Source organism: Streptomyces sp. NPDC014733, assembly GCF_043083385.1.
Lineage (GTDB): Bacteria > Actinomycetota > Actinomycetes > Streptomycetales > Streptomycetaceae > Streptomyces.
This window is the reverse complement of record NZ_JBIBYO010000019.1, coordinates 1-56,691: the sequence shown is the minus strand read 5'-3', so window position 1 is coordinate 56,691 and position 56,691 is coordinate 1. Positions and strand designations below refer to the sequence as shown.

Below are 56,691 nucleotides of genomic sequence, written 5' to 3'. Positions count from 1 at the left end.
CCCGGCGCCGCCGACCTGATCACCGTGCGCGGTGCCCGTACCCTCGCCGCCTGCGGTGTGTGCCTCTACGCGGGCAGCCTGGTACCGCGCGAACTGCTCGCCGAATGCCCGCCCGGCGCCCGGCTGATCGACACCGCCCGGCTCGACCTGGACACCATCACCGCGGAGCTGGTCCGCGCCCACGAGGAGGGCCACGACGTGGCCCGGCTGCACTCCGGCGACCCGTCCCTCTTCAGCGCCGTCGCCGAGCAGATGCGCCGCCTCGACGCGGCGGGCGTGCCGTACGACGTGGTGCCCGGCGTCCCGGCGTTCGCCGCCGCGGCCGCCGCCCTCAAGCGCGAGCTGACGGTTCCGACGGTCGGCCAGACGGTGATCCTCACCCGGGTCGCCGAGCGCGCCACCGCCATGCCCGAGGGCGAGGACCTCGCCACCCTGGGGCGCAGCGGTGCCCTCCTCGTCCTGCACCTCGCCGCCCGGTACGCCGACCGGGTCGTCGCCGAGCTGCTGCCCCACTACGGCGCCGACTGCCCGGCCGCCGTGGTGGCCCTCGCCTCCCGCCCCGACGAACTCGTCCTGCGCGGCACCCTCGCCGACATCGCCGACCAGGTGAAGGCCGCGGGCGTGGTCCGCACGGCCGTCATCGTCGTCGGCCGCACACTGGCCGCGGAGCAGTTCGGCGACAGCTTCCTGTACTCGACGGACCGCGAGCGTCCGGCCGACGGCTGCGGGGGCGCCTGGGGGGCGAACTAGGGGCGGAACGGGGCACGTCGCACTCCCCCGCCCGGTCCGCTCCGTGCCGTTCCGCGCTTCCCTCGTCCGGGGCGGCGCGGCGTACGGGGCGCCGCTCCCGGGCGGGTCCCTGGGGCTCCGGGGCACGCCGCTCCCGGACGGCCCTTGGGGCGGCGCCTGGAACGGCACCGGACCTCGGCGCACGGCGCACCCCCCCACGCTCCCGGCGCACGGCGCAGCCCCACACGCTCCCGGCGCAGCCCCACGCGCCCGGCGCACGCCGCAGCCTCTACGCCCCCGGTCCGCGAGGCTCCGACCGCCCGACCACCAGCCCGGCGCGGTCGATGCACACCACGTCAACGGTGACGGGCGCGCCCCGCAGCACCGCCAGCGCCTCGTCCCGTGCGGCGGCGGCCACCAGATCGCCCAGGGGCACGCCGGCGGCGGCGCACAACTGGAGCGCCCCGAGCCCCGTGTTGGCACCCGCGACCTCGGCGGCCAACGCCTCGTCCGCGCCCCCGAGCCGGGCCAGCTCCGCGAGGAACCCCTTGTCCACCTGGGACCGCGCCGAATGCAGATCGAGGTGCCCGGCCGCCAGCTTCGACAGCTTCGCGAACCCTCCGCAGACCGTCAGCCGCTCCACCGGATGGCGCCGTACGTACTTGAGCACCGCACCCGCGAAGTCCCCCATGTCCAGCAGCGCGTCCTCGGGCAGCCCGTGCAGCGCCACCGCGACCTTCTCGGACGTGGACCCCGTACAGCCCGCCACATGGCGCCGCCCCGCCGCGCGTGCCACGTCCACGCCGCGCCGGATCGAGTCGATCCACGCCGAGCAGGAGTACGGCACCACGACGCCGGTCGTCCCCAGGATCGACAGCCCGCCGAGGATGCCCAGCCGCGGATTCCAGGTGCTGCGCGCGATCTCCTCGCCGTGGTCGACGGAGACCTCGACCTCGACGTCGCCGCGCCCGCCGTACCGCGCCGCCACCTCGGCCAGGTGCCCGGAGATCAGCTGCCGCGGCACCGGGTTGATCGCCGGTTCGCCGACGTCCAGCGGCAGCCCCGGCCGGGTCACCGTGCCGACGCCGGGCCCCGCCCGGAAGACCACCCCCGAACCGGTCGGCAGCTCCCGCACCGTCACCCGGATCAACGCCCCGTGCGTCACATCCGGATCGTCCCCCGCGTCCTTCACCACCGCCGCCATCGCCCACGACCGGTCCGCGGCCAGCTCCTCCTTGGCCAGCGCGAACGACGGCGTGTGCCCCTTGGGCAGGGCGATCTGCACCGGGTCCGGGAACTCCCCGGTCAGCAACGCCGTGTACGCCGCGGCGCTCGCCGCCGTCGCGCACGCCCCGGTGGTCCACCCGGACCGCAGCCCGGTATGCGCGAGCTGAGCGCTGCGACCACCTGCCGCGGACTTCTGCGACGCCCCCCGGCCCTGCGGCTCCGCCGGACCCCCGCCGGACGCACCCACCCTCGCCACCTGCCCTTTCGCCACCCGGCCCGCGGCCCTCGCGCCACCGATTCGCGACACCTGAGCCGCCTGCCCATGTTCCCCTGCCGTGCGGTACACCGCCGCGCCCGGGTCGGACACGGGCCTGCGGAACACCCTCCCGCCGCACGCCCGGAATGCCGGCACCGTACGGCCCGCCACTCTCTTTCGGTCTGCCACCGGCCGAATCGCGCCTTACAGGGGTGCCACCCGCATACGTCACTTAGGGTGAACGGCTGTCTCATACATGTAGGAAAAAACGGGGAATCGGGGGCTGTTGTGCCGGATACCGATGTGCAGCCGAAGACGCTGCGCACCGCAGCGGGCCAGAGCGAGGAAATGCAGTCGGGGGTGGGTTCCGCCGTGAGTGCGCTGAACGCGCATCACCACGGTGTGCCCGGCCAGACGGCGGGGTTCTCCTTCGCCCAGCAGCTGATGCGGACGCAGCAGTCCTGGCAGGCCCGGCTCGGTGACGTCCGCAAGGAATGCGGGGATGTCGCGCAATCCCTGCGGAAGTCCGCGGACAACTACGAGCAGAACGACGGCAACACCGCGCGGTCGTTCACTCAGCGCTCCGAAAGTCCGGCCATGGTCCTGCCCGCGGCGCAGTCGCGCCACAACAGCCCCTTCGGGTGATGTCTGATGCCTACTCTGCAGGAAATCCAGGACCTCCGCTTTTCCGCTCTGGAAGAGGCCAAGGAGGAATGGGCGCGATCGGCGCATCGCTTCGGTGGCTACCAGGATCGCGTCGACACGTATATGTGTCGCCCGTTGAAGAGCGACTGGTCGGGCAAGGCGGCTGACGCGGCACAGGTCCGGCTGCAACGCCTGGGCCAGAACTTCCAGTTCGGATCCCAGGAATGCACGCTCATCGAGGCCACCCTCGACGGCTTCGTCACGGAGATGAAGGAGCAGCAGAAGCGGCTGGGCAAACTGCTCGACGAGGCAGCCTCGAAGGGCCTCAAGGTGTTGCCCAGCGGGGAGGTGACCTACAAGGACGAGGGCTCCATTCCGACGGGCGACCCGGATGCAGGCCCCCCGGACGCGGAGATCGAGCGGCGTGACCTTGAGGGGGAAATCCTCGGCGTCCGGCGCACCGTCGAGGAGATCGACGGGCGTTACACCATCGCCATCGCGCGCCTTCAGGCCGACCGCGGGCTGAAGGTCGACAGGCAGGAATACCAGCGGGACGCGTCCGACATCTCCCAGATCGCGGGTTCGGCGGTCGGTCTCAATTCTGCTCCGCACCGGGGGACGGACCCGAAGAAGGTCCATGACTGGTGGAACGGCCTGAGCCAGGAAGAACGGGACGAGCAGCTGGCGCTGAACCCCGATGCCATCGGGAATCTCGACGGCATACCCGCCGATACCCGCGACGAGGCGAACCGCGTCAATCTCGACCGACTGATCGACGCGCACCCGCCCGGTACGCCCATGTCGGAAGAGCAGGAAGAGAAGCAGAAGGGTTACCGCGCCATCAGGGACCGCCTTGACCGGGATGACGGGAAGGTTCCCGAGCCATTCCTCCTGGGAATTGGGGAAGAGGGGCAGGGGCGGGCCATTCTGTCGTACGGGAACCCTGATAAGGCGGACAATGTCGCGGCCTATGTTCCGGGGTTCAGTACCACGCTTGAGGATGTGGGGGGAGACGATGGTGATCGTGCGCGGAGCGTCTGGGGATCCTCCGCCCATGCAGACAGCAATCACAGCACCGCGTCGATCGTCTGGCTCGGTTATGACGCGCCCCAGAGCGCCGAGGTCGCCTTCGATGGGCCGGGCGAGCAAGGCGGGGCGGATTTCGGCACCTTCCTCGACGGAGTTCAGGCAACTCACCAAGGGGACAAACCGCACGTCACGGCGATCGGTCACAGTTACGGCTCCTTCGCCGTGGGTCAGGGGGCGCAGCGCCCGGGCGGTATGCCCGCCGACGACATCATTCTCGTGGGAAGCCCTGGCACAGGGGCGCAGAAGGCGGAGGACCTCGGAGTGGGGAAGGGGCATGTCTGGGTGGGTGCAGCGGAGAACGACCCGGTCACTCACCTGCCTACCAAGAAAGAGTCCCTTGGAGGGACCATCGGGGTGGGGATTGGCAGCATATTGGACCCGCACCAATTGTGGTTCGGTCGAGATCCGGCCAGTCAAGAGTTCGGCGGGATCCGCTTCGGTGTCGCGGATGGCGAGCCAATTCACTCGCATTCGAACTACTTCAAGGATCCTGATGGCGGTGCGTCCTTGGGGAATATAGGGGCTATCGTTGCTGGCCGGCCGGAGAAGGTCTCTCTTCAGGCGGGGAGGTGACTCGTGTTCTCTCGTAAGGCATGGCAGGGCGCTCTGGCCTCTATTTTTTCTGTCGCGGTCTTTTCCGGCTGCTCACTTTTTCCGGGCAGTGGAAACGCTTCTTATCCCACGGTGGGCAAGGCGCTTCAGCGTGTTGATTCCGTACTGAACGATACGTTGTCGGGGGTGCGTCCTCGCCTTCGGTGGCGTGATGGCCCCGCTCACATGTCGGAGCGTAGAAATTCTTTCACCAATGAGGTGAATGACGCGATGGATGTGAGTCGGCAGCGTCATCTGCGCACACAGATCTCGCAAGGGAAGAAAAAAGAACTCCTCAAGGTCGTGTCGCGTCGCTGGGAGGAGAAGGGTTTTGAGGTCAAGGAGCAGGACGACGGCAGGCCATCGCTTCTGAGTGAAGCTTCGGATGGCTGTATCGTAAAAATTGACGTCGGCGGTTCCGGCGACGTCTATATCAGCGCCGGGGTGAGCGCGGTGTCGTCCGGTCCCAGCGGTGATATCGCCGGTGAAGAGGGGGATTCGTTCCCCGAGTCTCCCAGTGGAGCTGCGGACTACACCCCCGACCTCCGCGACCCCTACTGGTCCGAATAGGAGTCTGCCGGGGGCGGTTGGAACCCCCTCCCGTACCCTTCCAAAGCGTTTTCCGCCGCCTAAGGACCCCAAGGCCCCAAGGCCCCACGGCCCCGAGAATCTGAAGGACCCCGACCGATGACCGACCCCGCCGCTCCGTTGCGTCCCCACGTCCTCATCCTCGGTGGCACCGCCGAGGCCCGTGAGCTGGCCGCCGAGTTGGTCGCGGGTGGGGGCGTGCGGGTCACGTCGTCGTTGGCCGGGCGGGTGGCGGCGCCGCGGTTGCCTGTGGGGGAGGTGCGGGTCGGGGGGTTCGGCGGGGTCGAGGGGCTGGCGGGCTGGGTGCGGGAGCAGGCGGTGGAGGTGCTGGTCGATGCCACACATCCGTTCGCCGAGGCGATGAGCGCGAACGCGGCGGGGGCCGCCGCTGCCGCCGGAGTGCCGCTGCTGGCTCTGCGGCGTCCGGGCTGGGTGCCGCAGGACGGTGACGTCTGGCATCGGGTCGGGTCGCTGGACGAGGCGGCGGACGCGCTGCCCGGGCTCGGCCGCCGGGTTTTCCTCACCACCGGGCGCATGGGCCTCGCGCGTTTCGCGCACCTCGACGCGCTCTGGTTCCTCGTACGGTCCGTGGACGCGCCGGAGGGGCCCCGTCCGCGGCAGATGGAGATGCTGCTCGACCGCGGCCCGTTCACGCTCGACGGGGAGCGGGCCCTGTTGGCGGCGCACCGTATCGACGTCCTCGTCACCAAGGACAGCGGGGCCGCCGCCACCGCCCCCAAGCTCACCGCCGCGCGGGAGGCCGGAGTGCCCGTCGTGCTGGTGACCCGGCCCCCGGCGCCCGTCGGCGTGGCGACGGTGCCGGGGGCGGCGGAGGCGGTGGCGTGGCTGCGGGAGCGGCTGGGCTGACGGCGTGCCGCCCCCGTCAGCGTTTGCGGGCGGGGCGGCGCCGTCGCGTACCGCGGCAGGCGCAGGCGAACGCCTCGTCGCGGACCTGACGGTAGGTCGGGGTGACCTCCCGGCCGCACTGCGCACAGCGGCACGGCCAGGGCTCGTACGCGCCGGGGCAGGGCATCAGGGGGAGGAACCCGGCGGCGTGCATGGTGCGTTCGGCGACGGTCGCCGGTTGGCGCGTCACCGGGGGCGCGGCGGGCGGCTGACCAGCCGACGGCTGCGGCCCGGCGGCCGCCTCGGCGGCCTGCGGTGGCCCGGCCGGCGCATCGAGGTGCGGCGGCGTGGACCCGGCGGGGGCGGGCAACGGCGCGGCGACGGACGGCGGCGGGGCGATACCGGCCGGCGGGAGGCCGAACGCCGGGTCGCCGAGCGCCGGGTCGCCGACCGGCAGGGGTGCCCCGCCGCCGTCCGCCGCGATGGGCGCGAGCGGGGGCAGCGGCACCGAGGTGCTGCCGTTCGCCGACGGGGCGGGCAGCCCGTACGGGGTGAGGGCGGGGAGGGCGGTGCGCTCCGCGCCGGTCGCCGTGTCCGGTTCCGCGCCTGCCGTGTTCTGCGTTGTGCCCGCCGTGTCCTGTGCCGTGAGGGGCGCCTGCTCCGGACCCGGGGCGGTCCGACCCGTATCCGCGGCGGTCCGCTCCGCGCCCACGGCGTGGTCGGTGTTCGCGGGACGGTCGGCCTCTACGGGATGGTCGGCTCCGGTGGGACGGCCCGCCTCCTCGGTGCCGAACTGCCCGGTGGCCTCGGCCCGTTCCGGACGGCCGGCCGATTCAGTGGGGCGCGGCTCATCGCGCACCGTGGGGGCCGGAGCCGGAGCCGGAGCCGGGGCGTCGGCCGTGGTCAGTCGCGCGGACGGGTCCGGCGGGGCGAGATACGGGCCCGCCGAGGGACGCGGGTCCGCCGACGAGCCCGGCGATCCCGGCGACTCCGGCGGCTCCGATGCCTCCGGGGACGCCGTCGGCCCGGGGAGCACCGGGGCTCCGGCCGAAGCCGCGGCCTCCGGCGCCGGGGGTGTCACGGGCTCCGGGGGCACCGCAGGCTCCGGTGCGGCCGGAGGGAGCGCCGGGCGTGCCGCGCGCGCGGCCACCTCGGGAGCAGGCACCACCCCCGGGACGGCGGGTTCCGCAACGGGCAACTCCCGCACGGGGCTCGGCCGTGGGACGCGCGGGGCGGCCGGCGCCGGAACGGCCTCCGGCGCCGCGCCCCCTGCGGGCCCCGGGCCCGGCCCCTGATCCGCAGCCGCACCCGCCCCGGACGTCGAAGCCGCACCAGGACCGGACACCGTGGCCGTACCAGGACCGGACACCGGAGCGGCACCCGCCCCGGACACCGTGGCCGCATCCAGAGCCGCGCTCGGCCCCGGCACCGGGACCGCACCCGGCACGGGCGCCGAGCCCGCGCCCGGCCCTTCCGCGTACGGGCCCGCGCCCGGCCCGTTCCCGTACGGGTCGCCCCCCGGCCCGCCCGGAGCCGGCACCCGGCCCGGACCGGCTGCGGGCATCTGCGCATACGGGTTCGGTGCCGCCGCGATCTCCGGGTACGGGGTGGTGCCGGGCGCGCCCGGCATCTGCCCCTGGCCGGGGACGGTGGGCCGGTCGGCCGGGTGCGGGGCGCCGCCCGCCGCGCCCGGGGCAGGCACCGCCACCATGGGCGCCTCCCCGTACGCACCGGCTACCGGTGCCCCGGCGCCCGGCAATTGCCCGGGTGCCGGAGCGCCGTAGCCGGCTCCCTGGCCGGAGGGTGCCGGGGCGGCGGGCCCCGGTGCGGGCGTCCCTGTCCGCGGGTAGTCGCTCGCGTGCCACTGGTGGAGGCAGTCGGCGCACCACCACAGGAGTTCGCCGCCGCCGTAGACGCCCTCGTCCTCCCACAGGAGGTCGGTGCCGCCGCAGGACGGGCAGGGGGTGGCCGGGGTACGGCGGCGCCGTGTGCGACGGCTCATGAGTGAGACCTGGTCATGGTTCTCCGACTTCATCTGTTCTGCGCCGTGAGGGCAAGGGCACACCCCGCCGTTGCCCATGGTGGGCGTGGTTTCCCCGGGGCGGAAGCGGTGGCCTCCGCGCCGGGGCGGGGCGCGCACAGCAACAATGTGCCACCCGTCCGTGGACAACAGCCGACAGTTCGGTCAATTTGGCGGACCGGCCTCGCGGGAGCGCCCCGAAGGGAGCGGTTCCGTACGGATGTCCGGGGCCGCTGCGCACTCCCCCGCGATGCCGTTCGTCCGTAACGTCCCCCGTCTCCCGTCGCGTTCACCCTCACCCGACCCCGAATCCTCCCGGATCCGGAACCGGGCTCACCCCTCCGGGTACCGGCGTGGCGTCCACACGGACGCGGTGCCGTCCGCGCGCGGTGCCGTCCGGGTCTGCGACGACCCGATCAGCAGGATCGTGCGCATGTCGACCTCGGCGGGGTCGAGGTCGGCGAGGCGGACGGTGCGGACGGACTCCTCCGGGCCGCCGACATCGCGGCCCAGCACGACCGGGGTGTCCGGCGAACGGTGCTCCAGCAGCAGGTCACGCGCCTTGCCGACCTGCCAGGTGCGACTGCGGGAACCCGGGTTGTAGAGCGCCAGGACGAGGTCGGCGGCGGCCGCGGCGCGCAGCCGCTCGGCGATCACCTCCCAGGGCTTGAGGCGGTCGGAGAGGGAGAGGACCGCGTAGTCGTGGCCGAGCGGGGCGCCCGCCTTGGCCGCCGCGGCGTTGGCGGCGGTGACCCCGGGCAGCACCCGTACGGGCACGGCCCGGTAGCGCTCCTCGGCGGCGACCTCCAGGACGGCGGTGGCCATCGCGAAGACGCCCGGGTCGCCACCGGAGACGACCGCGACCCGGCGGCCGCGGCGGGCCAGGTCGAGGGCGAGTTCGGCACGCTCGGACTCGACCTTGTTGTCGGAGCCGTGCCGCAGCTGACCGGGGCGGTGCGGCACCCGGTCCAGGTAGGTGGTGTAGCCGACGAGGTCGTCGGCGGCGGCCAGCGCGCCCCGCGACTCGGGTGTCAGCCACAGCGGTCCGGCCGGTCCGGTGCCGACGACGACCACCTCGCCGGAGCCGGTCCCGGGCATGTCCCCCGACGCGTCGCCGGGGGCGTGCGCCGCTTCGCCGGGCGCCCCTGACACGTTCTCGGGGGCGCCCCCGGGCCCGCTCTCCGGGGCGTGCGCCGCCTCGCCGGGCGCCCCGGACACACCCTCGGGGGCGCTCCCCGACGCGCTCTCGGGGACGTCCCGCTCCGCGACCCGGCTCGGCACCACCGCGACCGCGAAGTACGGCACGGAATCGGGGGCGACGTCCGCCAGCTCCCCGGTCCGTTCGCCTGCCATCGTGGCGCGTTCGACGTAGCGCGCCTCCGGCAGCCGGCCCGAGCGTTCCATGGCCCGGCGGACGGTGGGGAAGGTGCGGCCCAGCTTCATGACGACGGCGGAGTCGGTGGCGGCCAGCCGGGCCGTCAGCTCCTCCTCGGGGAGCGTGCCGGGCAGCACCGTCAGCACCTCGTCGGCCTCCACCAGCGGCCTGCCCAGCCGGGCGGCGGCCGCGTTGATCGAGGTCACGCCGGGGACGACCTCGGTGGGGTAACGGTGCGCCAGACGCTTGTGCATGTGCTGGTACGAGCCGTAGAAGAGCGGGTCGCCCTCGGAGATCACGGCGACCGTGCGGCCCGCGTCCAGGTGCGCGGCGAGCCGCGCCGCGGCCTCCTCGTAGAAGTCGTCGAGGGCGCCGCGGTAGCCGCCGGGGTGGTCGGTCGACTCGGTGGTGACCGGGTAGACCAGCGCCTCCTCGATGTGGTCGGCGCGCAGATGCTCGGCGGCGATGGCGCGGGCGATGGACCGGCCGTGGCGCGCACTGTGGTACGCCACCACATCGGCCTCGGCGATGACCCGGACGGCCTTCACGGTCATCAGGGACGGGTCTCCGGGGCCGAGCCCCACACCGTAGAGACGGCCCGGGGTGCGGGCGCCGGACTGCTGCTCGGGCACGCTCATTCCTCCTCGCTCGCCAGGGCGTTGACGGCGGCCGCGGCCATGGCGCTGCCGCCACGCCGTCCGCGCACCACCAGGTGCTCCAGGCCCGACGGATGGGCGGCCAGCGCCTCCTTGGACTCGGCGGCGCCGATGAAGCCGACGGGTATGCCGAGCACCGCGGCGGGCCGCGGCGCGCCCTCCTCGATCATCTCCAGGAGGCGGAAGAGCGCGGTCGGGGCGTTGCCGACGGCGACGACCGCACCGTCCAGCTTGTCCCGCCACAGCTCCAGCGCGGCGGCGCTGCGGGTGGTCCCCAACTCGGCGGCGAGCGCGGGCACCGACGGGTCGGCGAGGGTGCACACCACCTCGTTGCCGGCGGGCAGCCGCTTACGGGTGACGCCGCTGGCGACCATGTTGGCGTCGCACAGGACCGGCGCGCCGGCGCGCAGCGCGGCGCGTGCGCTCGCCACCACGCCGGGGGAGAAGGCGAGGTCGCGGACGAGGTCGACCATGCCGCAGGCGTGGATCATCCGGACCGCGACCCGGCTGACGTCGGCGGGCAGCCCCGCGAGGTCGGCCTCGGCGCGGATGGTGGCAAAGGACTGGCGGTAGATCGCCGCCCCGTCCTTCTCGTAGTCGAACACGGTGCCCTCGGTGTGGTGGATCGGTGGTGGGGTGGGGAAACGGGATACGGATGCGGGGTGCGGCACCAGGGGTGCGCGCCCTTGGGGCGGTGGTCCGGCGCGCGGCCCGGTGGCGGTCACGGCGCGGTGCCGGGGGCCGGCGGGCGCACCCGGTGGGCGACGGCGTCCGCGACCTGCCGCACGGTGGCGCCGGTCGCGAGCGGCTCGGGCGGCGCCCCCGGGCGGACCACGGTCACGTCGTAGCCGCCGTCGGTCGCCAGGACGTCGATCCAGGTGCCGTGCGGGTGGCCGCAGCGGCGCGCGCAGCCGGACCACTGCACCGGCAGCGCGGTGGCCCGCCCCAGGGCCGCGGCGACGGCGGACGCGTCGGCCCGTACGTCGGTCAGGGACTTGGCGCACCCGGGGCGCCCGGTGCAGGCGCCGAGCCGGTACCAGGGCGAGTCCGGGTCGGTGACCAGGCCCGCGTCCGCGCACTCCCGCAGCCGGTCCGCGGCCACCGGTGCGGTCAGCCCGGGGACGAGGACGCCGCGCCACGGGGTCAGCCGGAGCGTGCCGTCCCCTTCGGCGGCGGTACGGGCCAGGAGGCGCCACTGTGCGCCGGTCAGCCGCCCCAGCGGCGCCGGGACGCTCAGCGCACGGCGTCCGCCGGGTCCTTCGACGAGGCCGGGCGGCGGGGTGCCGGCACCCCGCCGCGGCCGGGCCGGGACCTCGCCGGACGGAACGTACGCGGCGGGGATCCCGGCGGCGCGCAGCCGCTCGCCGACGGCGCGCACGGTCGGCGCCGCGCCCCCCGGCAGATCCCGGAACCGCCAGGCGCCGCTGCCGCTCGCCTCGACCGCGTCCAGGAAGGCACGGGCGGCACCGAGCGCGGCACGGGCGGCATCGGCACCCGCGATCCGGAGGGCCGGGCCGGGACCGTCGCCGGAGCCGGACCCGTCGCCGGGGTCGCCGGTCCCGCCGAGGAGGAGGAGCGCGGACGCCTCCGGCGCCGCGGCTGCCGGGCCGCCCGGCGCCGCCGGTTCTGCGACCAAGGTCACATCGCCGCCCAGGCCCGCCACATCGCCGCGGCCGTCGTCCAGGACGAAGAGGAAGCGGCCCGAAAGCCGCGTCGTCCACTCCTGTCCGCAGAGCAGTCCGTCCAGCTCACGGGCCCAGCGCCGCACGTCGGCCGGGGTGTGGCGGTCGATTCCGGCGAGCGGTGAGGCGACGAGGTTGCGGACGCGTTCATGGCGGACGGAGGGCAGCAGACCGGCATCGGTCAGCAGCGCGGCCAGCGCGCCGCCGCAGCCGTCGCCGAGGCCGCGCAGCTCCGCGTTGCCGCGCGAGGTGAGGGAGATCCCGCCGTCCCCGAACCGCTCCGCCGCATCCCCCAACGCCCGTGCCTGACGCCCGGTCAACTCCCCTGCGGGCAGCCGGACACGGGCCAGCGCGCCGTCCGCCGCCGCGTGCAGCCGCAGCGCGCCCGGGCAGGCGTCACCGCGCTCGCGCAGCGGTGGCTGGGCCCCGGGGGGCCGGTTCGAGGGGGAGGGCGGCATGGCCGCGAGCATACCGACGCGCCACCGGGGACGACGGTGCCCCGGGCCCCGCCCCGGGCGCCCCGGCGAACCCCCGCGCCCCTGGACGGACACCCCGGAACCGCCCCTCGTACCGCCCCTGATCCGCCCTCGCCGGATCCCTGAGCCGGCCCCCGTACGGGCACCCCGTAGGGGGCCGCGCGCCCCGGACGATCCCCGCGTCGCCCCCGTACGGGCACCCCGTACGGGGTCCGGCTCAGGGGCCCGCCCCGGTCACCTCCCGGGGGCGGGCCCCGCCTGCCACGGCGCCGGTATCCGCCACGGCGCCGGTACCCACCGCGCACCTCGCCACCAAGCCCCCCTCCCCACCGCCCCGACCAGCCCTTACCATTCACTTCGGTGGGTCAGCCGGCCCGCCGACGCCGGAGACGGCGACGAGGGCTTTCCCGACCACGGGGCAGCTCTCAGGGAGGAAGCCCGGTGCGAATCCGGCGCGGTCCCGCCACTGTGAGCCCGGCAGCTGCCGGGTGAGTCAGGAACTCCCGCCGTCCAACGAACCACCCGGGGCGCGGATACCCCGAGGAAGGCTCTGCGCTCGCATGCTTCTGCTGCTGTCGACCTCCGACACCGATCTCCTCAGCGCCCGCGCCGCCGGCGGCCCCGTGCCGTTCCGGCTCGCCAACCCGGCCCGCCTCGACCTCGCCGAACTCCCCGCGCTGCTCGACGGTGTCGACCTCGTCGTGGTCCGCCTCCTCGGCGGCATCCGCGCCTGGGAGGAGGGCCTGAACCTCCTCCTCGCCGAGGACCAGCACCGCCCCGTCGTCGTCCTCTCCGGCGAACAGGCCCCCGACGCCCAGCTGATGGAGGCGTCCACCGTTCCGGTCGGCACCGCCGCCGAGGCGCACGCCTACCTCGCGCACGGCGGGCCCGAGAACCTCGGCCGCCTCGCCCGCTTCCTCTCCGACACCGTCCTGCTGACCGGCCACGGCTTCGAACCGCCGCAGCCCGCGCCGACCTGGGGCGAGCTGGAGCGGCCCGCGGCCCGTACGGACATCGACGGCCCGCTCGTCCCGGTGCTCTACTACCGCGCCCACCACATGAGCGGCAACACCGGCTTCGTCGACGCGCTCTGCACCAAGATCGAGGAGGCCGGGGGCCGCCCGCTGCCGCTCTTCGTCGCCTCGCTGCGCGCACCCGAGCCCGAGCTGATCGACGCGCTGCGCCCGGCCGACGCCATCGTCACCACCGTCCTCGCCGCGGGCGGCACCAAGCCGGCCGAGGCGTCCGCCGGCGGCGACGACGAGTCCTGGGACGCGGGCGCGCTCGCCGCCCTGGACGTGCCGATCCTCCAGGCACTCTGCCTGACGGGTAACCGCGCCGCCTGGGAGGAGAACGACGAGGGCCTCTCGCCGCTGGACGCCGCCACCCAGATCGCCGTACCCGAGTTCGACGGCCGCCTGATCACCGTCCCGTTCTCCTTCAAGGAGATCGACGAGGACGGTCTGCCGACGTACGCCGCCGACCCCGAGCGCGCCGCCCGCGTCGCCGGGATCGCCGTCCGCCACGCCCGCCTGCGCCACATCCCGGCGAAGGACAAGAAGCTGGCACTGGTCCTCTCCGCGTACCCCACCAAGCACTCCCGCATCGGCAACGCCGTCGGCCTCGACACCCCCGCCTCCGCCGTCGCCCTCCTGCGCCGCCTGCGTGAGGAGGGCTACGACTTCGGTGACGAGGACGTACCGGGTCTCGCCTCCGGTGACGGCGACGAGCTGATCTACGCCCTCATCGAGGCGGGCGGCCACGACCAGGAGTGGCTGACCGAGGAACAGCTCGCCAAGAACCCGGTCCGGATCCCCGCCGCCGACTACAAGCGCTGGTACGCCACGCTCCCCCAGGAGCTGCGCGACTCCGTCGAGCAGCACTGGGGCCCGCCGCCCGGCGAGATGTTCCTCGACCGCTCCCGCAACCCGGAGGGCGACATCGTCCTCGCCGCCCTGCGCCGCGGCAACCTGCTGATCCTCATCCAGCCGCCGCGCGGCTTCGGCGAGAACCCGATCGCGATCTACCACGACCCCGATCTGCCGCCGTCCCACCACTACCTGGCCGCCTACCGCTGGATCGCCGCCTCCGCCGACGACGGCGGCTTCGGCGCCGACGCGATGATCCACCTCGGCAAGCACGGCAACCTGGAGTGGCTGCCCGGCAAGAACGCGGGCCTCTCCGCCGCCTGCGGCCCGGACGCCGCCCTCGGCGACCTGCCGCTGATCTACCCGTTCCTCGTCAACGACCCCGGCGAGGGCACCCAGGCCAAGCGCCGCGTCCACGCCACCCTCGTCGACCACCTCGTCCCGCCGATGGCACGCGCCGACTCGTACGGCGACATCGCCCGCCTGGAACAACTCCTCGACGAATACGCGCAGATCAGCGCCATGGACCCGGCGAAGCTCCCGGCGATCCGCGCGCAGATCTGGACCCTCATCCAGGCCGCCAGGCTCGACCACGACCTCGGCCTTGAGGCCCGCCCCGACGACGACGGCTTCGACGATTTCCTGCTGCACGTCGACGGCTGGCTCTGCGAGGTCAAGGACGCCCAGATCCGTGACGGTCTGCACGTCCTGGGCGCCGCCCCGACCGGTGAGGCGCGCGTCAACCTCGTCCTCGCGATCCTCCGCGCCCGCCAGATCTGGGGCGGTACGTCCGCGCTGCCCGGGCTGCGGGAGGCGCTGGGCCTGGACGAGTCCGCCGCGACCCGCACCGCCGCCGACGACGCGGAGGAGCGCGCCCGCGCCCTCGTCCAGGCGATGGAGGCCGCCGGCTGGGCGCCGTCCGCCGTCGCCGAGGTGGCCGCCGGGCAGCCCGAACAGGTCGCCGCGATCCTCGGCTTCGCCGCCCGCGAGGTCGTCCCGCGCCTCGCCGGGACCACCACCGAGATCGACCACGCCGTCCACGCCCTGAACGGCGGCTTCGTCCCCGCGGGCCCGTCCGGCTCCCCGCTGCGCGGCCTGGTCAACGTCCTGCCGACCGGCCGCAACTTCTACTCCGTCGACCCCAAGGCCGTCCCGTCCCGCCTCGCCTGGGAGACCGGCCAGGCGCTCGCCGACTCCCTCCTGGAGCGCTACCGCGCCGACAACGGCGAGTGGCCCACCTCCGTCGGCCTCTCCCTCTGGGGCACCAGCGCCATGCGCACCTCCGGGGACGACGTCGCCGAGGCCCTCGCGCTGCTCGGCGTCCGCCCCGTCTGGGACGACGCCTCCCGCCGCGTCACCGGCCTGGAGCCCATCCCCCCGGCGGAGCTGGGCCGCCCCCGCATCGACGTCACCCTCCGCATCTCCGGCTTCTTCCGCGACGCGTTCCCGCACGTCATCGGTCTGCTCGACGATGCGGTACGGCTCGCCGCCGGGCTGGACGAGCCCGCCGCCGACAACTACATCCGCGCGCACGCCCAGGCCGACCTCGCCGCCCACGGCGACGAACGCCGCGCCACCACCCGTATCTTCGGCTCCCGACCCGGCACCTACGGCGCGGGCCTGCTCCAGCTCATCGACTCCCGCGACTGGCGCACCGACGCCGACCTCGCCGAGGTCTACACCGTCTGGGGCGGCTACGCGTACGGCCGTGGCCTGGAGGGCCGCCCGGCGCGCGACGAGATGGAAACCGCGTACAAGCGCATCGCCGTCGCCGCGAAGAACACCGACACCCGCGAACACGACATCGCCGACTCCGACGACTACTTCCAGTACCACGGCGGCATGGTCGCCACCGTGAAGGCGCTCAAGGGCACCGCCCCCGAGGCGTACATCGGCGACTCCACCCGCCCGGAGACGATCCGCACCCGCTCCCTCGTCGAGGAGACGTCCCGCGTCTTCCGCGCCCGCGTCGTCAACCCGCGCTGGATCGAGGCGATGCGCCGCCACGGCTACAAGGGCGCCTTCGAACTCGCCGCCACCGTCGACTACCTCTTCGGCTACGACGCGACCACCGGCGTCGTCGCCGACTGGATGTACGACAAGCTCGCCCAGACCTACGTCCTCGACCCCGAGAACCGCGCCTTCCTCCAAGAGGCCAACCCCTGGGCCCTCCACGGCATCGCCGAACGCCTCCTGGAGGCGGAGTCGCGAGGCATGTGGGAGAAGCCGGACGCGGAGACCCTGGCCGCGCTGCGGGAGGCGTTCCTGGAGACGGAGGGGGAGCTGGAGGGGGAGGAGTGAGCGGCGCGCCGCTGCCCTGGGTGCGCCGCTCGGCTGCCGCCCCTGCCTTCGGCTGACCGGCACCGTCATCCACTTCTTCCCCCTGAGGACTCACCATGCGGGTTTCCCGAGCGGCCACGCACCCGCCGGCCGCGCCCCGAGCTCCCCGCCGAAGGTTCGCCGCGCTGAACCGGGCGTTCGCGTCCCTGGTGATCTTCGCGGGCTTCGGCGTCACCGCCTTCGGGCTGGTAAGCGTCGCCGCGTCGCTCGGGTACGTGGGGACGCCGGGCACGTTGACGGTCCAGGGGTGCCGGGAGGTGAAGGGACGGTCCCACGGACAGAATTGCTTCGGCCCGCTGCACGCCGTGGACGGAAGGCTTCTGTAGCGGCCGCCGGCTCAGGGAGCTGCTCCGGCCGGGCCGGCGCCCGACGGGGCGCGCGGGCAGGTGCTCCCTCAGCTCTCTGCCCGCAGCCTCGCCCAAGCCGCCGCGCCGTCCCGCAGGCTCTCCGTGATCGGGTTCGGGTACTCCGTCGCGAGGGCCTGCCAGTAGCCGGAGAGGGCGGTGGCGAAGAGGTCGAGGGAGCGCCGCGGGGCGGTGGACCAGGACGGGACCTCGGCGGCCCACTGTTCGGCCTGGGCGGCGGGATGGCCGTGGTGGATGAGCCAGACGATCCAGCAGGCCGGGTCGATCCAGGCGGCGCCGCGGGTGCCGTAGGCCCAGTCGACGAGGCGGGCCGGGGCGGCGCCGTCGATCAGGACGTTGGCGGGGTTGAGGTCGGTGTGGAGCAGCGTCGGCCCGGCGAAGGCGGCGCCGTCGGCGGGGTCGTCGAGGTGGCGGGCCCAGCGGTCCACCGCGTCCTCGGTCCGTACGTCCGGGCAGCGGATGCCGCCCAGGGTGGCGAGGGCGTCGACGACGAGCGGCAGGTCGGCGGAGTCCGGGGCGTAGTCGGCGCCGCGGCCGGTGAGGTGCTCGAAGCCGATGAGGTCCCAGCCGCCCGCGTCGATCCGCCAGCGCACGGCGGGCGCGAGCGGCGCGGCGTGGGGCGCGATGTCCGCCTCCCGCTGCTGATTCCAGGCGAAGGCGTAGTCGTGGCGCAGGCCCTTCACGAAGACGCGGCCGCTGTCGGTGTCCAGCGTGGTGGTGAGCTGGCTGACGTATCCGGCGGCGATGTCGTCGGCGCGGTGGACGGCGCCGGTCCGCGCGCGGACCGCCGTGTGGACGTCGGCGGGGAGGGAGTTCCAGGTCTGTTGGACGGGCATGGTGGCGGAGCCTAGCGGCGGTACGCCCCTCGTAGGAGGATTCCGGCCCGAGCCCCGCACGTGTCCGAGTCCCTTACGGGCCAAGGAAGTTGGCGGGCGGTGTCCAAGCCGGTGGGCGGTGCCCCTGGCGGGCAGGGGCACCGCCCACCACGGGTCACGGGCTGGTCCTGATCGTCTTCATCGTCAGATGGGACTCCAGGCGGCGGACGGCGGGCAGGCCGCTGAGACGGTCGGTCAGGAAGGCTTCGTAGGCGGCGTGGTCGGCGACGGCGACGCGGATGAAGTAGTCCGGGCGGCCGTACATCCGGCGGAATTCCACGACCTCTTCGAAGGACGCCACGATGGACTCGAATTCCTCGAAACTCTTGCGGTCCTGCGCGTAGATCTCGACGTCGATCAGAACCTCCAGGCCGCGTCCCACGGCCTCCGGATCGATGACCGCGCGGTATCCCGCGATGACGCCGGACTCCTCCAGGCGTTTGACCCGCCGCAGGCAGGGCGGGGCGGTCAGTCCGATGCGTCTGGCCAGCTCGACGTTTGTGAGCCGCCCGTCGTGGCGCAGTTGAAAGATAATTTCGCGGTCGATCGCATCGAGCGGTACTTCCTTGCTCATATCCCGAGAATACAGGGGTGATCGGCAATCATATGAGGCGGAAGTTTTTCTAAAATTTCGCCATGGAAATACCCTCTGCCGTCGCCGAGGTGCCACCTCGGCCCGCGCCCGTACCACTGCCCCCGAAAACCTCCCAGGCGCGCGCGGCGTTCAAGGACTCGGCGGGCGCCGGCCTGGCGTTCATCCCGCTCGGCCTCGCCTACGGGGCGCTCGTGACGCAGTCGGGTCTGGACTGGTGGTGGGCGGGGCTGTCCGCGCTGGTCGCGTTCGGCGGCTCGTTCGAGTTCCTGTTGATCGGCCTGGTCACGGCCTGCACCCCGCTCGCCTCCATCGCGGTCTCCGCGTTCATGGTGAACGTCCGGCACGTCTTCTACGCGCTCTCCTTCCCCCTGCACCGCGTGACCGGCCGCCTCGGGAAGACGTACAGCACCTTCGCCCTGTGCGACGAGGCGTTCGCGCTGACCTCCGGGGAGCAGGCCCGCTCCTGGCCCGGCGGGCGCATCCTGTGGCTGCAGTTCTCGCTGCACCTGTACTGGGCGGCCAGTTCGGTGGCCGGGGCGCTGCTGGGCTCCCTCATCCCGGAGGGCGTCACCGGTCTGGACTTCGCCCTCACCGCGATGTTCACCGTCCTCGCGCTGGACGCGGTCCGGGATCTGCGCGGCGACCTGCCCACCCCCGTGCTCGCCCTGCTCAGCGCGGTCGCCGCCCGGCTCCTCTTCCCGGACGAGATGCTGCCGGTCGCCTTCGCGCTGTTCACCGCCGCCCTCCTGGCCCGCCATTTCGTCACCGGGAGGAAGACCGGCCATGCCTGACACGCGCTACGCCGTCGCCGCCGTCCTCGTCACCGCGGCCGTCACCTGGGGCCTGCGGGCCCTGCCGTTCGCGGCGCTCACCCCGCTGCGCGCCAGTGGCACGGTCCGGTTCCTCCGCACCCGTATGCCGGCCGGCGTGATGCTGATCCTCCTGGTCTACTGCCTGCGCGACGTCCCCGTCACCCAGACCCGCGCCCTGGCCCCGCTGGCCGCGCTGGCCGTCACCGTCGGCCTGCACCTGTGGCGCCGCAACGCCCTGCTGAGCATCCTCGCCGGCACCGCCGTCCACACGCTCCTGGCCAGCTTGGTCTTCACGGGCTGAGAGACCAGGACCACCGGCACCTTCCTGGTCACCGTGGACAGCACGGGCGCCCGGCACACCGCGAGCGTCACCGGGACCCGGAGACGTCCCCTACGGGTCCCGGCCCCGGGTCACCCCTCCCCGTCGACCGGGAAGTCCGCGCCGACCGTCAGCGTGACCTCCCCCGGCGCCGCATCGGCCGCCTCCCGGGGCGTGAGACGGCCGGGGAGGCGGGCGGCCAGGACCTCGGCCCGGTCGCGCAGGCCCGCCGGGTAGCCGAGGGTCGTGGGGCCCGTCGCGGGGGCGTTGCCCGTGGCGGTGACGGTGAAGCCGAGGGCGCGCAGACCGGCGGCGGCGGTGGCGGCGCGGCCGGGGGCGCCGGTGCCGTTGAGGACGCGGACGCGGACGGCGGCGGCGGTGACGGGGTGGGCGGCGGCCGCGGTCAGCCGCCGCTTGGCGGCGGCGTCGATCTCCCGGTCGTGGGCGAGGGCGCGGAAGACGTCGCCGGCCTGCGGGTACTGCCACACGACGTTGGCGTGGTCGGTGGGGACGTCCGCCTCGCGCGGATAGTTCGGCACGGTGAGGAAGGTGAGCCGGTCGGCGGGGATGTCCTTGAGCGTGGCGGCGAGGTCGTAGAGCGGTTTGATCCCGGCCAGATCGCGGTCGGTGGTGAGGGACCTGGTGGCGGAGTCGAGGAAGCCGTAGAGCGAGCCGGGGCTGGTCAGCTGGGCGCGGGCCTTGGTGCCGAGCGCCTTCAGGAACTCCTGCTGGCGGCCGATGCGGCCGAGGTCGGAGCCGTCGCCGACGCTGTAACGGGTGCGGACGTAGCCGAGTGCCTGCTCGTCGCGGATGGTCTGGCAGCCCGCCTGAAGGTCGAGGTGGGCCTTGGTGTCGTGGATGGCGTGCTCGGGGCAGACCTCTATGCCGCCCAGGGCGTTGACCATGCCCTTGAAGCCCTGGAAGTCGAGCGACGCGAAGTGGTCGATGCGCAGCCCGGTGGCGGTCTCGATCGTCTTGATCGTGCAGCTGGCGGCCTTGCCGATGTCGCCGCTGTCCCCGCCGATCGAGAACGCCTCGTTGATCTTGAAGTGGTGCGGTGCGGACCGGCTGCCGTTGCCGCGTACGCAGGAGGGGATGCGCACCCAGGAGTCGCGCGGGAAGGACAGGGCGGTCGCCCAGTGCCGGTCGGCGGAGAGGTGCAGCACCATCAGCGTGTCCGACTGCATGGTGGTCAGGCCCTTGCCGTACGCGGCGTTGGCGCCCGCGCGGCTGTCGGAGCCGACCACGAGGATGTTCTTGGAGCCGGGGCTGAGGTTGGCGGGCCGGTCGCCGAGCCCGTCGCCGATGTCGGCGCCGCGGATGTTGGCGTCCAGGTGCTGGTAGATCCAGGCGCCCGCGCCGGTGGTGCCCAGCAGCACCGCGGCGAGGACGGCACCGGCCCAGGCGACGACGCGGCCGCGGCGGGTCATCCGGAGCTTCCCGGGCGGCGCGGCCGGGCGGCGCGGGGCGCCCGCGGCGGGCGCCGGACGGGGGCGGGCCCCGGGGGCGGTACGGCGCGCGGCCGCGGGTTCGCGCCGGGGGCCGGGGACGCCGCGGGCGCCGCGGCCGGGCGGGGCGTCACGGCGCGCGGCACCTGGCCTGAGGGGCGCGCCGCCCCGGGAACTCTGCCTGTCGTGCACGCCGTTGGCCCCTCTCGCTCTGCGGATGCTACGTCGGGGAACGCGGTAGCGGGAGCCGTCGCGGGCGACGGGGGCGGCGGCGGAAGGGCCGGACGGGGCGGTCGGGCCGGGCCGGGGGCGGGCGCGGCGGCGCGCACCGGGGCGGGTGCGCGGCCCGGCGGCACCCCGGTGGGCGTCGGGAGCAGCGGCGCGCGGGGGGCGCGCGGCGCCGGGCGCGCACGCCCCGGGTGCGGGGGCGCTTCCCGGTGCCGGCGGGTCAGATTCCGGAGCTGGGGAGCAGGTGGATGGTGTCCGGGTCGTACCGGAACCACCGGGGCGGCCGGCCGCCGGGAGTGGTGCGCATCCGGCACCACTGGCCGCCGTCCTCGTCCGTCCACCATGCGGTGATCCGGCCCACCGCCCAGTGGCCGTCCGGGAAGTGGACCTCGACGGGCTGATAGACCCACCGCACCTCCGCGTCCGGTGGCGGGCAGTCCCAGCTCGGGAGTGAGCACCTCGTCGCCATCTCCCCCTCCGAAAACACCCGTTACCGCCATGTGGAGTGCCAGCGTACCGACAATATCTACAGTGTTGTAGAACTTCGCGGGAGGTATGACCGGAGCGCTTCCGCCGGCCCCGTCGCGCCGGAGCGGCCCGGCCCGGCCCCGTAGCGGTCCGCAGGGCGAGGGATGCGTCTCTGACCTGCTGCTTTCGCGGAGAGGGGGCAGTCCGCCCGGCGCAGGAAGGCGCGGGCGCCGCGGAGCGCGGTGCGCACCGTGCGCTGCGTCGGTGCGCTGTCCAGGCGGACGTCCAGCGGCCCCGGGGGACCGGTCTCGGTGCGGCGCCGCCCGACGGCCGGAGCGTGGACGAAACTCTCGCGTACGGGGTCACCGTCGCCGAGGAGCAGCGAGGTGCGGGCGATCACGGCGGCCGGGGCGAAGAGCCGGATCGCTGTTTCGGCCGCGGCCTTCGCCGCCCCGTAGGGGGTGACCGGATCGGGCAGGGCCGCTTCGTCGTAGTGGACGCCGGCGCCGGAGAGGGCGGCGTCACCGGAGACGCGCACCAGCCGGGCGCCGTACCGCATGGCCGCTCTCGCCAGGTGGGTCGCACCGTCGGCCGTGGTCGCCCGGTCCGGAGCGCCCCTGGGGGCGGGACCCCACGCCCACCCGCTCACAGCGGTGTCGCGGCCTTGAGGATGAGGACGAGGGCGATCGTGGAGTTCAGGGAGGCGAGGGCCGAGGTGGCGGTGCCGGCGGCGGCGACGAGGGCGGCGAGGCCGGTCGGGGTCAGGGCGTGCGGCCAGCTGCCGGCCGGCGGTACGGGCGCGAGCAGCGCCGCCACCCGGCGCGGCACCGGACCGGTCTCCGCGGCGAAGTGCGCCAGCTCCGGATGGGGGGCGCCCGGCCGCCCCACGAGCGCCGCCTTGCCGACCGCGTGCGCCGTCACCCGGCGGTCGCCGACGACGCGGGCGGCCTCCTCGTCGGCCCACCGCTCCGTGGCGTACGCCGCCGCCGAACGCAGCGGCAGCAGCAGCGGGTTGAGGCACCCGGCCAGCCGTACGGCCAGCAGATAGCGGTGGTGGTGGCAGTCCAGATGGGCCCGTTCGTGCGCGAACAGGGCGCGCCGCTCGGCGCCGTCCAGGCTGTCCAGCATCCCCTGCGACACCACGACCCGCCCGGAGCGCGCGGCCCGCCCCGGGCGCCCCGGGGTGCCCGGCACGGCGTACGCGTACGGCGTCGCGTCCGGGAGGACGGCCGGGTCGTGGCCCGGTGGCAGCGCGGCCAGCGCGTCCTGGGCGCGCGCCCGGATGCGGCGGTGGCGGCGCAGCGCCCCGACGCAGGCCACGCCCGCGGCAGCCAGCGCGGCGATGGCGGCGGTCCCGGCGATCTCCGCGCCCGGCACCGCGGCGCGCACCTCCGGGTCGGACCAGCCGTCCGGCAGCGGGTTGCCGGGCAGTTGCGCGGTCCCGACGACCATCAGCAGGCCCAGGCAGAGCGTGCTGCACACCGCGAGGACGGTGGACAGCAGGGTCAGCAGGCGGGTCGAGGCGCGGGGGTGGAGGTGCTGGCCGGCGAGTTTGGCGATCGGCAGCGTGGTGAGCGGCAGAACCAGCGGGAGGAAGACGAAGAACCCCACAGGTCAGTCCCCGCCGGGGCCCGGGCCACCGGGTGCGGCGCCGTCCAGCAGGGCGCGCAGCACCTGTTCGTCGTGGGCGGACAGCGCCGAGACGAAGCTGGTCAGGACGGCGTCCCGGTCCGGTTCGCCGTCCAGGACCCGGCGCATCCGCAGCGCCGCGAGACCGGCTTCGTCGGCGGCGGGCGTCCAGAGGTAGGCGCGGCCGGACCGCTCCCGGGTGACGGCCTTCTTGGCGTGCAACCGGGACAGGATCGTCATCACGGTCGTGTAGGCGAGGTCGCCGCCGAGTCGTTCCTGCACCCAGGCGGCGGAGACCGGTTCCGGCGCGTGGTGCAGCGCGGTCAGGACCTGCGCCTCCAACTCGCCCTGGCCGCGGCGGCGGGCGCGCTCCGGGCCGCCCGCGCGGTAACCGCCGGGGGCGCCCGCGGAACCGCCGGATCCGCCGTCTCCGGAGGGCGCGCCGAGCGCTCTTCCGAAGGTTTTCCCGCCCATGTCGTCGCCTCCCGCCGTGCCGGGCGTCCCGGGGCCGGGACGTCGGGGCATCTTACGGCCGCGGCCGCGGCCCGTACCGCCCGGCCGGATTCCGCCGCCGCCCCGGAAGGCAGGCCCTGCGGGCAGGCCGTACGAGGTGGGTCCCCCCCCAAGGCCCGTGCCCCGCGGGGTTCCCCGTAGGGCACGGGCCGTAAAGGGGTGGCCCGTACGGGACGTGCCGCAGGGGAGGCCCCGTACGGGACCTTGCCGTCGGGAAGAGCCCGTACGGGACGGCGTCGGTGGGCCGCGCCAACTTCTACAGTCCTGTAGATTTTAACTCCGCGCGCCGCACCTGTCCTGTCCGTCGGCCCGGGCGCCGGCGGTGCGGCGCCGTGCCCACCTCATAGCCCTCATAGCTCTGAACCCGATACGCCGGTCCGTGCGCGGCGCCCCGCGCAACCGGGCGCCGTGTGCGTCCGGCCCGTACGCGGACCGGCACATCACCTGGAGGTAAACCATGGGAGTCTCGCTGGCCAAGGGCGGCAACGTCTCGCTGTCGAAGGAGGCGCCGGGCCTGAGCGCGGTCACCGTCGGCCTCGGCTGGGACGTGCGCACGACGACGGGCGCCGACTACGACCTGGACGCGAGCGCCCTGCTCTGCACCGAGGCGGGCAAGGTCGTCTCGGACCGCCACTTCGTCTTCTACAACAACCTGACCAGCCCGGACGGTTCGGTCCAGCACACCGGCGACAACCTCACCGGTGAGGGCGAGGGCGACGACGAGTCGATCAACATCAACCTCACCGACGTCCCTGCCGAGGTCGCGAAGATCGTCTTCCCGGTCTCCATCCACGAGGCGGAGAGCCGCGGCCAGAGCTTCGGCCAGGTCCGCAACGCCTTCATCCGCGTCATCAACCGCCTCGACGGCGCCGAGCTGGCCCGTTACGACCTGAGCGAGGACGCCTCCACCGAGACCGCCATGGTCTTCGGCGAGCTGTACCGGCACGGCGGCGAGTGGAAGTTCCGCGCCGTGGGCCAGGGCTACGCCTCCGGTCTCGCCGGCATCGCCGCCGACTTCGGCGTGAACGTGTGACGCACCGCCGAGCCGTCTGACCGGAGAGCCGGTCACCACGCCGCCCGGTCCCGTACGGGGAGTTCCGTACGGGACCGGGCGGTCGGGCAGGGGCGGCCGCCGGATGCGCGGTGCCCGTGGCACGCGCAGGGGCGGGCCCGTACGGGAGGTGCCGTACGGGCCCGCCCCTCGGGGTTCCCCGGCCGGGCGGTCCCTTACGGGCCCGGCCCCGGGCGTCAGAGGTCGAACTCGCCCGGGTTGATGTCCAGCGCGAAGCACGCCTCGCGGACCACGGCCTGCTCGGTCTTGTCGAAGTCGCCGTCCGCGCCGCCGATGACGATGCCGATCTGGATCACCGCACGCGCCTCGACCGGCTTCTTCTTCACCTTGCCGATCTCCTGCATCACGGCGACCTTGCCGAAGTCGAAGTCGGCGGTCAGCTTGTCCAGGTAACCGTCGAAGCGGCGCTGGAGGTCGTCCGCCGCGAAGTTCTGCAGCACCTCGTTGGTGCCGATCAGCTGCGCCACCCGGCGCCGCTCGGACGGGTCGATCGTGCCGTCGGCGGCCGCCACCAGCGCGCACATCGCCATGCTGGCGTCCCGGAAGGCGCCGCTCTTGAGGTCGTTCTTCTTGGCGACGAGCTGGTTCTGCATCGTCTGGGCGGAATCCTTGATCCGGTCCCACAGTGCCATCGGGATCTCCTGGTCGTCGTCGTCCGTTGTTCCGTGTGCCGGTGCCGCGCGGCCGTACCGGACGGACGGGGCGGCCCGCGCCGCGGGCACGTCACGTCCGGCCGACCGGCGGCCGGTTTGGTCATGCGTAGGTAAAATCTACAGGTATGTAGAAGTTTGCGGAGGGGGAGGGTCCGGCGAGATCGTTTCCGGGCGGTTCGGGGGAGCCAGGGAAGCCGGGGAAGCCGGGGGCGGGTGCCGTGTGTCGCCGCCCGTCCGTCGCCGTCTCGCGTGCCGCAGCCCTCACTCTGGACATTTCGCCCATCGTCGGGCACGTCGGGGTTACGGTGGAGTGACCGGGGACCGCTCGCCGGCGAGGCCCGTGTGCGGCTCCGCCGAGGCCCCCGGGGCCCTGCGCCGGAAGGCCCGGACCATCAGGCCCGAGTGAGGTGAGCACGATGCAGATCGCGTTGACCGTGGTCGTTCTGCTGGCACTGATCGCCCTGGGCGTACTGTTCCTCGCCCGGGTCAACGCCCAGCAGGCGGGCCGGATGGCGACGCACAAGTACGCGACGCTGCAGCCTTCCTTCCGCCTCCGGATGCGGCGCTGGCCGCACGGCGGCGGCAGCCGCCCCGGCCCGCACGCCGCCGGGCCCCCGCCGCCCACCCCCGGCGAACGGGGCGACGGCCGACCCGGCGGATCCTGACCGCGGCACCCTCCGCACCGCCCCGGCCTATGCCGTCGATCCCGGCGGTTCCTCTACGGCGGTTCCTCCGCGGCGCCGTCCCTGCAGCAGCTCCCACGGCGGTTCCCCTACGGCACCGTCCCCAAGGCCGCTCCCCTTCGGATCCGCCCCGTACGGGATCCGGCCGGGCGCACCTGACTCACCCGCACCGGGCCCCCCGGCCCTGGAGCACACCATGAACCCCACCGCCACCGGATCCACCACCGGACCCACCACCGGGACCGCCGGGTACACCGGCATCACCGGATCCCCCGCCGCCCGTCGGCAGCCGCACCACGCCCCGCCGCCCGTCGCCCGGCTCGCCATCGCGCCCGCCACCGGCGTCGCCCGCCGTACCGACGGCGTCTGGTGGCCGCGCTCGGCCGACCTGGAGGCCGAACTCACCGAACTGCTACCGGCGTTGCCCTTCGACTGGCCCCGGATCACCCACGCCACCGCGAACGGCGCGCTCTGGACGCCGCTGCCCACCCTCACCCTCGTCGCCGGGCACGTCATCCGCCTGCGCCGTCTTCCCGACCGGCCGGGCCCGCCCACCCTCTGCCTGGTCGCCGCCGGTCTCGGCCGCTGGGACCTGCGCGTACTGCCGCCCCGTACCGCCGAGTCCGACGCCGTACGCATCCTGGCGGGCGTCGCCACCGGCGCGATCCCGGCCGATGCGCCCCTGCCGGGCGAGGGCCCGGCGCCCCGCCGCCGGGAGCGCTCCCGGGCGGCCCCGCCAGGCCATCCCCACGCGGTCCGCAACCGCTGACGGCCGCCCGCGGCCCGGCGCGCCGGGCGCCCGGGTACTGCGGTCGAGTGGTGTTCATCCGAAGAACGGCACCGCGCGTGCGTCGGTCCTCCGATCCTCCCATTGCGTATTCATCATGAGAAAGCACCACAGAACCGGCAGGAAAGAAGCGGTGGCCCGCCACCGTGTTCCGGCCCGGGACTGCGGTGCACCACATACCCACCGAGGTTCCGGCGGCCGACCGCCGGTACGCGAAGGAAAGCGAGGGACCATGGCTGCGACCAAGGTCGTGAAGTTCTGGGCGGTGTGCCTTGCCGTGCTCGGCAAGCTGCTGGCGATGTTCCGCTACGCCGCCCCGGGTGCGGCCGCCTGCCGCCGGGCCGCCCGGTACGGCGACTCCCTGTACGGCGCCACTCCGTACACCCGGGCGCTGCGCACCACCGCGTACGTCCCGGTCGCCCCGTACACACCGGCCCCCCGCGCAGTCCTCGGCGCACCGCGCACCGCGCCCACACCACCGGTACCGGTGGCGGCGGGCGATCCCGGCCCCGCACCCGGCGCCCCCACGCCCCCCGCGGCACGGACGGCCACCACCTCGCGTACGCCCCGGTCATCGGCGCCCGCACCGGCCACCGCACCCACCGCCGTCACCCCCGCCGCCCGCCGCGCACCCGAGGACCACTTCCCCGAGCGGCCACCGGCCCCGCGCGACCGGGCGCTGCCCGCGGGCCCGTTCCTCCCCTCGCCCCGCGTCGCCGGCCCCTACGTACCGGAGATGCGTGCCTACGGCGGCCCCCAGTTGCCGCCCACCATCAAGCAGCGGATCCGCGCCGAGGCCCACGGTTCCTCACCCACCACCCGCAGCCGGCTCGCCACCGGGACCGAACCCTCGCGCACCGTCCCGGCGGACGATCCGCACGCCGACCCGGTGGACGAACGGTCCGCGGCCACCGTCCCGGCGGCCCGCAGCCGCGAACACACCGCCTGTACGACGTGACCGGGGGCCCGACGCCGCCGGGGTGAGCACCCCGGACCCACGCCACATGCGCGGCGCTCCCGAGCGCCGCGCGGCAGCGTGCCCGGACGATCCGGTTCAGGGCACGGCCAAGGAGTGATGAGGTGGCAGGCCACCGGTGTGACGCGGTGACGGGCGCGGACGACGCGCCGGACGCTGCGCCCGGGCCGCCGACGACGTGACCGGCACGCCAACCCGTACGGGCCGGTCCGGGGGAGAAGTAGGGGAGAAGACGGGGCTGTTCGGCGCGTGAGGTGACCGCGCCGGGGGGGATGAGGGACCGGGGGATGAGGGGTCGGGGTACGTGAGGTCTCCGCGTATCCGCCAGGGGGCTGAAGGGGCATCAGGCGAGAGCCTGGCCGCGCCGGAGCGCGAGCGCACCACCTGACCATCCGCTGTGACGCCGGGGGCCTGAACGGCTCCTGCTCCAGCGACGGGGCCCGCCCGGCTCCTGTTCCCGTGACGGGTCCCGCACGGCTCCTGTTCCCGCGACGAGGCCCGCACGGCGCCGGCGACAGGGCCCGCCCGGCGCCCGCGCAGCGCCCGTCCACGCGCGCACCCCCAGGGCATCCGCTTCCGCGCTCGCGCTCGCGCTCGTACGACATCTCCTCCCGCGCCCGTACGCGGCCGAAGGCAGCCGTGCCCCTTGCTCACACCCGTACGTGCCCCCTCCGGGCCGCCGCACTCGATGCTCAACTCCGGTGCGCAGAAGTCCGTATCCGTCCGTGTCGCGCCCGCCCCTACACCCGGTGCCGGGACACCGCCACCCGGCCTTCGCCATCACCCCCCGTACGGCCTCGCGTCACGGCGGGAAGGAGGAGGGGGAATTGCTCAACAGACAAGCACAGCAAAGGAGTTGAGAATTTCCATCGGTCATTGCTCCGATGCGGGGCATCCGCTCCCCACGGCGCCCGGCGGAGCGTCTCCGGAGCCTCCGCAACAGCGGCCAGCCGGGTGAAACACGCGCATTTCAGGCTCAGCAGACGTGCCGAAAAGCATATTGCCCGGTTTCTTGGGTCGTGCCCACGGCCGTGGCGGACATCGCGTCACGGCGTCGCCGGAGCATGGAGGAAACCGTCATGTCGTCAGCTTTTGCCAAACGGTCCGTCGGAACCATCCTGTACATGCTGGTCGTTGTCCTGAGCGCACTCGGCCTCGGCGGCCAGAGCGCCACCGCAGCCGCGGTCCCCACCGCCCCCGCCGGACCGGTCGTCCCGGCGGGCACCGACTGGGACCGCATCGCGCACTGTGAGAGCAGCGGCAACTGGCACATCAACACCGGCAACGGCTACCACGGCGGCCTCCAGATCGCCCCCTCCACCTGGCGGGCCTACGGCGGCAAGAAGTACGCCCCGCGCCCCGACCTCGCCACGAAGTCCCAGCAGATCGCCGTCGGGGAACGCATCCGCGCCGACCGCGGTCTCCAGCCCTGGCCCGTCTGCGGCCGGTTCGGCGCGACCGGCGCGACCGGCTCGACCGGTTCGTCGGACGGCGTCAGCAAGGCCACCCCGGAACGCCCGGTCACCAGGCCCGCCCCGGCACCGCAGGCCCAGCGACACCCGCACCACCAGGCGCAGCGCCAGCACGGCACCACCGTCCACCGTCAGCAGAGCGCCCTGACCGGCAGCAGCTACGTCGTCCAGTCCGGCGACTGCCTCTCCGCCATCGCCCAGCGCGCCCACACCCCCGGTGGCACCCAGAAGCTGTACGAACTCAACCGCCAGCTGCTCGACGAAGGCCCCGACCACATCTACCCGGGTCAGCGCCTGAAGCTGCGCGCATGAGCCGGGGAGAGGTGACCGGGGCCGTGGAGCCGATCGCCCTGGACCTGGGGACCGAGGAGAGCCGTAACGGTAACCGGGGCGGGGATTCCGCCGAAGTCATCGGCATCCTGGTGTCACTCGGCGCCGACGGGGTTGACGAAGGTGCCGGGGTGCGTGGCGCCGGACTGGTCGAGGATCGAGCCGCCGAAGGGCCACTGCAGCTGGAAGTGCTTGGTCTCGTTCGGCGGGGTGATCGTCACCATGCCGGGGGTGACCTTGTTGTCGCCCGCGTCGGTGCTGGGCAGCAGCGAGATGTTGAAGCTGGTGTGCGCACCGGGCTTGAGGGTGATCGTCGGGGCCGCCTTGTTGGAGCGGGACAGGTCCCAGGACTGGCCCTCCTCGCCGGCGATGCTGACGCCCGGGAAGCCCTTGATCGTGCAGGTCGAGCTGCCGATGTTCTTCAGCCAGACCGCGGCGATCTGCTGGTCGCCGCTCGTCATTTCGGGCCGGCCGCCACCGTCGGAGCCCCAGCCGGCCTTCATGCCGTCGGTGTGGCAACGCTCCGTACCGCCCGAGTTGCCCCCGGTGGACTTCGCCGCGCCGTCCGCGGCGGCAGGTGCGCCCTGGTCGGAGGAGTTGTCGGCGCCCGCACCGTTCGCCTGGGCCGAGTCGTCCGAACCGGCAGCCGGCTTGCCGGGGGTCGAGTCCGTGGCGGAGGAGGCGGACGAGGCCTTGTCCGAACCGCCTTCCTGGCAGGCGGTCAGGCTGAGCGCGGCGGCGGCGACCAGGGAAGCGGCGGCGGTCCTGCGGATCAGACGGAGCTTGGTGTGGCGCGACATGAGTCCCCCTCGTGGGTTCGGTGAATGCGGTTCGTTGCTTCGTTCCGCACGCACCATATTGCTGTCGCCCGTTGGTGATCCACTAACGGCGTACTAACGTCCCGGAACCTCCCGGAACGCCCGGCGAGCGCGCGCTCCACCGGGTCCGCCCACCGCCGCCACCCCTCTCCACCAGGGGAGATGCAGTAAAGTCGGCGGGCGTTCCCTTCTGCGGCGAGCGATCTGGCGAAATGCCCGGTGCATCTTCACGAGGCCGCCGTGAGCGCCCGGCCGACGCCGGGGCGAGCCCCTGCCGCCGCCCGGACGGACCGTGCCCGCCCATGACGGCCCCGCCCCGTCCCGTCCGCCGCGCTACCGTCCCGCGACCGCCTCGGCCAGGGCCAGGATGCGACGGGCGTCCTCCACATGGAGGTTCTCGATCATGCGGCCGTCGACCGCGACGACGCCGCGGCCCTCCCGCGCCGCCTCGTCGAACGCCTCGATGATCCGCCGCGATCGCTCGATCTGTGCCTCCGACGGCGCGAACACCTCGTTGCACGGGCCGACCTGCGCGGGATGGATCAACGTCTTGCCGTCGAAGCCGAGTTGCCGACCCTGGACGCACTCCGCCTCGAAGCCGGCGAGATCCTTCACGTCGTTGTAGACGCCGTCCAGGATCACCTTTCCGCTCTCACGGGCCGCCAGCAGCGCCAGCGAAAGCCCGGTCAACAGCGGTGCGCGGCCCGGCACATGCTCGGCGTGCAGCTCCTTCGCCAGATCGTTGGTGCCCATGACCAGCACCGACAACCGCTCACCGGCCGCCGCGACCTCGCGTGCGTCCAGCATCGCCCGCGGCGTTTCGAGCATCGCCCAGACCGCCGTGTGCTCGGGCGCCCCGGCCGCCTCCAGCGCCCGCTCCACCTCCCTTACGGTCGCCGCCGATTCGACCTTCGGCACCACGACGGCGTCCGGACCGGCCGCCGCAGCGGCCCGCAGATCGTCGGCGTGCCAGGCCGTACCGGGGGCGTTGACCCGGATCGTCACCTCACGGTGGCCGTACGCGCCGGAGGCGGCGGCCTCCGCCACCCGCTCCCGGGCATCGGCCTTCGCCTCCGGAGCGACCGCGTCCTCCAGATCGAGGATGAGCGCATCGGCCGGGATCGACCTGGCCTTCTCCAGGGCCCGGGCGTTGGCGCCCGGCATGTACAGCACGGAGCGGCGGGGCCGCGGCGTGGGGCCGGTCACCGTACTCACTCCTCTCCGGCCGCGTCGTACGCGGCGCGCAGCTCGGGATCGCGGGCGGCGAGGGCGTCCGCCAGCTCGACCACCACCTGGCACTGCTTGAAGGTCGCGTCGTCCTGCATCTTGCCGTCGAGCATCACCGCGCCGGTGCCGTCGCCCATCGCCGCGATGACCCGACGGGCCCAGCGGACCTCGTCCGGTGACGGCGAGAAGACCTTCTTCGCGATGCCGATCTGCACCGGGTGCAGGCTCCACGCCCCGACGCAGCCCAGCAGGAACGCGTTACGGAACTGGTCCTCGCAGGCAGTGGTGTCCTTGATGTCGCCGAACGGCCCGTAGTACGGCAGGATCCCGTGCGCCGCGCAGGCGTCGACCATCCGCGCGAGGGTGTAGTGCCACAGATCTTGCTGGTATGTGGCCCGCTCCGCGTCCGCGTCCCGGGTGTCGGGGTCCTGGCGGACGAGGTAGCCGGGGTGGCCGCCGCCGACGCGGGTGGTCTTCATCCGGCGGCTGGCGGCGAGGTCGGCCGGGCCGAGGGAGATGCCCTGCATCCGGGGGCTGGCCCCGGCGATCTCCTCGACGTTGGCGACGCCGGTGGCGGTCTCCAGGATGGCGTGGACCAGGATCGGGCGCCGGACGCGGGCCTTCGCCTCCAACTGCGCGAGCAGCCGGTCGATGTAGTGGATGTCGGCGGCGCCCTCGACCTTCGGCACCATGATGACGTCGAGCTTGTCGCCGATCTCGGTGACCAGCGTCAGCAGATCGTCGAGGACCCACGGCGAGTCGAGGCTGTTGATCCGGGTCCACAGCTGGGTGTCGCCGAAGTCGGTGGCGCGGGCGATCTTGACCAGCCCGTCGCGCGCCGCCTCCTTGCGGTCGGCGGCGACCGCGTCCTCCAGGTTGCCGAGCAGGACGTCGACGGTGGGGGCGATGGCGGGGATCTTCGCGGCCATCTTCTCGTTGCCCGGATCGAAGAAGTGGATCATCCGGGACGGACGGAACGGCACCTCCCGCACCGGTGTCGGCGCCCCGACGGCCAGCGGGCGGAAGAAGTCCTTCGGAGAGCGCATGCAGTCTCCCTGCTCGGATCGAGGGTTCCGGGGGCCGCCTGCGCGCACGAACGCCGACGGCGTGCGGCTCACTCTAGAGGCGGTCCCCGCGGATGCTACTGATCAGTATGTGTGCCGTTGGTCACCGCCCGCGCACGCCTCCGGGGCCGGTGGGCGCGGCGTGGAGCGGCCCTTCCGGCAGTGGCTCCGGCGTCACTTCCGGGGGTCGGGTGCGGTGGGCGGTGCCGGGCGGCCCGGGACCGGTATCAGGCGGTAGGCGCCGCCCCGGGCCCGGACCAGCCCGCCGGTGGGCGGCGGGAAGTGGGTGCCGAGGAGCAGGGTGTCCGTCCCGGCGAGCGCGGTGAGGAGCGCGCGGCGGGTGGCCACGGCCTGTGCCGGATCCGTGTCCACGCAGCTGCCCACCGCCGGGTGGCCCAGCTGGACGGGGTGGTGGACGCAGTCGCCGGTGATCACCGCCGTGCCCGTACGGCCGCGCAGCTCCACGGCGATGTGGCCCGGAGTGTGTCCCGGGGTGGGGAGGAGGCGGATGCCCGGCGCGATCTCGGCCCCCGCGGTGGGGACGTCGACGAGGTCGAGCTGTCCGGCGTCGCGGACCGGATGGACGGAGTCGCGGAACATCTGCCGCCGGGCGTCGTCCATCTCCGCGGCGGCCCAGTGCTCCCACTCCCGGCGGGCGGTCACATAGCGGGCGCGCGGGAAGGCGGGCCGCCAATCGCCGCCGTCGGCGCGGGTGTTCCACCCGACGTGGTCGGTGTGGAGGTGGGTGAGGATCACCAGGTCGACGGCGTCCGGCGGGAACCCGGCGGCCGCCAGGCGGGCCGGATAGTCGGTCCGCAGGTCGTGCCACGCGGGGTTGGCGCGGGTCTTGCCGTTGCCGATGCCGGTGTCGATCAGGACGCGCAGGCCGCCCACGGTGCAGGCGAAGGTGTGGCTGCTCAGGCGCAGCACGCCGGAGCCGTCGGCGAAGTCGGGCCGCAGCCAGGGCGTGCGGTCGATCACCTCAGGGGTGGCGGACGGCAGCAGCCAGGGGCCCGTCTGCGGCGGCAGCGCCACCTCGTCGATGCGGTGGACGGTGATGCCGCCCAACTCCCATGCGGGCGCGGGAGGAAGGGGGCGCGGAAGGGGGTGCCGGTCCGGCGGCTGCGGCTCGGCGGCGGGGCGCCGCTCCCCTCTCTTCTCCTGCTCTCCCGCCGGGACGGGGCCGGGCGCCGACGGGGTCCGGTGGCGCGGCGACTCCTGCGGTCCGGGCGGGATCTGCTGCGGTGCCGGGCGGGTGGGAACCATCTCTCGTACCTCTTCCGTTCTCTGCAAAAGCTATCCGTTTGCGTTAGTCGACGCTAGCGCCTACTCTCGACTAACGCAATCAATTAGCTTTAGCTCGATCGGGTGGCGGGTGCGGCACGGTCGGGCGACTCCAACCACGCCTGTACGGAGGGATGTTCATGGAGCTCGTGGAGGGCGCCGCGCGCACCGCGCCGGTGGAGGAGGACGGAGGCGGCGGTCCCGGCTTCACCCCCGCGGAGGCCGCGCGGGCGGCGCTCCGGGCCGGGGTGCGGCTGCCGGCGGAGCGGCACGCCGAGGTCGCGGCCGTCGCGCACCACCTCCACACCGTGCTCGGTCCGCTGCGGGAGCTGGACCTCGGGGAGACGCCCCCGGCCGACCACACCACCGAGCGGGAGGCCGCCGATGCACCCCGCTGATCTGACCCTCACGGAGGCGTCCGCCGCCGTGCGGGCGCGTGAGCTGTCCCCGGTCGAGCTGACCGCCTCCGTGCTCGACCGGATCGACGCCGTACAGCCGCGGCTCGGCCCCTACGCCGCCGTCGCCCGGGACACGGCCCGCACGGCGGCCGTCCGCGCCGCATCGGAGATCGCGGCCGGGCGCCACCGGGGCCCGCTGCACGGCATCCCGTTCGGCCTGAAGGACCTGATCGACGTCGCGGGGCTGGCGACCGCCGCCGGATCCCGCGTCCGGGCAGGTCACCGGGCATCCGCCGACAGCGCGGTGGCCGCCCGCCTGGCCCGTGCCGGCGCGGTCCTCCTGGGCAAGACGCACACCCATGAGTTCGCCTACGGGCTGATCACCCCGCAGACCCGCAACGCCCGGGACGCCGGCCGGATCGCCGGCGGGTCGAGCGGCGGCTCCGCGGTCGCGGTGGCCGCGGGCGCCGCCACCTTCGCCCTGGGCACCGACACCGGGGGATCCATCCGCGTCCCCGCCGCGCTCAACGGCGTCGTCGGACTCAAGCCGACCTACGGACTGCTCCCGCGGCGCGGGGTGACCCCGCTGTCCTGGTCGCTGGACCACGTCGGCCCCCTCACCCGCACGGTCGCCGACGCCGCCCTCGTCCTCCAGGGGCTGACCGGCCCCGAGGACACGCCCGCCGGACCGCTCCCGGACGGTGGCCTGACCGGGCTGCGGATCGGCGTGCCGGACACCTACTACTTCGACCGCGTCAGCCCCGAGGTGGAAGCCGCCGTCCGCACCGCCCTCGACCGGATGGCGGGGCTGGGCGCCACCCTCGTCCCCGTCGCGACGCCGATGGCCCGGTACGTCCAGGCCGTCCACTGGGGGCTGATGGTCCCGGAGGCGACCGCGTACCACGAGCCCACCCTGCGCACCTCGCCCGAGTTGTACGGCCCCGACGTCCGGGTGCTGCTGGAGGCCGGGACCACCGTCACGGCGGGGGATCATCTGCGCGCCCGGCGGGCCCAACGGCTCATGCGGGAGGCGTGGATACGCCTTTTCGCGCAGGTCGACGTGGTCGCCGCGCCCACCGTGCCGATGACCGCCACCGAGGTCGGGCGGTCCGACGTCCGCTGGCCCGACGGCACGACGGAGAGCGTCTCCGACGCGTACGTACGCCTCTGCGCGCCCGCCAACATCACCGGGATACCCGCCCTGACCCTGCCGGTCGGTCAGGACTCCGCCGGGCTGCCCATAGGGATGCAGCTGATGGGGCCTCCCCTGGGCGAGCAGGTGGTGCTGCGCGCCGGGCACGCCTACGCCGTCCGGTACGGGGAGGAGGCTCCGGCCGTCGCCGCGGCGTGACGCCGGGGCGCAAGGCAGAGGAACGCAATGATGTTGCTTTAAGGTGGCGTCATGAGTCCCAAGCCCATGGCGCGCCCGGGCGGGCGCAGCGCGCGCGTACAGGAGGCGGTACACACCGCCGTGCGGGAACTCGAAGCCGAGCAGGGCCGCGCCAAGCTGACCGTCCCGGCGATCGCCGCCCGCGCGGGCGTCACCCCGTCGACGGTCTACCGCCGCTGGGGCGACCTCCACGAGCTGCTGTCGGACGTCGCGGTCGAGCGGCTGCGCCCCGAGGAGCCGCCGTCCGACCACGGTGCGCTCCGCGCCGATCTGACCGCCTGGGCACGGCAGTTCCTCGACGAGATGGCCTCGCCGCCCGGCCGCGCCTATGTCCGCGACGCGCTGCTGGGCGACCCCGACGGCTCCAACGCCGGGCAGTGTTCGGCGTACGCCGCCGGGCAGGTCGAGACGATCCTCGCCCGTGCGCTGGACCGCGGCGAGGCGGCCCCGCCCGTGGAGACGGTCATGGATCTCGTGGTGGCCCCGATGATGTACCGCATCCTGTTCCGCCCGGACCCGCTGACCGCCGAATACGCCGACCATCTCGTCGAAACGGCTCTCGCCACCCCGGAGGAATCCGCCTGACGGAGCGGATACGCGGCCCGATGTCGGGGGCGCCGCATCGGAAATTACTCCGGAAGTATTCACGCGCCACAGAGGATCAAGGGCCGGACGGGCAGGGTATTCCGCGCCGTTCGCCCCGGTGAATGGGGGCGCGCCACATGAGCGACATGAACGGCGCATTACCCACCGTAACGCCGAATCCACTTTGCGTGGCAGGGGCCGCACTTTCTTACCGGTGAGTATCCGTGGGGGCGGTGATCCTCTGCCGGGACGCCGTGCACCTTCCCGTCGGACGCCCGTCCGTTGCGGGAGATGTGAGCGAGATGAACGCCGCACCGCAATGGGGGGATCTGTCAATGTCGCCGTCTGGTCGCCCTCGGGGTGCGTCACCCCTCGTGTAGCACCTGACCTGCACACCTCTCGGGTGGAGGCCGGTGGGTGCCACCGGAAGCGGGGACGGATCCATGTCCTGGAAAGGGGGTATGCGGACGCCGTCATGTCCCAGGAGGGTGGTCGGGTGGGTGTACCAGGAAAACGGTGGATTGAATTCCCGGGAGCGGTGGAAAGTCCCGCCGATTCCGGCCCGCAGGTAATGTAAGAATCAAATTCCGCCGGACTTCGAGGTCCGGTTTTGGCTGCTTTGGGATCCGGTCCCATTAGCGGCACATGGTCAGATGCGCGGCGGTGCGTGAAGTAAGCGCGGCGTTAACTCCCGGGGAACTGTTGACAGTTCGGATTCCCCGGTCCTACGGTTACGGCGCCCGGTCACCTGGCTGGCAGCGCAGCTTCCGATAAAAGGAACGGGGATTTCTCCCCCGCCCCGCGCAATTCCTTTATCTGCCGCGCGCACCACTCAATTCCCACGACAGGAGAACTGATATGCCCGCCGCTCTGCTGGAAGACTTCGACCTCGACATCCGCGAGCTTCTCGACGAGGAGGCCGACGAGACCGCCGCCAAGGGTGAGACCTCCACGGTGATCCTCACCGTCCAGCCCTCCACCTGCAACTGCTGAGGCTGAGCGAACCGGTGGTCCCGGGGCCCGCGGCGAACCGCCGTCGGGCCCCGGTGCGATGAGACGTCGCCGCCACGGCACGGGCGCCGGGCCGGGCGGCAGGTGAGGAGCGTGCCCAGGTGTCCGAGCAGTACCTCTTCCGGCCCGCCGGCCTCGGCATGCTGCGGGCCCCGGTCCACCCGGTGGACGCATCCCCTCGCCCCGCCCCCGAGGGGGAAGGGGCCGCGTCCACCGGGGAGACGGACGGTCCGGCCGCCGCGCTGAGGGCGCTCGCCGACGGCCCGATGGTCCGCGAGGCCGTGGAGATCGCCAGCCCGCCCCTCGCCGGACTGCTGACCAAGGTGCTCGACGAAGGTCAGGACGTCGCCCCCGACCGGCTGCACCGCGCCGTCCGCGCACTCACCTCCTACCGTCTGCGGATGCGTGGCCGCGCCACCCCGTTCGGGCTGATGGCGGGCGTCGCCCCGGTCCGCTTCGCCGCCCCCGGCGAGCAGCCCCGCGTCCGGTTCGGCGCCGCACACCGCCGCGCCGTACGTCCCGACCGGGCCTGGCTGACCGGGCTCGTCGCCGCCTGGGAGCGCCGCCCCGAGGTGCTGCGCCACCTCCCTGTGGTGGTCAACTCCCTCTGCCGGGTCCGCGGCGGCCGCCTGGTGCTCTCCCAGGTACCGCAGTCCGGCCGGGACGGCGCGGAGCGGACCACCCGGGCGGTCCGGGAAGTCAGCCTGCGCCACTCGAAGGCGGTGGCCGCCGTGCTGGAACTGGCCCACCGCCCGGTGCCCGGGGCCGATCTGGCGGCTGCGCTGCAACAGCGGTTCCCCGGCCTGACCGAGGAGGCGGCGGACCGTCTGATCGGCCAACTGGTCCGTGCCGACGTGCTGTTGACGAGGGCCAGGCCGCCGCTGGAGGAGGTCGACCCGCTCGGGCACGTACTCGACGTCTGCGGCGCGGTCGGCAACGAGAACCTGCCGGAGCTCGCCGAACTCGACGGCGTGCGGAAGGAACTGCTGCGCTACGCCGAGAGCCCGCTGGGCGAAGGGGTGCCGGAGCTGCGGGACGTCGCCGCCGGGATGCGCCGCCTGCGGCCGGGGACCGATCTGCTCCAGGTGGATCTGGCGCTCGACGCCGAGGTGCGGCTGCCCGCCGCCGTGGCGGAGGAGGCCGCCCGTGCCGCGGCGCTGTTGTGGCGGCTGTCCCCGGACACCGCGGGCCCGGCGCATCTGCGCGAGTACCACCAGGCGTTCCTGGAGCGGTACGGCACCGGCCGGGCCGTTCCCCTGGCCGAAGCGCTCGACCCGGACGCCGGGTTGGGCGCACCCGCCGGATACCGGCGGCCGCCGAGCCCCCGCACCGCCCCCGGCGACGCGCCCGATCAGGAGCGCGCCCGGGCGCTGGCCGCACTCGCCCAGGAAGCGCTGCTCACCGGCGCGTCCGAAGTGGTCCTGGACGACGATCACCCCTTCGTACGCCGTTTCGCCGAGGACGGGGACGGGGCGCCGGAGACGCTGGAGATCTGCGGGCGGCTGCTGGCTCCGGACGCCGACGCGATGGCCGCCGGTGACTTCCGGTTCGTCCTGGTCAACGGGTCGCGGCAGGCGGGCAGCCTGCTCGGACGGTTCGGGTACCTCTTCGACACGCGGTCCGCCGGCGAACTCGCGGCGCTGGTGGGCAAGGGGGACGCCCCGGAGCCGGCGCCCCGCGGTGCCGGTGCGGAGGACACCGTGCGCGCCCAGGTCGCCGTCCGGCCCGGTGACGTCCGGATCGGCAACATCGCGCAGGTGCCGCAGCTGCTGGACCACCTGCTGCCGGTCGGCTGCTACGCCGACCCCGGCGATCCGTCCGTCCTCGACCCGCGCGATCTGGCGGTGTGCGCGGACCTCGACGGGCTGTGGCTGGTGGACACGGCCACCGGCAGGCGGGTGGAGCCCGCCGTCCTCCACATGCTCAACGTGGCGGAGTGCCTGCCCAATGTGTCCCGTTTCCTCTGCGAGATCGCCGAGAGCGGGCGCCGTACCTGGTCCATGTGGTCATGGGGCGGTGCCTCCGTGCTGCCCCGGCTGCCACGCGTCCGGTACGGGCGCACCGTCCTCAGCGCGGCGCACTGGACCCCCGGCCCGGAACTGCGGGCGCCCGAACCGCCGTTCGCGCAGTGGTGGGAGGCGTTCCGCGACTGGCAGCGGCGCTGGGCCGTCCCCGACCGGGTCCAGGTCGGTTGGGGGGACCGCTTCGTCCGCCTCGATCTCACCCGGCCCGGCCACGCCCGGCTCCTGCGGCGCGAACTGCTCCGCGGTGACCGCGTCCACCTGCGCGAGGTGCCCGAGGAGAACGGCCTCCCCGACGGCTGGCTGCACGGCCCCGACGGCCCGCACCACGCGGAAGTCGTCATCCCGGTGCGCGCCGTCCCCGCAGCGCACACCCCGGGCGTGAAGCCCCGCGCCACGCGCCGCTCCGCCCCCCGCCGCGCCCCCGGCACCGTCCACCTCCCCGGCGGCGACTGGCTCCACCTCTCCCTCTACGCCCCGGCCGACCGCCACGAGGAGCTGCTGGCCGGCCATCTCGCCCCGTTCCTCGGGGAGTTGCCCGACGAGGTCGACCGCTGGTTCTTCCTCCGCTACACCGACGGCGACGGCCCCCACCTGCGGCTGCGCTTCCACGGACCGGCCGCGGCGCTCGCCCGCGACCTGCAACCACGGCTCCACGAAGTCACCACCGCGCTGCACGCCGCCGCGCTGACCCGGCGCGCGGTCTGGGACACCTACGACCCGGAGCTGGAGCGGTACGGCGGCCCGGAGGCGATGGAGGCGGCCGAGCGGGTCTTCCACGCCGACAGCGTCGCCGTCCTGGAGCATCTGCGCCGACGGCACGCCCGGCGCGAGCGGACCGAACCGCTGCTGGTCGCCGCCGCGGGCTTCGCCGATCTGGCCCGGGCCTTCCACGCCACGGGCGATCCGGGCCCGGCCGCCTCCGCCGGTGCCGACTGGCTGGTGCGGCGGATCCCGAAGGACGAGCAGCGGCAGCGCGGCTTCCGCGAGCGCCGCCGCGAGGCCCTGCCGCTGGTCGACCCGTACCGCGCGGGCCCGGCGGGCGACGCCGACGAGACGCTGCGTACCCTGTGGCGGCGGCGCGCCGAGGCCACCGCCCGCTACGGTGCCCTCCTGCGCGATCTCGGGGAACGGAGCTGGTCGGACCCCGACCAGGTCCTCAGCTCCCTGCTGCACATGCACCACAACCGCCTCATCGGCACCGACCGCCCCGCCGAACTCCTCGCGCACGCCGTGGCCCGCGGCGCCGCGCAGGCCCACACCGACCGCCGGCGGCACGCCCGATGACCCCACCGCGGCCCCCGGCCCCGCGCTCCCGCGCCGCCGAGGTGGCGTACGAGGTGGCCGGGAGGCTCGCCGACCCGCAGCGCACCGCCGAAGCCTTCCCGGACCTGGCGCCGCTGAGCCTGGACCACGGCTACCCGGGGCTTGCCCTGCTCCACGCCGAACTGTCCCACGGGCGACCGGAGTTCCGCCGGGCCGCCCACGCCCACCTCGGCGCGGCCGCCGCCCGCCTCGCCGGCCGGACGGACCAGGGGCTCTACCAGGGCATACCGGCCCTCGCCCTCGCGGCGCACGCCGCCCGCCGCACCCCGGACGACTACGCCGCCCTGCTCACCCGCCTCGACGCCGCACTCGACCGCCTCGTCGCCCGTGCTCTCGAACCGGAACGCGCCCGCCTGGACGCGGGCCGCCCCGGGGTGCCGTTCCCGCGGTTCGACCTGGTCAGCGGCGTCAGCGGGCTCGCCCGCCTGCTGCTGCTCCGGCGCGCGGCCCACGAGGGCACGCTCACCGAAGCCCTCGGCCACCTCGTGCGCCTCGCCCGGCCGCTGCTCCTGGACGGTACGCCCGTCCCCGGATGGTGGGCGCCCGGCGGCCCGAGCACCCCCGGGAGCGCCGACCCGCGGTACCCCCACGGTCACGTCAACTTCGGCCTGGCGCACGGCATCAGCGGTCCGCTCGCCGTCCTGTCCGCCGCGCTGCGCGCCGGCGTCCCCGTCCCCGGGCTGCGCGAGGCCGTCACCGATCTCGTCGCCGAACTCCTCGCCCACCGCACCGAGGAGGGCGGCTGGCCTGCGCTGATCCCCCTGGAGCGGTACGGCGCCGAGCCGCCCGCCCCCGGCCGTACCGCCTGGTGCTACGGCACCCCCGCCACCGCCGCCGCCCTCCACCAGGCCGGACGGGCCCTCGGCGACACCGGACTGTGCACCCTCGCCGCCGACGCCCTCGCCGACGACCTCGACCACCCCCGCCGGGTGACCGACCACGCCTTCTGCCACGGCCACGCGGGCCTGCTCCACCTGTGCCACACGCTCACCGAGGACACCCCGCACCCCCGGCTCACGGCCCACCGGGACGCGCTGGCCGCCCGGCTCGTCGCGGCGTACGACCCCGAACTCCCTTACGGGTTCCCGGCGGTGGCGGCGGTGGACGGCCCTGACGTCCCTCACGGGTCCCGGGCCGAGACCGCCCTTGAGGGGGCGGACGGCCCCGGCCTCCCCTACGGGACCCGGTCCCCGGCCACCCCGGAGCGCTCCGGGGCCCCGGAACCCGTAGGGGGCGGCATTCCGGCCGGTCCCGGCCTGCTCGGCGGTGCCGCCGGGATCGCCCTCGCCCTCCACGCCTACGCCACCGACGCCCCGCCGCGCACCTCCTGGGACGCGGCGGTCCTGCTCCGCTGAGAGGACGGGCCGAGGGAGCCGGTGCGGGGCGCCGCCTCACCCCTCCCCGCTCGCCCTCCCGAACCGCTCCGCCAACTCCCGCACCATGTCCTGCAGTTCCGGCGGCTCCACGACCCGGAAGTCCGCCCCGAGCGTCCCCAGCACCATCGCCGGCCACTCCAGCGCCTCCGCCGTCAGCGCCACCCGGCAGCGGCCGCCGTCCAGCTCCTCGACCGTGACCCACCGCCCGACCCGCCCCCGCACCGTCTCCGCCGGGGCCTCGACCACCGCCTCGGCGCGGTACGGGCCCGACCGTCCGTCCAGCCCGGCGCGGACGAACGCGGCGGCGTCCTCGGCGGGCAGTTCGCGGGGCCGGAACCGCTCCCCGGTACTGCGCGGCCCGGTCATCCGGTCGACCCGGAAGCTGCGCCAGTCGTGCCGCATCAGGTCGTACGCGACGAGATACCAGCGGCGCCCGGGGCAGACCAACCGGTGGGGTTCGACGTGCCGTTCGGTGCGTCGGCCGCCGGCCGCGGTGTAGGAGAAGCGCAGCGCCTCGCTGTCCCGGCAGGCAAGCGCCACTGTGGTCAGCGCCTCCGGATCGACGCCCGCCGCGGCCGGGCCCCACTGCGCCGGCACCGTCATCGCGCGCAACGCCTCCACCCGCCGCCGCAACCGCCCCGGCATCACCTGCACCACCTTGGCCAGCACTCGTACCGACGACTCGGCGATGCCCTCGACCGCGCCCTGCGCCGCGGCCTGCAGCCCGACGGCGAGCGCCACCGCCTCCTCGTCGTCGATCAGCAGCGGCGGCAGCGCCGCCCCGGGCGCCAGCTGGTAGCCGCCGTCGACGCCGCGCCGCGCCTCGACCGGATAGCCCAGCTCCCGCAGCCGGTCGACGTCCCGCCGCAGCGTCCGGGCGGAGACCTCCAGCCGCTCGGCCAGCTCGGTGCCGGGCCAGTACCGGTGGGTCTGGAGGAGGGAGAGCAGCCGCAGGGTCCGGGAGCTGGTGTTCGCCATGCCCGCGATTCTTCCCGGCATTGCGGCCGGAAAGTGGCCGCAATGGCTCCTAGCGTGGTCGACGACCGAGGGATCGAACCCCGGACGGACCGCCCGAGCGTGCCGTCCGGACGGTTCGACCGGACGACCACAACGGAGGGCGCATCGATGACCGCCGACCAGCACGCCACCACCCCGCAGGCCGCCACCGGGGAGCACGCCGATCTCCTGGCCGCCCTCGCCAAGCAGCGCCACTTCCTCCGCTTCACCGCCCGTGACCTCACCGACGAACAGGCCGGGCAGGCCCCGACCGCGAGCGCGCTGTGCGTGGGCGGTCTGATCAAGCACGTCACCTCGGTGGAACGCGCCTGGTCGCGCTTTCTCGTCGAGGGCGCGTCCGCGATGCCCGACTTCACGAAGCTGACCGAGGCCGACCTGGCGAAGCGGGCCGACAGTTTCCGGATGCTGCCCGGCGAGACGCTGGCCGGGGTCCTCGACGCGTACGCCGAGGCGTCCGACGACACCGACGCGCTGATCGCCTCCCTGCCGGACCTCGGTGCCGACCAGCCGCTCCCGACCGCGCCGTGGTTCGAGGCCGGCACCCGCTGGTCGGCCCGCCGGGTGGTGCTCCACGTCATCGCCGAGATCGCCCAGCACGCCGGGCACGCCGACATCATCCGCGAGACGCTCGACGGCGCGAAGTCCATGGGCTGAGCGCGGACCGGCCGCGCGGTCGTACACCGACGCACCGGGCGCACGCCGTTCCCGGCGTGCGCCCGGTGCGCTCTCAGGGGCGTGCGCCGTGCGGCCGGGGGCCCCTGCCCTGCTCCTCCGGGGCGCCCCCGATCCCCTCGTCGGGGTGCCCCGGGGTCACTTTCCTCCGGCGTGCTCCAGACGGCTCCGCCACCAGTCGACCGTCGCCCCGATCTGCTCGTCGATCGGCGTGGGCCGGACCGTGAACGCCGCTTCGTACGCGCTCGCATCCATGACGAAACCGCGGTCGAACTGGTACCGGACCTCCTTCAGTTCGCGCAGCATCGGGGAGAACAGGCCCCCGAGGGCCAGCATGAGCGGCGGCACCTTCTTCACCTCGACCGGCTCGATCCCGGCGTGCCCGGCCAGCCGCTCCACCATCTCCCGGGCCGAGCGCGCGGTCGACGTCGGCACGTGCCAGGCGCGGCCCAGGGACCGTTCCTCACCCGCCATCTCGACCATCGCCCGCGCCACATCGGGCACATAGCTCCAGCTGTGCTCCGCGTCGGGATCGCCCAGCGCCGAGACCGCCTTGGCGGCCAGCAGCCGTGGCAGCACGCGCCCGGCCAGATGCCCGCCGTCGGTCACGCCCGGCCCGAAGAAATCCGACGCCCGCACCTCGACCGCCCGGATCCGCCCGGCGTCGTGCAGCGCCTTCGCCTGCTCCCAACCGGCGGCCCGCACCCGCCCCTTGACGCCCGTCGCCGCCGCCGGAAGCTCCTCGGTCAGCGGCCCCTCGACCGGCCCGTAGCCGTACAGATTCCCCAGCATGACGAGGATCGCGCCGCTGTCCTCGGCCGCCGCGCAGACCGACGCGACGAGTCCCGGCCACTCCCGCCCCCAGCGCTGATAGGGCGGCGCGGCGCACTGGTGGATCACCTCGGCGCCCCGCACGGCCTCCTTCAGCCGCGGGGTGTCGGCCGCGTCGCACGCGAGGTGCTCGATCCCGTCCGCACCGCCCCGCGCACCGCGTCCTGTCCTCGTGACGACCTTGACCGTGTGGCCCTTCTCGACGAGCAGCTGCGCAGTGGCCGCCCCGGCGGGCCCGTACCCAATGACGACATGAATGCTCACGCGGGCACAGTAACGCGGGGGTGTGACGGGCGGGTGCCGATCGGGAAGGCGGGAATCCGCAACACCGCGTCCGGGCACGGCGATTCGGCCACCCCGCCCGCCCCGTCGGCCTCGCCTTTCGCTGCCGTGACCGCCCGGCCCGGCCCGCCCGCCGGGCGCGCGGGCGGGCCGGAGGGACCGGCCCGCCCACACCCCTAAGGGTCAACTCGCCGAATATCAGGGCTACTTCAGGTATCCGACCACTGTCATCATCCCCGACTCCGAGTGGTAGACGTTGTGGCAGTGAAGCATCCACAGACCGGGGTTGTCGGCGTCGAAGTCGGCGTGGACGGTGCGGCCGGGGAGCACGATCGCGGTGTCCTTGCGGGGGCCCGAGGTACCGAGGGAGAAGGTGTGGCCGTGCAGGTGCATCGGATGCCACATCGTGGTGGTGTTGACGAAGGAGAGCCGGACGCGTTCGCCCGCCCGGACGGGGTGGCGCTGCGCCGGGTCGTAGGGCTTGCCGTTGATGGCCCAGTCGTACTTCTCCATGGAGCCGGTCAGCCGCAGCTCGATCGTCCGGTCCGGCCTGCCGGGCTTGAGCCGGACCGACGCCTCCGCCGTCAGCTGGTCCGCGCGGAGCAGCTTGCCGTCCAGCTCCTTCGGGCGCACGGTCGGCTTCGGTGCCGCGCCCGGGCCGGTCCGCAGCAGCGCCCGCGCGCTCTGCTTCTTGCCCTCGGCGAGCGCGGTGAGCGGGAAGACGCCGTCCTTGACGGTGACGAGCACGTCGTACCGCTCGCCCATCCCCAGCAGCAGCGCGTCCGTCCCGGCGTGGGTGACGGGGAAGCCGTCGGTGTGGGTGACGGTCATCCGGTGGCCGCCGAGGGCGACGCGGAAGGCGGTGTCGCCGCCGGCGTTGATGAAGCGGATCCGGACCCGGTCGCCGGGCTTGGCGCGGAAGGTCTGCGGATCGTCCGCGGTACGCCCGTTGACCAGGTAGTACGGATAGGCGACGTCCCCGGCGTCGCCGCCGAGCAGGTCGCTGGTCGCGCCCATCATCATCCGGGACGGCCCGCCGGACCCCTTCCGGGCGGCGGCGCCGGTGGCGAGCGACGCGGTGGTCACCCGGCCCGCGCCGGCCGAGCGGCCCAGGCTCATGTCCATGCCCTGGTGCTCCATCTTCATACCGCCGTGGTCCATGTTCCCGTGGTCCATGCCGCCGTGGTCCATGTCCATGCCGTCCATGCCCTTGCGCAGCTCCGCGAGGACCGCGTCAGGCGTGCTGCCGTCCACGCCGTCGACCCAGTCGTCGAGGACGACGACCCACTCCTTGTCGTACCGCAGCGGCTCCTTGGGGTCCTCGACGATCAGCGGCGCGTACAGCCCGCGGTCCTGCTGGACACCCGAGTGCGGGTGGAACCAGTACGTACCGGGGTGCGCGGCGGCGAAGCGGTAGGTGAACGACGCGCCCGCCTTGACCGGCGCCTGGGAGAGCCCCGGCGTGCCGTCCATGTCGTTGCGGAGGGCGAGACCGTGCCAGTGGACGGAGGTGGCCTGCGGGAGGTGGTTGGCGAGCGTCGCCTCCAGGGTTTCCCCGGCCGTCACCCGGATCTCTTTGCCGGGCAGTTCGTCGCCGTACGACCAGCTGCGGACGGTGCGCCCGCCCAGGTCCAGGGTGGACGGGGTGGCGGTGAGCCGCACCGCGCGGACGGCGCCGGGCCTGCGCGCGGCCTCGGCGGCGGCGACCTCCTTGCCGTCCGGGGCGAGGTAGTCGCGGGCGGCGGGGCCTCCGTGGCCCGTCCGGCCGGATCCGGAGCCGGAACAGGCGGCGAGCAGGCCACCGCCGGCGAGGGCGACGCCGGTGCCGAGGGCGGCACGGCGGGTGGGGGTACGCATACGGAAATGCACCTCGTATCGGTGTGCGGGGAAAGGGGGAACGCGCACGTGCGCCGGCACCCGGGGCGTGTCCTGACGACAGCCCGGGGCGGCGGGGCGCGCTCCTACAGGCGCAGCACCGAGATACGGGCGAGGAGTATGCCGTGCGGGGGCGGCGGGATCGGCCGCAGCGCGTACGGGAGCCGGGCGAGCGCGGTGGCCGCCCCGCCCGGTGCCCGGCGTGCGAGGGCCGCGCCGAGCGTGACGAGGGCGACCGCGCCGAGCACCGCCAGACAGACGGCCGCCGGGTCGGCCCCGCCGACGGGCAGCGGTGCCTGCGCGCGGGGCACGAGGCCGTCGTCCCCCCGCGCGGTCGCGGAGGCGGGGCCCCTGGTCGCGCCCCCGGCCGTATCCGCCGCGGCGGGCCCGTCGTCCCGCACCGCCGTCCCGGAGGCCGTTCCCCCGGTCATGTCCATGGCCCCGTGGGCGAGTGGCATCGGCGCGGGTACCGCCGGCTCCGGCCCCGGGCCGTGGTGCGCCGAGGCGGTCGTCACGGCGGCACCGGCGGCGGGGTGTTCGGCGCAGTGGCCGAGGCTGTGCATGGCGACGATGCCGAACAGCAGCGCGGCGAAGAGCAGCAGCCGGCCGCACAGGGCGGTGCCGCTCCGCTGCCCGGCCACGTCACGACCTCCCGTACATCCACCGACCCGTCGTCCCCGGATCGTACCGGGAGGGGGTATACGGGCGGCACAACGGGGCGCGGGGCGGGGCGAGCACCGCCGGTGACCTGGGGCGACCCGGGCCGGCCGCCCGCACCCGCGACCCGGCCGGCCGCGCCCGCACCGCGGACCGGGCGCGCGCCCCGGTGCGCCGCGGCGGAGCAGGCGCGCGGCCCGCCCCGCCGCGGCACACCGCCGGGGTCAGACCGGCACCGGACGCGGCTCCGGTGCGCCGAGCCGTCCCGTACGGGACAGGGCTGCGACGGCGGCGGCGCAGCCCAGGCCGGTAGCGGTCAGCACGGCCCAGGTCAGCCACAGGGCGTGGTGGCGGGCCGCCCAGTCCCAGAGGGCGCCGGTGGCGAGGTTGCCCAGGGTGATGCCGAGCCCGGAAACGGTGTTGTAGAGGCCGTAGTGGGTGGCGACCAGGCGGTTGCCCGACAGCGAGACGACGGTCTCCATCTCGAACGGGTAGACCACCGCACCGGCCGCCGCCAGCAGCACCACCGCCACCACCAGCGCGGCGAGCACCGCCGTGGCCGTGCCGCCCGCGCACGCCAACGGCACGAACGCCGCGCCCATCAGGGCCGGCCCGCGCACCAGCGCGCCCTGCGGACTCCACCGTTTCCTGGCCCAGCCGGTCAGCCGCAGCTGCCCGCAGACCGCCACCGCCGCGGAGACGACGAAGAGCCCGCTGGTGACCTTCGTCCCCGCCGTCCCCAGAGCGGCGTCGGCGGCCAGCGGCAGCGCCAGGTAGACCTGGAAGGTCAGGACGTACGAACCGATCATGGCCAGCGAGAACAGCAGGAACGGGCGGTTGGCCGCGACCTGCCGCCACTGCCGCAGCACCCCGTCCGGGGCGGTGTCCGCGGCCCCGTCGTCACCGCGGCGCTGCGGCAGCGCCCGCCACTGGAGCGCCGTCAACGCCGCGAAGACCGTGGCCGCCACCGTGCACACCAGCCGGAAGTCCACCGTCAGCAGCGCCAGCCCGACCAGCGGCCCCAGCAGCATGCCGCCCTGGTAGCAGACGTTGAAGGCGGCGAAGCCCTCCACCCGCCGCTCCCCGGTCTCGGCCGCGAGGTACGCGCGCACGGCCGGGTTGAACAGCGCCCCGGCGAACCCGGTCGCCGCCGAGGCGATGACCAGCGCGGGCAGCGCGTCCACCCAGCCCAGCAGGGCGAACCCGCCGGTCCGCAGCAGGCACCCGGCCATGATCGGCACCTTGTAGCCGAAGCGGTCGGCGAGGGTGCCGCCGATGAGGAACATCCCCTGCTGGGAGAGGTTGCGCACCCCCAGCACCAGCCCCACCGCCCAGGCGGCCAGCCCCAGTTCACCGGAGAGATGCGCCGCCAGGTACGGCATCAGCATGTAGAACGCGAGGTTGATGGCGAACTGATTGACCATCAGCATCTGGGCGCTCGGGGGGAACGACCGGATCGTCCGGAACAGCGTCGTCACGGCGCCACCACCGCGACGTGCGGGGCGGCGGCCGGTACGGCGCCCCGGCCCAGCGGATCGGTCACCGTGGTGCAGCGCGTCCAGGAGGTGACGGTGCGCTCGCCGGTCTCGGCGATCTCCTGCGGCGCCAGGGGCGGCGCGGCTCCCAACAACCCGTGCTCACGGCAGTACGCGTCGGAGAAGACGGTGCCGGTGTAGCGCTGCGGCCCGTCCGGGAAGACCGCCGCGATCCGTGCCTCCGCGGGCATGGCGGCCGCCAGCCACCGCGCCGTCAGGGCGACCGCCCCGACGCTCCAGCCGCCGGTCGCGTAGTGGCAGCGGGCCAGCCGGCGCGCCGCCCACACGGCCTCCGGGGCGGCCACCCAGTGGACCTCGTCGAAGAGGTCGTAGGCGACGTTGCGCGGATGGATGCTGCTGCCCAGTCCGCGCATCAGCCGGGGCGCCGCGGGCTGCCCGAAGATCGTGGAGCCGGTCGTGTCCACGCCGACGATCCGCAGCCGGGGGAAGAACTCCCGCAGCACGGAGCCGACCCCCGCGGAGTGCCCGCCGGTGCCGACGCTCACCACCAGCGCGTCGATCCGGCCCAGTTGGGCGACCAGCTCATGGGCGAGCGGGCGGTACGCGGCCACGTTGTCGGGGTTGTGGTACTGGTCCGGGCACCAGGCGCCGGGGCTGTCGGCCAGCAGCTCGGCGACCCGCTCGCGGCGGGCCTGCTGCCAGCCGCCGACCGGGTGCGGTGCGTCCACCAGGTGGACCTCGGCCCCGTAGGCGGTCAGCAGCTCCCGCATCATGGGCTCCATGCCCGGATCGGTCACCACCCGTACGGGGTGCCCGTAGGTGATCCCGGCCAGGGCGAGCCCCAGGCCGAGCGTCCCGGACGTGGACTCCACGATCGGGGCACCGCTGCGCAGTTCGCCGCGGCGGCGGGCCTCACCCACCATGTGCAGGGCGGTGCGGTCCTTGATCCCGCCGGGGTTCGCGCCCTCCAGCTTCGCCCAGAATCCGCGCCCCGGCCCGGTGAACGGCTCACCCACCCAGATCAGCGGGGTGTTGCCGACGAGTCCCGCGGGTGTCCGCGCCGACGGCGCGGACACGGTCGGCAGCGCGGCGGGCGGGCAGGGGGGCGTCATGGCACTGACGGTGTTCATCGGTGTTCTCTTTCGACGGCCGACCGGCGCGGCGCACGGCCGCACACGGCCGGAGAGAAGGATGGCCTGCGCGTCGTCGTCGCCCGGCGTGCGCGGAACTCCGCACGCCCGGCCGACGGGCCCCTTCTAGATCCGCCACACTCCCAGCACGGCCCGCTCCCGGGGCGGCGGCGCCCGCGTGCCCGCGACGGCCGGGACCGGCCGGCCCGCCGGCGCCACCGTGGACGCCAGTACGACCGGCTCGGCCGGGGCGCCGTCGGGGAAGGTCAGGGTCGGCTCGGGGTGGAGCCGCGGGGGTACGTCCGCCCCCGGGCAGTGGTCCGCCTCCGGCCCGGGGGAGCGGTGCGCGGCGTCGGCCGCGGGCACCGCGGTGTCCGTGGCCCACCGGGCGGACACGGCGAGGGAATCCACCCGCGCCCCCGCCTCGGGCGCCGGCCCGTGCGCACAGCCGAGCAGATGGACGAGGGCGGCGAGCACCACGAACAGACCGGCCACGGGCAACCGCCCGGGCCGCCGCACGGCGCGTACCACCCCAAAGATCACGTCGCTCAACGTACCGGAACCCTTACATAAAGTATTCGTCAACATGGAGGCCGGAACGGTCGCCGGATCTCGCGGTTCGGAGCTGCGACGCGGTGCCCCAGGGGGCGCCCGGCCGGTGACGCGGTGCGGTAGCGGGCGGGAAGGGTGCGCGAACGCGGGGCGAACGGCGCAGGGTCCGGAGCGGCTCCGCACGGCTTCCCCCGTCGCTGAACTGCGGGTTCGTCACCGCGCGGCGGACCGGCGCGGGTACCGCGCCGCCGGCGGCCGCTCCCCGGCCCGCGGCGCGCGCACCGGGCGCGACACCATGGATTCGGGCCGCCCCGGGGCACCCGGTATACGGCTGGTAATCGCCCCTCCTGCCCCACTCGCCTCACCCGCCCGGCCGGGCCCGGATGCCGCGCCGGCCGGCCGCGGGCAGGTTGGGGGCGGGCGGAGAGGTGAGGCATGTGACGGATGAGGGCGGCGGCGGTGCGACGCGCGTGGCGGGCCCCGGCGGCGGCGCGGCCGCGCGGCTGCTGGCCCGGCTGGCCGTACTGGCGGTGCTCGCCGTCGTCGCCCTGCTGATCCTCGCGCTGGGGGAGGGCGGCCTGGCGGTCATCGTCTCCGGCCTCGCCGGGCTGGGCATCTGCGCCGTCGGCGTGTGGTGGTTCCTGGCGTACCGGGGCGTGGTGCGCCTGCTCGGGGCGTGCGTCGCGGTCGCCGCGCCCGCCGCCGTCCTGGCGTTCTTCACCCTCGCCGGACTGTGGCTCACGGCGCTGGTCCTGCTGGTGTGCTGGGCCACGGCGCTGACCTGCGCACAGGCGGCGCTACGGGTGGCGGACCGCAGCCGGCCCCGGCGCAGGGCCGCCGCGCGCCCGCCGCGGCGCCCGGTCCTGATCATGAATCCGCGGTCCGGTGGCGGCAAGGTCGGCCGCTTCCGGCTCGCCGAACGCGCCGAGGAGCTGGGTGCCCGTGTCATCCTGCTCGACCCCGCCGCCCCGGCCGATGTCGCCGCGCTCGCCCGCGAGGCGGTCGCGGACGGTGCGGATCTGCTCGGCGTGGCGGGCGGCGACGGCACCCAGGCGCTGGTCGCGGCGGTCGCCGCCGCCCACGGCCTGCCGTTCGTGGTGATCTCCGCGGGCACCCGCAACCACTTCGCCCTGGACCTCGGCCTCGACCGCACCGACCCGGCCCGCTGCCTCGACGCCCTCACCGACGGCGAGGACCTCCACGTCGACCTCGGCGATGTCGCGGGCCGCGCCTTCGTCAACACCGTCTCGTTCGGCGTCTACGCGGACATCGTCCAGCGCCCCGAATACCGCGATGCCAAGGCGGGCACCGCCCTCACCCTCATGCCCGACCTCCTCACGGGGGACCGCGGGCCGCGCCTCGACGGCCACTTCGAGACCCTCGCCCCCGCGCCGGACTCCGGCGCGACGGCGGGCACACCGCTCGCCGGCGGTGCCGCCCCGGCCGGCGGTGCCGCCCCCGCCGGTGGCGCGGCCGGTCCCGCCGAGCCCACCGCCGGCCCCGCCCGCCCGGCCACCCTCACCGCCCAGCAAGCCCTGCTGATCAGCAACAACCCGTACGCCTCCCCCGACGACCTCGGCGCCGCGGGGCGCCGCCCTCGCCTCGACACCGGCACCCTGGGCATCCTCGGCATCCGTGTGGAGAGCGCCGCCCGCGCCGCCGAACTGGCCGTACTCGGCGACCGGTCCACCGCGCTGACCGTCCTGACCGCCCACCGCGTCACGGTCACCGCCCCCGCCGCCGACCTCCCCGTAGCCGTCGACGGCGAGGCCCTCCGCATGCCCACCCCGGTCACCTGCACCGTCCGCCCCCGGGCCCTCCGCGTCCGCGTCCCCCGCAACCGTCCGGGCGCCGTCACCCCCACGCCGCCCATGGACTGGCGCCGGGTGGGACGGCTGGCCCGGGGGCGGGGCGGGTGAGCGGAAGACGGCTCCGCCGTGCCGGATGCGGGTGCGGAGGTTCAGAGTGCCAAGGAGAGCGCGGTGGCGATGGGTGCAACGGCTGAGCCTTCGTGGCGCCGCGCCCCCGTACTGCCTGTGCCGGCGTCGTCGGCAGGACAAGACCAAGGCCCGTTGGTGAATCAAGGGCCGGACGCCCGCTCCCTTCCGGAGCGGCCGCAGCGGGCTATTCGAATGGTGATCTCCGCGTTCCCCCGTGCGGGTGCTGATCCGGGTGGTCACGTGGTGGCACCTCGGCGCGATGGTCAAATCAGCGCTACGACTGGGGTGTTGGCCGGCGGCGGCGCAGGAGCCGTGCCGGGTGAAGCGGGGTGCGAGGTCTTGGGCTCCGCCGTGTCCGCGTCATGGTGCACGGCCGAACCACGGCGTGTAGAGCCCGGGACGGCAGCCGTCCGGGGCAGGACGAATACGAGGTAGGGCTGTGCACCTGACTCCACACGAGCAGGAACGCTTGATGATGCACCTGGCGGCAGAGGTCGCCGGGAAGCGACGGGCCCGGGGGGTGCGGCTCAACTACCCCGAAGCCACGGCGATGTTGATCGTGCATGTCCTCGAGGGGGCCAGGGACGGGAAGACCGTCGCGGACCTCATGTCCTCCGGGCGGAAGGTGCTCTCCCGCGAAGAGGTCATGGAGGGCGTCCCCGAGATGATCGAGAACGTGCAGGTGGAGGCCACGTTCCCCGACGGTACGAAGCTGGTCACCATCCACGATCCCTTCCCCGAGGCGGGCAAGGACGAGGAACCGGCCGTCTGGCCGGGCAAGACGGATTTCTCCCCGCTGGACGGGGACGAGGTCGTGGTCTTCAACGAGCGCCACCGGGACAACGGCGCGGTCACGAAGGTCAAGGTCGAGAACCGGGCCGACCGCCCCGTCCAGGTCGGCTCGCACTTCCACTTCGCCGAGGCCAACTCCGAGCTGGTGTTCTGCCGCCGCGAAGCGTGGGGCAGACGTCTGAATCTCCCGGCCGGCAGCTCGGTGCGGTTCGAGCCGGGCTTCGACGAGGAGGTCGAACTCGTGCCCCTCGAAGGCGCGAAGGTGATCCACGGCCTGAGCCTGAACGCCCCCGGACTGCCCAGGAAGACCAACGGCTCCCTCACGCAGGACGAAGGGGCCATCGAGGACGAGAGGTGTCCGATCCATGGCTGAGTGCCCGGACCGCTGTCCCTGCTGCCAGGAGCAGCCGAATCCCTACGCCCCGCTGGTCCGTGCCGACTACGCGGACCGGTTCGGCCCCACGGTCCGCGACCGTATCCGCCTCGCCGACACGGCGCTGAAGATCAAGATCGAGGCCGACTGGTCGGGCGGCCCCGGTCGCAGCGGCAACGAAATGGTCTTCGGCGGCGGCAAGGTGATCCGCGAATCGATGGGGCAGTCCGTCGTCCCGCGTGATGCGCGTGCGCCCGAAGAGGGCGCCGAGGCGGCGGCCCGCGGTGCGCTCCCGCCCCCGGACACCATCATCACCGGCGCCGTCGTGCTGGACCACTGGGGCGTCGTCAAGGCCGATGTGGCGCTCCGGGACGGCAAGATCCTGGCGCTCGGCAAGGGGTACAACCCCGAGATCATGGATCCCGTCCACGAAGGCGCCGGCCCGCACAACGGCATCGGCCCGACGCCCACCGACTTCGTCGTCGGAGCGGAGACCGAGGTCATCTCGGGCAAGGGCCTGATCCTCACGGCGGGCGGGATCGACACCCACGTCCACTTCATCTGCCCCGACCAGGTCGGCGAGGCCCTGGCCTCGGGCGTCACCACCCTCATCGGTGGCGGCACGGGACCGGCGGAGGGCTCCACCGCCACCACCGTCACGCCCGGCTCCTGGCATCTGGACCGCACGTTCGAGGCGCTGGACTCCTTCCCGGTCAACGTCGGGCTGCTCGGCAAGGGCGCCACCATGTCGCGGGACGCGTTGCTCAACCAGGTGGACGCCGGTGCCATCGGCTTCAAGATCCACGAGGACTGGGGCGCCACCCCGGCCGTCCTCGACCACTGCCTTCAGGTCTGCGAGGAGACCGGCGTACAGCTGGCGCTGCACGCCGACTCGCTGAACGAGGCCGGTTTCCTCCAGAACACCATCGCCGCCATCGGCGACCGTCCCCTCCACGTCTTCCACGTCGAGGGCGCGGGCGGCGGGCACGCCCCCGACATGATCAAGATGGTCAGCCTGCCGAAGGTCCTCCCGGCCTCCACCAACCCCACCCGGCCGCTGACCGTCAACACGGTCAAGGAGCACTTCGACATGGTGATGGTCGCCCATCACCTCAACGCGAAGGTCGACGAGGACCTGGCCTTCGCGGACTCCCGCATCCGGCCCTCCACGATGGCGGCCGAGGACATCCTGCACGACCTCGGCGCCATCTCGATCATGTCGTCGGACGCCCAGGCCATGGGCCGCATCGGCGAGATGATCATGCGTACCTGGCAGACCGCGCACGTCATGAAGGTGCGCCGGGGCTTCCTGAAGGAGGACCTGCCGCCAAGCAGGACGCAGGAGTGGCCGGAGAGCGGGAAGCCGCGCCCCGGCGAACCGGCGGACACCACACCGGAGCCCGAGGAGCCGTTCGCCGACAACCGTCGCGCCCGCCGGTACGTCGCGAAGTACACGATCAACCCCGCCCTCGCCCAGGGCATCGACGGGGTGGTGGGATCGGTGGAGCCTGACCGGCTGGCCGATCTCGCGCTGTGGGAGCCGAAGTTCTTCGGCGTCAAACCGCATCTGGTCATCAAGGGCGGGCAGATCGCGTATGCCCAGGTGGGCGACCCCAACGGCTCGATTCCCACCCCGCAGCCGGTGCTGCCGCGCCCCATGTGGGGATCCACCGGCCTGGCGCCGGGCGCCATCTCCTACAACTTCGTCACGCAGCGGGCCATCGACGCGGACGCCGCCCGGAGGACCGCCGCTTCGGACCCGGCCCCCGACGACGGCCGGCCCCGACGCCGCAAGCTGAACAAGCCGTTCAAGGCCATCACCGACACCCGTGGTGTCTTCAAGGAACACATGAAGGAGAACAACGCCACCCCCGAGGTCGAGATCGACCCCGACACCTATGAGGTCGTCATCGGCGGCGCGAAGGTGACGGATGTGACGACCTTCGTCGAGGACCGGATCGTCGACCGGGCCTTCGTCAGCGAACTGCCCATGGCCCAGCGGTACTTCCTCTTCTGACGTGGCGCAGATGACCTCATCCACGCACGGCACGCACCCCGGAGGCCCGCGATGAACCGTGCCGCCCTCATGGTGCTGGCCGACGGCCGGTTCCCCGCCGGAGGGCATGCGCACTCCGGCGGGGCGGAGGCCGCGGTGGCGGCCGGCCGCATCACGGACGCCGCCTCCCTGGAGGCGTTCTGCCGCGGCCGGTTGCACACCGCGGGTCTGGTCGCGGCGGGGCTCGCCGCGGCCGCCGCGGCCGGCGGCGACCCGCTGGCTCTCGATGACGCGGCCGACGCCCGTACTCCGGTGCCGGCGCTGCGGACCGCGGCCCGTCGGTTGGGCCGTCAGATGATGCGGGCGGCGCGGGCGGCCTGGCCGTCGGCGGAGTTGGACGCGTTGGCGGTGGCGCGGCCGCGCGGCGCCCACCAGCCGGTGGTGCTGGGTCTGGCGGCCCGGGCGGCCGGGCTGACGCCGTTGGATGCCGCCTATGCGGTGGCGTACGAGAACGTCAGTGGTCCGGCGACGGCGGTGGTCCGGCTGCTGAGCCTGGACCCCTTCGACGCCACCGCCGTACTCGCCCGCCTCGCGCCCGAGCTGGACCGGGTGGCCGCGGCTGCCGTCGCTGCCGCCCGGCGTGTTCCCGAAGAAGGTGTCGACGTCCTGCCGGCCGCGTCGGCGCCGTTGCTCGACATCACCGCGGAGCAGCACGCCGCCTGGCCGGTCCGCCTCTTCGCCTCCTGACCCACCCGACCCCATGACCACTCAGGCAGGGCCCCTATGCACCTCGACCACGAACTCGACGAGATCTTCCCGCACCGCCACAGCTACAGCGCCGCGGCGCCCACCCGTTCCGACGGCACCCGTCGTGCGCTGCGCATCGGTCTGGGCGGTCCGGTCGGTACCGGCAAGACCGCCACCGTCGCGGCCCTGTGCCGTGCGCTGCGTGATGAGCTGTCCCT

48 protein-coding genes, 1 pseudogene and 1 riboswitch (1 of these 50 only partly in view) are annotated in these 56,691 nt (G+C 74.3%); of the genes and pseudogenes, 25 read left to right on the top strand and 24 right to left on the bottom strand.

The window, feature by feature from the left end; genetic code table 11:
- On the top strand, positions 1 to 750 hold the 3' portion of the coding sequence (gene cobM / locus ACF1BH_RS28830; protein WP_391647201.1) for a precorrin-4 C(11)-methyltransferase. It extends 27 nt beyond the left edge of the window; only the last 750 of its 777 coding nucleotides appear in the window; its start codon lies beyond the left edge, outside the window; it ends in the stop codon at positions 748 to 750.
- A gap of 268 nt (positions 751 to 1,018) precedes the next feature.
- Here the strand turns inward: cobM and ACF1BH_RS28825 are convergent, their stop codons facing one another.
- Positions 1,019 to 2,203, bottom strand: a complete 1,185-nt coding sequence (locus ACF1BH_RS28825) for a cobalt-precorrin-5B (C(1))-methyltransferase (RefSeq protein WP_391647199.1) — start codon at positions 2,201 to 2,203, stop codon at positions 1,019 to 1,021.
- Between the two features lie 297 nt (positions 2,204 to 2,500).
- On the opposite strand from ACF1BH_RS28825, the gene ACF1BH_RS28820 reads away from it, so the two are divergent.
- The 4 genes from ACF1BH_RS28820 to ACF1BH_RS28805 all read left to right on the top strand — a co-directional run bounded on the left by ACF1BH_RS28820 (position 2,501) and on the right by ACF1BH_RS28805 (position 5,992).
- Positions 2,501 to 2,857 (top strand): type VII secretion target, encoded by a 357-nt coding sequence (locus ACF1BH_RS28820; RefSeq protein ID WP_391647197.1) that lies wholly within the window; start codon positions 2,501 to 2,503, stop codon positions 2,855 to 2,857.
- 6 nt (positions 2,858 to 2,863) lie between these two features.
- The gene (locus ACF1BH_RS28815; protein ID WP_391647195.1) at positions 2,864 to 4,519 is read left to right on the top strand and encodes an alpha/beta hydrolase; all 1,656 of its coding nucleotides are present in this window, start codon (positions 2,864 to 2,866) and stop codon (positions 4,517 to 4,519) included.
- A gap of 3 nt (positions 4,520 to 4,522) precedes the next feature.
- Positions 4,523 to 5,107, top strand: coding sequence for a hypothetical protein (locus tag ACF1BH_RS28810; RefSeq protein WP_391647193.1), 585 nt, complete (start codon positions 4,523 to 4,525; stop codon positions 5,105 to 5,107).
- 117 nt (positions 5,108 to 5,224) lie between these two features.
- A complete protein-coding gene (locus tag ACF1BH_RS28805; RefSeq protein WP_391647191.1) occupies positions 5,225 to 5,992 on the top strand; it encodes a cobalt-precorrin-6A reductase in 768 nt (255 codons plus the stop codon).
- Between the two features lie 16 nt (positions 5,993 to 6,008).
- On the opposite strand, the gene ACF1BH_RS28800 is transcribed toward ACF1BH_RS28805, so the two are convergent.
- The 4 genes from ACF1BH_RS28800 to cobG form a co-directional block, all read right to left on the bottom strand.
- Positions 6,009 to 6,830: a hypothetical protein gene (locus ACF1BH_RS28800; protein WP_391647189.1), complete on the bottom strand. Its 822-nt coding sequence runs from the start codon at positions 6,828 to 6,830 to the stop codon at positions 6,009 to 6,011.
- Between the two features lie 1,494 nt (positions 6,831 to 8,324).
- Positions 8,325 to 10,004, bottom strand: coding sequence for a precorrin-2 C(20)-methyltransferase (locus tag ACF1BH_RS28795; protein WP_391647187.1), 1,680 nt, complete (start codon positions 10,002 to 10,004; stop codon positions 8,325 to 8,327).
- Positions 10,001 to 10,627 carry a precorrin-8X methylmutase gene (locus ACF1BH_RS28790; RefSeq protein WP_391647185.1) on the bottom strand — a complete coding sequence of 209 codons (627 nt, stop codon included), beginning with the start codon at positions 10,625 to 10,627 and terminating at the stop codon, positions 10,001 to 10,003. The genes ACF1BH_RS28795 and ACF1BH_RS28790 overlap by 4 nt, the downstream gene beginning before the upstream one ends.
- Positions 10,628 to 10,743: 116 nt before the next feature.
- Positions 10,744 to 12,162 carry a precorrin-3B synthase gene (gene cobG, locus ACF1BH_RS28785; protein WP_391647183.1) on the bottom strand — a complete coding sequence of 473 codons (1,419 nt, stop codon included), beginning with the start codon at positions 12,160 to 12,162 and terminating at the stop codon, positions 10,744 to 10,746.
- 414 nt (positions 12,163 to 12,576) lie between these two features.
- A riboswitch (cobalamin riboswitch) is annotated at positions 12,577 to 12,704 on the top strand.
- 36 nt (positions 12,705 to 12,740) lie between these two features.
- Here cobG and cobN point away from each other — a divergent pair.
- Positions 12,741 to 16,349, top strand: a complete 3,609-nt coding sequence (cobN, locus tag ACF1BH_RS28780) for a cobaltochelatase subunit CobN (RefSeq protein ID WP_391647181.1) — start codon at positions 12,741 to 12,743, stop codon at positions 16,347 to 16,349.
- Between the two features lie 433 nt (positions 16,350 to 16,782).
- Here cobN and ACF1BH_RS28775 read toward each other — a convergent pair whose 3' ends face one another.
- Together ACF1BH_RS28775 and ACF1BH_RS28770 are read right to left on the bottom strand one after the other, a co-directional pair.
- Entirely contained in the window at positions 16,783 to 17,589 is an 807-nt protein-coding gene (locus ACF1BH_RS28775; RefSeq protein ID WP_391647179.1) for an aminoglycoside phosphotransferase, read from the bottom strand.
- Between the two features lie 154 nt (positions 17,590 to 17,743).
- A complete protein-coding gene (locus tag ACF1BH_RS28770; protein WP_391647176.1) occupies positions 17,744 to 18,202 on the bottom strand; it encodes an Lrp/AsnC family transcriptional regulator in 459 nt (152 codons plus the stop codon).
- A 62-nt stretch (positions 18,203 to 18,264) separates the two neighbouring features.
- On the opposite strand from ACF1BH_RS28770, the gene ACF1BH_RS28765 reads away from it, so the two are divergent.
- Complete coding sequence (locus tag ACF1BH_RS28765) at positions 18,265 to 19,014, top strand: AzlC family ABC transporter permease (RefSeq protein WP_391647174.1); 750 nt, start codon at positions 18,265 to 18,267, stop codon at positions 19,012 to 19,014.
- Positions 19,007 to 19,336 (top strand): branched-chain amino acid transporter permease, encoded by a 330-nt coding sequence (locus ACF1BH_RS28760; RefSeq protein ID WP_391647172.1) that lies wholly within the window; start codon positions 19,007 to 19,009, stop codon positions 19,334 to 19,336. Before ACF1BH_RS28765 ends, ACF1BH_RS28760 begins: the two co-directional genes overlap by 8 nt.
- Before the next feature lie 110 nt (positions 19,337 to 19,446).
- Here ACF1BH_RS28760 and ACF1BH_RS28755 read toward each other — a convergent pair whose 3' ends face one another.
- The 5 genes from ACF1BH_RS28755 to ACF1BH_RS28735 form a co-directional block, all read right to left on the bottom strand.
- Complete coding sequence (locus tag ACF1BH_RS28755) at positions 19,447 to 20,784, bottom strand: LCP family protein (protein WP_391647169.1); 1,338 nt, start codon at positions 20,782 to 20,784, stop codon at positions 19,447 to 19,449.
- A 466-nt stretch (positions 20,785 to 21,250) separates the two neighbouring features.
- A complete protein-coding gene (locus ACF1BH_RS28750; protein ID WP_391647166.1) occupies positions 21,251 to 21,499 on the bottom strand; it encodes a hypothetical protein in 249 nt (82 codons plus the stop codon).
- Positions 21,500 to 21,556: 57 nt separating this feature from the next.
- Positions 21,557 to 22,147 carry a sugar nucleotide-binding protein gene (locus ACF1BH_RS28745; protein ID WP_391647164.1) on the bottom strand — a complete coding sequence of 197 codons (591 nt, stop codon included), beginning with the start codon at positions 22,145 to 22,147 and terminating at the stop codon, positions 21,557 to 21,559.
- Positions 22,144 to 23,109 carry a M56 family metallopeptidase gene (locus ACF1BH_RS28740; RefSeq protein ID WP_391647162.1) on the bottom strand — a complete coding sequence of 322 codons (966 nt, stop codon included), beginning with the start codon at positions 23,107 to 23,109 and terminating at the stop codon, positions 22,144 to 22,146. Before ACF1BH_RS28740 ends, ACF1BH_RS28745 begins: the two co-directional genes overlap by 4 nt.
- A 3-nt stretch (positions 23,110 to 23,112) precedes the next feature.
- Complete coding sequence (locus ACF1BH_RS28735; RefSeq protein WP_391647160.1) at positions 23,113 to 23,601, bottom strand: BlaI/MecI/CopY family transcriptional regulator; 489 nt, start codon at positions 23,599 to 23,601, stop codon at positions 23,113 to 23,115.
- Positions 23,602 to 24,097: 496 nt separating this feature from the next.
- Between ACF1BH_RS28735 and ACF1BH_RS28730 the strand changes: the two genes are divergently transcribed.
- Positions 24,098 to 24,673, top strand: coding sequence for a TerD family protein (locus tag ACF1BH_RS28730; protein WP_345088906.1), 576 nt, complete (start codon positions 24,098 to 24,100; stop codon positions 24,671 to 24,673).
- Between the two features lie 215 nt (positions 24,674 to 24,888).
- On the opposite strand, the gene ACF1BH_RS28725 is transcribed toward ACF1BH_RS28730, so the two are convergent.
- Positions 24,889 to 25,344, bottom strand: a complete 456-nt coding sequence (locus ACF1BH_RS28725; RefSeq protein ID WP_391647157.1) for a tellurite resistance TerB family protein — start codon at positions 25,342 to 25,344, stop codon at positions 24,889 to 24,891.
- Between the two features lie 437 nt (positions 25,345 to 25,781).
- Between ACF1BH_RS28725 and ACF1BH_RS28720 the strand changes: the two genes are divergently transcribed.
- From ACF1BH_RS28720 to ACF1BH_RS28705, 4 genes are all read left to right on the top strand, one after another.
- Positions 25,782 to 26,030, top strand: a complete 249-nt coding sequence (locus ACF1BH_RS28720) for a hypothetical protein (protein WP_391647155.1) — start codon at positions 25,782 to 25,784, stop codon at positions 26,028 to 26,030.
- A 214-nt stretch (positions 26,031 to 26,244) separates the two neighbouring features.
- Complete coding sequence (locus tag ACF1BH_RS28715) at positions 26,245 to 26,817, top strand: DUF5994 family protein (RefSeq protein ID WP_391647153.1); 573 nt, start codon at positions 26,245 to 26,247, stop codon at positions 26,815 to 26,817.
- Positions 26,818 to 27,067: 250 nt separating this feature from the next.
- Positions 27,068 to 27,793, top strand: coding sequence for a DUF6344 domain-containing protein (locus tag ACF1BH_RS28710; RefSeq protein WP_391647151.1), 726 nt, complete (start codon positions 27,068 to 27,070; stop codon positions 27,791 to 27,793).
- A 1,142-nt stretch (positions 27,794 to 28,935) separates the two neighbouring features.
- Positions 28,936 to 29,595 carry a transglycosylase family protein gene (locus ACF1BH_RS28705; protein ID WP_391647149.1) on the top strand — a complete coding sequence of 220 codons (660 nt, stop codon included), beginning with the start codon at positions 28,936 to 28,938 and terminating at the stop codon, positions 29,593 to 29,595.
- A 113-nt stretch (positions 29,596 to 29,708) separates the two neighbouring features.
- Here the strand turns inward: ACF1BH_RS28705 and ACF1BH_RS28700 are convergent, their stop codons facing one another.
- The 4 genes from ACF1BH_RS28700 to ACF1BH_RS28685 all read right to left on the bottom strand — a co-directional run bounded on the left by ACF1BH_RS28700 (position 29,709) and on the right by ACF1BH_RS28685 (position 33,988).
- Positions 29,709 to 30,413 carry a DUF4232 domain-containing protein gene (locus ACF1BH_RS28700; protein ID WP_391647147.1) on the bottom strand — a complete coding sequence of 235 codons (705 nt, stop codon included), beginning with the start codon at positions 30,411 to 30,413 and terminating at the stop codon, positions 29,709 to 29,711.
- Between the two features lie 351 nt (positions 30,414 to 30,764).
- Entirely contained in the window at positions 30,765 to 31,637 is an 873-nt protein-coding gene (locus tag ACF1BH_RS28695) for an HpcH/HpaI aldolase/citrate lyase family protein (protein ID WP_391647145.1), read from the bottom strand.
- Positions 31,638 to 31,642: 5 nt separating this feature from the next.
- Positions 31,643 to 32,704: an HpcH/HpaI aldolase/citrate lyase family protein gene (locus ACF1BH_RS28690; protein ID WP_391647143.1), complete on the bottom strand. Its 1,062-nt coding sequence runs from the start codon at positions 32,702 to 32,704 to the stop codon at positions 31,643 to 31,645.
- 192 nt (positions 32,705 to 32,896) lie between these two features.
- Positions 32,897 to 33,988, bottom strand: a complete 1,092-nt coding sequence (locus ACF1BH_RS28685; protein WP_391647141.1) for an MBL fold metallo-hydrolase — start codon at positions 33,986 to 33,988, stop codon at positions 32,897 to 32,899.
- A 158-nt stretch (positions 33,989 to 34,146) separates the two neighbouring features.
- On the opposite strand from ACF1BH_RS28685, the gene ACF1BH_RS28680 reads away from it, so the two are divergent.
- From ACF1BH_RS28680 to ACF1BH_RS28655, 6 genes are all read left to right on the top strand, one after another.
- Positions 34,147 to 34,404, top strand: a complete 258-nt coding sequence (locus ACF1BH_RS28680; protein ID WP_391647139.1) for a hypothetical protein — start codon at positions 34,147 to 34,149, stop codon at positions 34,402 to 34,404.
- On the top strand, positions 34,391 to 35,755 hold the full coding sequence (locus ACF1BH_RS28675; RefSeq protein WP_391647137.1) for an amidase: 1,365 nt from the start codon (positions 34,391 to 34,393) through the stop codon (positions 35,753 to 35,755). Before ACF1BH_RS28680 ends, ACF1BH_RS28675 begins: the two co-directional genes overlap by 14 nt.
- 66 nt (positions 35,756 to 35,821) lie before the next feature.
- Positions 35,822 to 36,379 (top strand): TetR/AcrR family transcriptional regulator, encoded by a 558-nt coding sequence (locus ACF1BH_RS28670; RefSeq protein ID WP_391647247.1) that lies wholly within the window; start codon positions 35,822 to 35,824, stop codon positions 36,377 to 36,379.
- Between the two features lie 858 nt (positions 36,380 to 37,237).
- Entirely contained in the window at positions 37,238 to 37,372 is a 135-nt protein-coding gene (locus tag ACF1BH_RS28665) for a hypothetical protein (protein WP_391647135.1), read from the top strand.
- Positions 37,373 to 37,491: 119 nt separating this feature from the next.
- Positions 37,492 to 40,698 carry a lantibiotic dehydratase gene (locus ACF1BH_RS28660; protein ID WP_391647133.1) on the top strand — a complete coding sequence of 1,069 codons (3,207 nt, stop codon included), beginning with the start codon at positions 37,492 to 37,494 and terminating at the stop codon, positions 40,696 to 40,698.
- Positions 40,695 to 42,092, top strand: coding sequence for a lanthionine synthetase C family protein (locus tag ACF1BH_RS28655; RefSeq protein ID WP_391647131.1), 1,398 nt, complete (start codon positions 40,695 to 40,697; stop codon positions 42,090 to 42,092). Before ACF1BH_RS28660 ends, ACF1BH_RS28655 begins: the two co-directional genes overlap by 4 nt.
- Positions 42,093 to 42,128: 36 nt before the next feature.
- Here the strand turns inward: ACF1BH_RS28655 and ACF1BH_RS28650 are convergent, their stop codons facing one another.
- Entirely contained in the window at positions 42,129 to 43,091 is a 963-nt protein-coding gene (locus ACF1BH_RS28650) for a helix-turn-helix transcriptional regulator (protein ID WP_391647129.1), read from the bottom strand.
- A gap of 147 nt (positions 43,092 to 43,238) precedes the next feature.
- Here ACF1BH_RS28650 and ACF1BH_RS28645 point away from each other — a divergent pair, with 147 nt between their 5' ends.
- Positions 43,239 to 43,784: a DinB family protein gene (locus ACF1BH_RS28645; protein WP_391647127.1), complete on the top strand. Its 546-nt coding sequence runs from the start codon at positions 43,239 to 43,241 to the stop codon at positions 43,782 to 43,784.
- A 156-nt stretch (positions 43,785 to 43,940) separates the two neighbouring features.
- Here the strand turns inward: ACF1BH_RS28645 and ACF1BH_RS28640 are convergent, their stop codons facing one another.
- The 6 genes from ACF1BH_RS28640 to ACF1BH_RS28615 form a co-directional block, all read right to left on the bottom strand.
- Positions 43,941 to 44,897, bottom strand: coding sequence for an NAD-dependent epimerase/dehydratase family protein (locus ACF1BH_RS28640; RefSeq protein ID WP_391647125.1), 957 nt, complete (start codon positions 44,895 to 44,897; stop codon positions 43,941 to 43,943).
- 222 nt (positions 44,898 to 45,119) lie between these two features.
- Positions 45,120 to 46,772 (bottom strand): multicopper oxidase family protein, encoded by a 1,653-nt coding sequence (locus tag ACF1BH_RS28635; protein ID WP_391647123.1) that lies wholly within the window; start codon positions 46,770 to 46,772, stop codon positions 45,120 to 45,122.
- A 104-nt stretch (positions 46,773 to 46,876) separates the two neighbouring features.
- Complete coding sequence (locus ACF1BH_RS28630; protein WP_391647120.1) at positions 46,877 to 47,431, bottom strand: hypothetical protein; 555 nt, start codon at positions 47,429 to 47,431, stop codon at positions 46,877 to 46,879.
- A 240-nt stretch (positions 47,432 to 47,671) separates the two neighbouring features.
- Entirely contained in the window at positions 47,672 to 48,877 is a 1,206-nt protein-coding gene (locus ACF1BH_RS28625; protein ID WP_391647245.1) for an MFS transporter, read from the bottom strand.
- Positions 48,878 to 48,921: 44 nt separating this feature from the next.
- Positions 48,922 to 50,055 carry a PLP-dependent cysteine synthase family protein gene (locus tag ACF1BH_RS28620; protein WP_391647243.1) on the bottom strand — a complete coding sequence of 378 codons (1,134 nt, stop codon included), beginning with the start codon at positions 50,053 to 50,055 and terminating at the stop codon, positions 48,922 to 48,924.
- Between the two features lie 144 nt (positions 50,056 to 50,199).
- Positions 50,200 to 50,616 carry a hypothetical protein gene (locus ACF1BH_RS28615; protein WP_391647118.1) on the bottom strand — a complete coding sequence of 139 codons (417 nt, stop codon included), beginning with the start codon at positions 50,614 to 50,616 and terminating at the stop codon, positions 50,200 to 50,202.
- A 446-nt stretch (positions 50,617 to 51,062) separates the two neighbouring features.
- Here ACF1BH_RS28615 and ACF1BH_RS28610 point away from each other — a divergent pair, with 446 nt between their 5' ends.
- From ACF1BH_RS28610 to ACF1BH_RS28590, 5 genes and pseudogenes are all read left to right on the top strand, one after another.
- Positions 51,063 to 52,544, top strand: a complete 1,482-nt coding sequence (locus ACF1BH_RS28610; RefSeq protein WP_391647116.1) for a diacylglycerol/lipid kinase family protein — start codon at positions 51,063 to 51,065, stop codon at positions 52,542 to 52,544.
- Between the two features lie 460 nt (positions 52,545 to 53,004).
- Positions 53,005 to 53,730, top strand: a complete 726-nt coding sequence (locus ACF1BH_RS28605) for an urease subunit gamma (RefSeq protein ID WP_391647113.1) — start codon at positions 53,005 to 53,007, stop codon at positions 53,728 to 53,730.
- A complete protein-coding gene (locus tag ACF1BH_RS28600) occupies positions 53,723 to 55,747 on the top strand; it encodes an urease subunit alpha (RefSeq protein ID WP_391647111.1) in 2,025 nt (674 codons plus the stop codon). The genes ACF1BH_RS28605 and ACF1BH_RS28600 overlap by 8 nt, the downstream gene beginning before the upstream one ends.
- Before the next feature lie 51 nt (positions 55,748 to 55,798).
- Positions 55,799 to 56,473 (top strand): urease accessory protein UreF, encoded by a 675-nt coding sequence (locus ACF1BH_RS28595; protein ID WP_391647109.1) that lies wholly within the window; start codon positions 55,799 to 55,801, stop codon positions 56,471 to 56,473.
- A 36-nt stretch (positions 56,474 to 56,509) separates the two neighbouring features.
- Positions 56,510 to 56,691, top strand: a pseudogene (locus ACF1BH_RS28590) (urease accessory protein UreG); the annotation flags it as partial.

Excerpts from the sequence above, each read along its gene's own strand:
- cobG (WP_391647183.1), bottom strand. The coding sequence starts at position 12,162 with ATGCCGCCCTCCCCCTCGAACCGGCCCCCCGGGGCCCAGCCACCGCTG.
- ACF1BH_RS28735 (WP_391647160.1), bottom strand. The coding sequence starts at position 23,601 with ATGGGCGGGAAAACCTTCGGAAGAGCGCTCGGCGCGCCCTCCGGAGAC.
- ACF1BH_RS28720 (WP_391647155.1), top strand. The coding sequence starts at position 25,782 with ATGCAGATCGCGTTGACCGTGGTCGTTCTGCTGGCACTGATCGCCCTG.
- ACF1BH_RS28650 (WP_391647129.1), bottom strand. The coding sequence starts at position 43,091 with ATGGCGAACACCAGCTCCCGGACCCTGCGGCTGCTCTCCCTCCTCCAG.
- ACF1BH_RS28625 (WP_391647245.1), bottom strand. The coding sequence starts at position 48,877 with ATGCTGATGGTCAATCAGTTCGCCATCAACCTCGCGTTCTACATGCTG.
- ACF1BH_RS28795 (WP_391647187.1), bottom strand. The coding sequence starts at position 10,004 with ATGAGCGTGCCCGAGCAGCAGTCCGGCGCCCGCACCCCGGGCCGTCTC.
- ACF1BH_RS28725 (WP_391647157.1), bottom strand. The coding sequence starts at position 25,344 with ATGGCACTGTGGGACCGGATCAAGGATTCCGCCCAGACGATGCAGAAC.
- ACF1BH_RS28685 (WP_391647141.1), bottom strand. The coding sequence starts at position 33,988 with ATGGTTCCCACCCGCCCGGCACCGCAGCAGATCCCGCCCGGACCGCAG.
- ACF1BH_RS28760 (WP_391647172.1), top strand. The coding sequence starts at position 19,007 with ATGCCTGACACGCGCTACGCCGTCGCCGCCGTCCTCGTCACCGCGGCC.
- ACF1BH_RS28770 (WP_391647176.1), bottom strand. The coding sequence starts at position 18,202 with ATGAGCAAGGAAGTACCGCTCGATGCGATCGACCGCGAAATTATCTTT.
- ACF1BH_RS28805 (WP_391647191.1), top strand. The coding sequence starts at position 5,225 with ATGACCGACCCCGCCGCTCCGTTGCGTCCCCACGTCCTCATCCTCGGT.
- ACF1BH_RS28665 (WP_391647135.1), top strand. The coding sequence starts at position 37,238 with ATGCCCGCCGCTCTGCTGGAAGACTTCGACCTCGACATCCGCGAGCTT.
- ACF1BH_RS28655 (WP_391647131.1), top strand. The coding sequence starts at position 40,695 with ATGACCCCACCGCGGCCCCCGGCCCCGCGCTCCCGCGCCGCCGAGGTG.
- ACF1BH_RS28675 (WP_391647137.1), top strand. The coding sequence starts at position 34,391 with ATGCACCCCGCTGATCTGACCCTCACGGAGGCGTCCGCCGCCGTGCGG.
- ACF1BH_RS28755 (WP_391647169.1), bottom strand. The coding sequence starts at position 20,784 with ATGACCCGCCGCGGCCGCGTCGTCGCCTGGGCCGGTGCCGTCCTCGCC.
- ACF1BH_RS28645 (WP_391647127.1), top strand. The coding sequence starts at position 43,239 with ATGACCGCCGACCAGCACGCCACCACCCCGCAGGCCGCCACCGGGGAG.
- ACF1BH_RS28715 (WP_391647153.1), top strand. The coding sequence starts at position 26,245 with ATGAACCCCACCGCCACCGGATCCACCACCGGACCCACCACCGGGACC.
- ACF1BH_RS28700 (WP_391647147.1), bottom strand. The coding sequence starts at position 30,413 with ATGTCGCGCCACACCAAGCTCCGTCTGATCCGCAGGACCGCCGCCGCT.
- ACF1BH_RS28815 (WP_391647195.1), top strand. The coding sequence starts at position 2,864 with ATGCCTACTCTGCAGGAAATCCAGGACCTCCGCTTTTCCGCTCTGGAA.
- ACF1BH_RS28600 (WP_391647111.1), top strand. The coding sequence starts at position 53,723 with ATGGCTGAGTGCCCGGACCGCTGTCCCTGCTGCCAGGAGCAGCCGAAT.
- ACF1BH_RS28635 (WP_391647123.1), bottom strand. The coding sequence starts at position 46,772 with ATGCGTACCCCCACCCGCCGTGCCGCCCTCGGCACCGGCGTCGCCCTC.
- ACF1BH_RS28680 (WP_391647139.1), top strand. The coding sequence starts at position 34,147 with ATGGAGCTCGTGGAGGGCGCCGCGCGCACCGCGCCGGTGGAGGAGGAC.
- ACF1BH_RS28670 (WP_391647247.1), top strand. The coding sequence starts at position 35,822 with ATGGCGCGCCCGGGCGGGCGCAGCGCGCGCGTACAGGAGGCGGTACAC.
- ACF1BH_RS28750 (WP_391647166.1), bottom strand. The coding sequence starts at position 21,499 with ATGGCGACGAGGTGCTCACTCCCGAGCTGGGACTGCCCGCCACCGGAC.
- ACF1BH_RS28620 (WP_391647243.1), bottom strand. The coding sequence starts at position 50,055 with ATGACGCCCCCCTGCCCGCCCGCCGCGCTGCCGACCGTGTCCGCGCCG.
- ACF1BH_RS28765 (WP_391647174.1), top strand. The coding sequence starts at position 18,265 with ATGGAAATACCCTCTGCCGTCGCCGAGGTGCCACCTCGGCCCGCGCCC.
- ACF1BH_RS28705 (WP_391647149.1), top strand. The coding sequence starts at position 28,936 with ATGCTGGTCGTTGTCCTGAGCGCACTCGGCCTCGGCGGCCAGAGCGCC.
- ACF1BH_RS28710 (WP_391647151.1), top strand. The coding sequence starts at position 27,068 with ATGGCTGCGACCAAGGTCGTGAAGTTCTGGGCGGTGTGCCTTGCCGTG.
- cobN (WP_391647181.1), top strand. The coding sequence starts at position 12,741 with ATGCTTCTGCTGCTGTCGACCTCCGACACCGATCTCCTCAGCGCCCGC.
- ACF1BH_RS28775 (WP_391647179.1), bottom strand. The coding sequence starts at position 17,589 with ATGCCCGTCCAACAGACCTGGAACTCCCTCCCCGCCGACGTCCACACG.
- ACF1BH_RS28690 (WP_391647143.1), bottom strand. The coding sequence starts at position 32,704 with ATGCGCTCTCCGAAGGACTTCTTCCGCCCGCTGGCCGTCGGGGCGCCG.
- ACF1BH_RS28730 (WP_345088906.1), top strand. The coding sequence starts at position 24,098 with ATGGGAGTCTCGCTGGCCAAGGGCGGCAACGTCTCGCTGTCGAAGGAG.
- ACF1BH_RS28595 (WP_391647109.1), top strand. The coding sequence starts at position 55,799 with ATGAACCGTGCCGCCCTCATGGTGCTGGCCGACGGCCGGTTCCCCGCC.